At 34.1% G+C, this 55,163-nt stretch carries 42 protein-coding genes and 1 pseudogene; all 43 read right to left on the bottom strand.

The features are described from left to right. A pseudogene (locus BMX09_RS04220) lies at positions 1 to 233 on the bottom strand (nucleotidyltransferase); the annotation flags it as partial. A 218-nt stretch (positions 234 to 451) separates the two neighbouring features. After that, positions 452 to 949 carry a serine acetyltransferase gene (locus BMX09_RS04215; protein ID WP_089746454.1) on the bottom strand — a complete coding sequence of 166 codons (498 nt, stop codon included), beginning with the start codon at positions 947 to 949 and terminating at the stop codon, positions 452 to 454. A gap of 394 nt (positions 950 to 1,343) precedes the next feature. Continuing rightward, entirely contained in the window at positions 1,344 to 2,264 is a 921-nt protein-coding gene (locus BMX09_RS04210) for an ATP-grasp fold amidoligase family protein (RefSeq protein WP_089746453.1), read from the bottom strand. Positions 2,265 to 2,320: 56 nt separating this feature from the next. Next, entirely contained in the window at positions 2,321 to 3,241 is a 921-nt protein-coding gene (locus BMX09_RS04205) for an ATP-grasp fold amidoligase family protein (RefSeq protein WP_089746452.1), read from the bottom strand. Positions 3,242 to 3,266: 25 nt separating this feature from the next. Beyond that, positions 3,267 to 4,334, bottom strand: coding sequence for a GDP-mannose 4,6-dehydratase (locus tag BMX09_RS04200; RefSeq protein ID WP_089746451.1), 1,068 nt, complete (start codon positions 4,332 to 4,334; stop codon positions 3,267 to 3,269). Positions 4,335 to 4,359: 25 nt separating this feature from the next. Next, positions 4,360 to 5,604 carry a nucleotide sugar dehydrogenase gene (locus tag BMX09_RS04195; RefSeq protein WP_281242674.1) on the bottom strand — a complete coding sequence of 415 codons (1,245 nt, stop codon included), beginning with the start codon at positions 5,602 to 5,604 and terminating at the stop codon, positions 4,360 to 4,362. Between the two features lie 21 nt (positions 5,605 to 5,625). Then, positions 5,626 to 6,726 (bottom strand): DegT/DnrJ/EryC1/StrS family aminotransferase, encoded by a 1,101-nt coding sequence (locus tag BMX09_RS04190; RefSeq protein ID WP_089746450.1) that lies wholly within the window; start codon positions 6,724 to 6,726, stop codon positions 5,626 to 5,628. A gap of 15 nt (positions 6,727 to 6,741) precedes the next feature. Beyond that, entirely contained in the window at positions 6,742 to 8,010 is a 1,269-nt protein-coding gene (locus tag BMX09_RS04185) for an ATP-grasp domain-containing protein (RefSeq protein WP_089746449.1), read from the bottom strand. Positions 8,011 to 8,021: 11 nt separating this feature from the next. Next, positions 8,022 to 8,975: a hypothetical protein gene (locus BMX09_RS04180; protein ID WP_218138914.1), complete on the bottom strand. Its 954-nt coding sequence runs from the start codon at positions 8,973 to 8,975 to the stop codon at positions 8,022 to 8,024. Positions 8,976 to 8,987: 12 nt separating this feature from the next. Continuing rightward, positions 8,988 to 10,181 (bottom strand): ATP-grasp domain-containing protein, encoded by a 1,194-nt coding sequence (locus BMX09_RS04175; RefSeq protein WP_089746447.1) that lies wholly within the window; start codon positions 10,179 to 10,181, stop codon positions 8,988 to 8,990. A 14-nt stretch (positions 10,182 to 10,195) separates the two neighbouring features. Beyond that, positions 10,196 to 11,215, bottom strand: a complete 1,020-nt coding sequence (gene rfbB / locus BMX09_RS04170) for a dTDP-glucose 4,6-dehydratase (RefSeq protein ID WP_089746446.1) — start codon at positions 11,213 to 11,215, stop codon at positions 10,196 to 10,198. 17 nt (positions 11,216 to 11,232) lie between these two features. After that, positions 11,233 to 12,117, bottom strand: a complete 885-nt coding sequence (rfbA, locus tag BMX09_RS04165; protein WP_089746445.1) for a glucose-1-phosphate thymidylyltransferase RfbA — start codon at positions 12,115 to 12,117, stop codon at positions 11,233 to 11,235. 20 nt (positions 12,118 to 12,137) lie between these two features. Then, positions 12,138 to 13,568: a lipopolysaccharide biosynthesis protein gene (locus BMX09_RS04160; protein WP_089746444.1), complete on the bottom strand. Its 1,431-nt coding sequence runs from the start codon at positions 13,566 to 13,568 to the stop codon at positions 12,138 to 12,140. Continuing rightward, positions 13,569 to 14,519, bottom strand: coding sequence for a glycosyltransferase family 2 protein (locus tag BMX09_RS04155; RefSeq protein WP_089746443.1), 951 nt, complete (start codon positions 14,517 to 14,519; stop codon positions 13,569 to 13,571). 17 nt (positions 14,520 to 14,536) lie between these two features. Then, positions 14,537 to 15,673, bottom strand: a complete 1,137-nt coding sequence (locus BMX09_RS04150) for an EpsG family protein (protein ID WP_089746442.1) — start codon at positions 15,671 to 15,673, stop codon at positions 14,537 to 14,539. Continuing rightward, positions 15,670 to 16,770: a glycosyltransferase gene (locus BMX09_RS04145; RefSeq protein ID WP_089746441.1), complete on the bottom strand. Its 1,101-nt coding sequence runs from the start codon at positions 16,768 to 16,770 to the stop codon at positions 15,670 to 15,672. The genes BMX09_RS04150 and BMX09_RS04145 overlap by 4 nt, the downstream gene beginning before the upstream one ends. Before the next feature lie 35 nt (positions 16,771 to 16,805). Continuing rightward, positions 16,806 to 17,951, bottom strand: a complete 1,146-nt coding sequence (locus BMX09_RS04140) for a glycosyltransferase (protein WP_089746440.1) — start codon at positions 17,949 to 17,951, stop codon at positions 16,806 to 16,808. Between the two features lie 10 nt (positions 17,952 to 17,961). After that, on the bottom strand, positions 17,962 to 18,456 hold the full coding sequence (locus BMX09_RS04135; protein ID WP_089746439.1) for a glycosyltransferase: 495 nt from the start codon (positions 18,454 to 18,456) through the stop codon (positions 17,962 to 17,964). Positions 18,457 to 18,468: 12 nt separating this feature from the next. Further along, the gene (gene pssD / locus BMX09_RS04130) at positions 18,469 to 18,918 is read right to left on the bottom strand and encodes a PssD/Cps14F family polysaccharide biosynthesis glycosyltransferase (protein ID WP_089746438.1); all 450 of its coding nucleotides are present in this window, start codon (positions 18,916 to 18,918) and stop codon (positions 18,469 to 18,471) included. A gap of 19 nt (positions 18,919 to 18,937) precedes the next feature. Then, the gene (locus BMX09_RS04125) at positions 18,938 to 20,383 is read right to left on the bottom strand and encodes an LCP family protein (protein ID WP_089746437.1); all 1,446 of its coding nucleotides are present in this window, start codon (positions 20,381 to 20,383) and stop codon (positions 18,938 to 18,940) included. A 93-nt stretch (positions 20,384 to 20,476) separates the two neighbouring features. After that, positions 20,477 to 21,877 carry a sugar transferase gene (locus BMX09_RS04120; RefSeq protein ID WP_089746436.1) on the bottom strand — a complete coding sequence of 467 codons (1,401 nt, stop codon included), beginning with the start codon at positions 21,875 to 21,877 and terminating at the stop codon, positions 20,477 to 20,479. 33 nt (positions 21,878 to 21,910) lie between these two features. Continuing rightward, the gene (locus tag BMX09_RS04115; RefSeq protein WP_089746435.1) at positions 21,911 to 22,579 is read right to left on the bottom strand and encodes a CpsD/CapB family tyrosine-protein kinase; all 669 of its coding nucleotides are present in this window, start codon (positions 22,577 to 22,579) and stop codon (positions 21,911 to 21,913) included. After that, complete coding sequence (locus BMX09_RS04110) at positions 22,579 to 23,376, bottom strand: YveK family protein (RefSeq protein ID WP_089746434.1); 798 nt, start codon at positions 23,374 to 23,376, stop codon at positions 22,579 to 22,581. Before BMX09_RS04110 ends, BMX09_RS04115 begins: the two co-directional genes overlap by 1 nt. A gap of 124 nt (positions 23,377 to 23,500) precedes the next feature. Further along, on the bottom strand, positions 23,501 to 24,232 hold the full coding sequence (locus BMX09_RS04105; protein ID WP_089746433.1) for a CpsB/CapC family capsule biosynthesis tyrosine phosphatase: 732 nt from the start codon (positions 24,230 to 24,232) through the stop codon (positions 23,501 to 23,503). Between the two features lie 345 nt (positions 24,233 to 24,577). Beyond that, a complete protein-coding gene (gene topA / locus BMX09_RS04100; protein ID WP_089746432.1) occupies positions 24,578 to 26,647 on the bottom strand; it encodes a type I DNA topoisomerase in 2,070 nt (689 codons plus the stop codon). Positions 26,648 to 26,848: 201 nt separating this feature from the next. Beyond that, complete coding sequence (gene pgsA, locus BMX09_RS04095; protein ID WP_089746431.1) at positions 26,849 to 27,427, bottom strand: CDP-diacylglycerol--glycerol-3-phosphate 3-phosphatidyltransferase; 579 nt, start codon at positions 27,425 to 27,427, stop codon at positions 26,849 to 26,851. A 13-nt stretch (positions 27,428 to 27,440) separates the two neighbouring features. Then, the gene (locus tag BMX09_RS04090) at positions 27,441 to 28,562 is read right to left on the bottom strand and encodes a helix-turn-helix domain-containing protein (RefSeq protein WP_089746430.1); all 1,122 of its coding nucleotides are present in this window, start codon (positions 28,560 to 28,562) and stop codon (positions 27,441 to 27,443) included. 217 nt (positions 28,563 to 28,779) lie between these two features. Then, entirely contained in the window at positions 28,780 to 29,739 is a 960-nt protein-coding gene (locus BMX09_RS04085; RefSeq protein WP_089746429.1) for an ABC transporter permease, read from the bottom strand. A 1-nt stretch (position 29,740) separates the two neighbouring features. After that, positions 29,741 to 30,802: an ABC transporter permease gene (locus BMX09_RS04080; protein ID WP_089746428.1), complete on the bottom strand. Its 1,062-nt coding sequence runs from the start codon at positions 30,800 to 30,802 to the stop codon at positions 29,741 to 29,743. Continuing rightward, the gene (locus BMX09_RS04075) at positions 30,789 to 32,360 is read right to left on the bottom strand and encodes an ABC transporter ATP-binding protein (RefSeq protein ID WP_089746427.1); all 1,572 of its coding nucleotides are present in this window, start codon (positions 32,358 to 32,360) and stop codon (positions 30,789 to 30,791) included. Before BMX09_RS04075 ends, BMX09_RS04080 begins: the two co-directional genes overlap by 14 nt. A gap of 135 nt (positions 32,361 to 32,495) precedes the next feature. After that, positions 32,496 to 33,452 (bottom strand): DHH family phosphoesterase, encoded by a 957-nt coding sequence (locus BMX09_RS04070; protein ID WP_089746426.1) that lies wholly within the window; start codon positions 33,450 to 33,452, stop codon positions 32,496 to 32,498. A 3-nt stretch (positions 33,453 to 33,455) separates the two neighbouring features. Next, positions 33,456 to 34,766 carry a DRTGG domain-containing protein gene (locus BMX09_RS04065; protein WP_089746425.1) on the bottom strand — a complete coding sequence of 437 codons (1,311 nt, stop codon included), beginning with the start codon at positions 34,764 to 34,766 and terminating at the stop codon, positions 33,456 to 33,458. 484 nt (positions 34,767 to 35,250) lie between these two features. Then, complete coding sequence (gene msrB, locus BMX09_RS04060) at positions 35,251 to 35,691, bottom strand: peptide-methionine (R)-S-oxide reductase MsrB (protein WP_089746424.1); 441 nt, start codon at positions 35,689 to 35,691, stop codon at positions 35,251 to 35,253. Between the two features lie 14 nt (positions 35,692 to 35,705). Further along, entirely contained in the window at positions 35,706 to 38,072 is a 2,367-nt protein-coding gene (mutL, locus tag BMX09_RS10260; RefSeq protein WP_245711126.1) for a DNA mismatch repair endonuclease MutL, read from the bottom strand. Position 38,073: 1 nt separating this feature from the next. Beyond that, complete coding sequence (mutS, locus tag BMX09_RS04045) at positions 38,074 to 40,881, bottom strand: DNA mismatch repair protein MutS (protein WP_089746423.1); 2,808 nt, start codon at positions 40,879 to 40,881, stop codon at positions 38,074 to 38,076. Between the two features lie 16 nt (positions 40,882 to 40,897). Then, positions 40,898 to 41,275 carry a YlbF family regulator gene (locus tag BMX09_RS04040; protein WP_089746422.1) on the bottom strand — a complete coding sequence of 126 codons (378 nt, stop codon included), beginning with the start codon at positions 41,273 to 41,275 and terminating at the stop codon, positions 40,898 to 40,900. After that, entirely contained in the window at positions 41,275 to 42,081 is an 807-nt protein-coding gene (locus BMX09_RS04035) for a TIGR00282 family metallophosphoesterase (RefSeq protein WP_089746421.1), read from the bottom strand. Before BMX09_RS04035 ends, BMX09_RS04040 begins: the two co-directional genes overlap by 1 nt. A 278-nt stretch (positions 42,082 to 42,359) precedes the next feature. Continuing rightward, on the bottom strand, positions 42,360 to 43,169 hold the full coding sequence (locus tag BMX09_RS04030; protein WP_089746420.1) for an LD-carboxypeptidase: 810 nt from the start codon (positions 43,167 to 43,169) through the stop codon (positions 42,360 to 42,362). A gap of 237 nt (positions 43,170 to 43,406) precedes the next feature. Further along, on the bottom strand, positions 43,407 to 50,036 hold the full coding sequence (locus BMX09_RS04025; protein WP_089746419.1) for a SpaA isopeptide-forming pilin-related protein: 6,630 nt from the start codon (positions 50,034 to 50,036) through the stop codon (positions 43,407 to 43,409). A gap of 1,227 nt (positions 50,037 to 51,263) precedes the next feature. Beyond that, a complete protein-coding gene (locus tag BMX09_RS04020; RefSeq protein WP_089746418.1) occupies positions 51,264 to 52,127 on the bottom strand; it encodes a YitT family protein in 864 nt (287 codons plus the stop codon). A 43-nt stretch (positions 52,128 to 52,170) separates the two neighbouring features. Continuing rightward, positions 52,171 to 52,749 (bottom strand): glycerol-3-phosphate 1-O-acyltransferase PlsY, encoded by a 579-nt coding sequence (gene plsY / locus BMX09_RS04015; protein WP_177159526.1) that lies wholly within the window; start codon positions 52,747 to 52,749, stop codon positions 52,171 to 52,173. A 310-nt stretch (positions 52,750 to 53,059) separates the two neighbouring features. Next, positions 53,060 to 53,959, bottom strand: coding sequence for a DUF7916 family protein (locus BMX09_RS04010; RefSeq protein ID WP_089746416.1), 900 nt, complete (start codon positions 53,957 to 53,959; stop codon positions 53,060 to 53,062). After that, on the bottom strand, positions 53,952 to 54,695 hold the full coding sequence (locus BMX09_RS04005) for a copper homeostasis protein CutC (protein ID WP_245711125.1): 744 nt from the start codon (positions 54,693 to 54,695) through the stop codon (positions 53,952 to 53,954). The genes BMX09_RS04010 and BMX09_RS04005 overlap by 8 nt, the downstream gene beginning before the upstream one ends. Positions 54,696 to 55,163: the final 468 nt, after the last annotated feature.

The following is a 55,163-nucleotide window of genomic DNA, read 5'->3' as shown; positions in this document are numbered from 1 at the left end:
ACTTGATTCTCCTTACACACAGCTTCAATACGCTCGCCAATAATCTCCTTGAAATCATCTTCAATGTCCTTACGAATAATAAATACTACCTTATTAAAACCAGCCTCAATCGCATCATGAATCGAATAATCCATAATAATCTCGCCATTTGGTCCAACTGCTTCTAATTGCTTGATTCCGCCACCGAATCGCGAACCGATACCAGCAGCCATAATTAATAATGATGTGTTCAATATATTGCTCCTTTAAATGTTATTTATCTTATTTGATATAACAGCTACGGAAAACTTAAAATCTCCCGTAAAATACGCTTTTTATAGTATACCACAGAAAACATGGGTAAGAAATGGATAAAATATGAAAAAGATAACGTTTACAACATCTATGTTAAACAAAAAAGAAGCTAGCTATATTAGCCTAACTTCTAATAAACATTTTTATATCTAACTAACTACACTTTTCGATTAATATAATCTTCTGTTGCATTTTGAGAACGTTTAATAATACATGGATTACCAAATACAATAGAATTATCAGGAATATCGCAATTCACATATGTATTAGGTGCAATTAATACATTATTCCCAATAGTTACATTACCTACAATTGTTGAATTAATTCCTATCCAAACTTCATCCCCAATAGTTGGAGCGCCTTTTCGTTTACCTCGATTTTCTTGTCCGATAGTAACTCCTTTATGTAAATTAATATTTTTTCCTAATTTTGCATTCGGGTTAATTGTAATACAGTACGCATGGCCAAAGTATAAACCTTCTCCAATTACGGTATCGGCACTTAATTCAATAAATTTCTTTCTCTTAGCTAAAGTAAAAATTACTTTATAGAACATTTTTAAAAACTTATTATTTGCTGACTGTGTCTTTCTATATAACTTTTGGAAATAAGGTATCCTACCAGAACCATATCTCTTCTTATCTTGATTATACATTTATTGTTCTCCTTTTTGTACACTTTACTTATCTTCTTCATTCCATATCTTTGATTTATTTGAAAATTTTCATTAATATCATAGTGTATAGGCTGCATCAATGCTTTATTTATCATTATATTTATATTGGATTTTTATCATAATTTAAGCTATTCAATAAATAAAGTATCATCTCTTCAAGTATAAGATTGATTTATATTTTCTAACTATTATAGTCGCTATTTAGCAGAAGGTTTCTTTAAGGTACATACTTACATATAGTAAAATATATTAACAGGTCAAGTATGTTGATTTACTGAATTCAAACTCCTACTATGAAATATCCTGTTGACCATTATCGACTTCAATAATTAGTAACTAGATGTCTAATATTCAACCGATTTTATGGCTTTTATTATTTCAATATGGCTTGGTTCCAATACTCACCTAATTTATAATCCCATCTTTCATCAGTAAATTTACCAAAGCCACTACTTTCACAAAAAGTAATTTCTCCAACATAAATTTTTCCTTTAATATTATATAAATCAATTCTTGCATATTCAAAATCTTCCGATAACTTTTTTGCAATTTCTATCATTTTTTCATAATTTTCTGGTTTTTCGTAATCATTTTTGTCAATTTTATTTCCTGTAGTAAAATTAAATTTTTCCCAAGTATACGGATCATACATATTACTTATAACAGAAGCTTTTGTTATTTTTTCTAATATAATTTTATTAGTATTAAAACAATGGAATTTATATTCTGACATTTCACCTTCTAAAAATTGTTCAACAATAATCTTTCTCGGAATATCGCTATAATATTTTTCCATTGAAAGAATTCCGTAATCTAATTTTAATTGGTTGTTTAATTCTTTAATGATTTCTTTGGCATTAGCTTTGCTTTTATCTTTTACAATTTGAACTGGTCCACTATTATGATTAGCTTTAGCTACAAAAGAATTTGGTAATTGATTCCATTGTTCTATTGTTAACTTATCTGTTACTAAATGTAATGGAATTAAATATTCTTCACCAATCTTTCCTTTAACGTATTCTCTTACACGATATTTATCAGCACATACTGCATATAGAGGATTATTATCATATAATTTTCTAAATTGAACTTTTTGATTAAATGTTTCAGGTTTTTTATTAAAATTCATTTCATACCCTAAACTTTTTTTAAAACTTTTTGATATATATTGTTCTTTTAAATAATTGTTAGGATATAAATATTTGCGTGTTTTTTCTTGTATTTTAAAATAAAGTATATTTATATCTTTATCTATTTTAAAAGTTTTACATAGTTTTTTTATATTTTTTTTCATAAACATCCTCTTCACATAATAAATTTAAGCCATATTAAGACTTTTATATCATTTTTCTACTTCATTATTTTTTGTTGCCAATAGTGTCCTAATTTATAATCCCATTTTTCATCAGTAATCTTACCAAAACCACTATTTTCACAAAAAGTAATTTCTCCAACATAAATTTTCCCTTGAATATTATACAAATCAATTCTTGCATATTCAAAATCTTTCGACAATTCTTTTGCAATATCAATCATTTTTTCATAATTTTCTGGTTTTTCATAATCATTTTGATCAATTTCATTTCCTGTAGTAAAATTAAATTTTTCCCAAGTATATGGATCATACATGTTACTCATAACAGAAGCCTTCGTTATTTTTTCTAATACAATTTTATCTGTATTAAAACAATGGAATTTATATTCAGTTGCTTCTCCTTCTAAAAATTCTTCAACAATGATTTTTCTTGGAATATCACTATAATATTTTTCCATAGAAATGATACCATAATCTATTTTTAATTGATTATTCAATTCTTTAATAATTTCTTTAGCGTTAGCTTTTCTTTTATCTTTTACAATTTGAACTGGGCCACTATTATGGTTGGCTTTAGCTACAAAAGAATTTGGCAATTGATTCCATTGTTCTATTGTTAACTTGTCTGTTACTAAATGTAATGGAATCAAATATTCTTCACCAATCTTTTCTTTAACGTATTCTCTTACACGATATTTATCTGCACATACTGCATATAGAGGATTATTATCATATAATTTTCTAAATTGAACTTTTTGATTAAATGTTTCAGGTTCTTTATTAAAATCTATTTCATAACCTAAACTTTTTTTGAAGAATTTTTTTATATAGTCTTCCTTTTTGCTATCACTATTATATAATAGTTTAAACCTCCATTCTCTATTTTTTAAAAATATTAACTTCGCATCTGATTCTATCTTTAGTACTCTACATATTTTTTTTAAGTTATTTTTCATATTCTCCTCTTTCTATAATAATTTATTATACCATATAAAATTCTTTATACCACTCTGCAAATTCTCTTAAACCCTCGCGCAATGATGTCGATGGTTTGAATCCAAAATCACGTTCTAAAGCAGATGTATCAGCATAAGTTACTGGTACATCTCCTGGTTGCATTGGTACTAATTCTTTATGGGCATCAAAATCATAATCACTTGGCAATACTCCTGCACGAATTAATTCTTGTTGTAAAATATCGACAAATTCTAATAGGTTTTCTGGATTGCTATTACCGATATTGTAAATCGCATATGGTGGTACTGGTAAGCCATCTTCACCTGTTTTTCTTGCTGGTGCTTTCGCCATTACACGTGTCACACCTTCAACAATATCATCAATATAGGTGAAGTCACGTTTACAATTACCATAATTAAAAATTTGAATCATTTCATCATTACGTAATTTATTAGTAAATCCGAAGTAAGCCATATCAGGACGTCCAGCTGGGCCATAAACCGTAAAGAAACGTAAGCCTGTTGCTGGAATATTGTACAACTTAGAATAGGCATGAGTCATTAATTCATTGCTCTTTTTACTTGCGGCATATAATGATACTGGATTATCAACTTTATCATCTGTTGAATATGGCACTTTTTTATTAGATCCATAAACTGATGAAGATGAAGCATAAACTAAATGTTCAACTCCTGATTCCCCATTATCATACGAATGACGACAAGCTTCTAATAAATTATAAAAACCAATCACATTCGATTCCATATAAGCACCAGGATTTTCAATTGAATATCTTACTCCTGCTTGTGCTGCTAAATTAACTACAATTTTAGGTTTATATTCAGCAAATAATGAGTCGATTAATGCTTTATCAGAAATACTCCCTTTAATAAAAGTGAAATTGGGATACTTCGATAATCTTTCTAAACGATAATCTTTTAACTTCACATCATAGTAATCAGTAATACTATCAATTCCAATAATTTTTACACCTTTTACTGTTTCAAATAATTGTTCTGCCAAGTTAGAACCAATAAAACCAGCTACACCAGTAATTAAGACTGTTTTATTTTCTAGGTTAATATTTTCCATCTAAACACTTCCTTATTACAAATTTTTAGTCACGCTTAAAGATATCTCGTGTATATACTTTTTCTTGTACATCATCTAAACAACTATCATAACGGTTAGCAACAATCGCATTTGATACTTCTTTAAATTTAGCTAGGTCATTAATAACTTTACTACCAAAGAATGTTTCACCATCTTTTAAGGTTGGTTCATAAACAACTACTTCAACGCCTTTTGCTTTAATACGTTTCATAACGCCTTGAATACTACTTTGACGGAAGTTATCTGAATTTGATTTCATTGTTAAGCGGTATACACCTACAATTGGTTGATCTTTTTCTTTATTTGCATCCCATTGGCTATTTTCATCATAGCCACCAGCAAGTTCTAATACACGATCTGCAATAAACTCTTTTCTTGTACGGTTAGATTCAACAATAGCTGAAATCATATTTTGTGGCATATCGCCATAGTTTGCTAATAATTGTTTTGTATCTTTTGGTAAACAGTATCCACCGTAACCAAATGATGGGTTATTATAGTGTGAACCGATACGTGGATCTAATCCAACACCTTCGATAATTGCTTGTGAGTCTAAACCTTTCATTTCAGCATAAGTATCTAATTCATTGAAGTATGATACACGTAATGCTAAATATGTATTAGCAAATAATTTAACTGCTTCCGCTTCCGTTGAACCCATGAATAATGTATCGATATCTTCTTTAATCGCACCTTCTTGTAGTAATTCAGCGAATGTGTGTGCTGCTTGATTTAATCTTTCGTCTTCTGGATCAGTACTTACGATAATACGGCTTGGGTATAGGTTATCATACAAAGCTTTACTTTCACGTAAGAATTCTGGACTAAATAAAATATTTTTTGTGCCCATTTTTTCCTTAACGTATTCTGTATAACCAACTGGAATTGTTGATTTGATGATCATAATTGCTTCAGGATTATACTTCATAACATTTGCAATTACACTTTCAACTGCTGATGTATCAAAGAAGTTCTTTTTAGAATCATAGTTTGTTGGAGCTGCAATTACAACAAAATCAGCATCTGTATAAGCTTTTTCTTGATCGGTTGTTGCCACTAAATCTAAGTCTTTTGTTTTTAAAAATTTTTCTATTTCATCATCTTGAATTGGTGAAATCTTATTATTAATCATTTCTACTTTTTCTTCAATAATGTCTACTGCAACTACTGGGTGATGTTGGCTAAGTAACGTTGCAATACTTAATCCTACATATCCTGTACCTGCTACTGCGATTTTAATGTTATTCATTATCCGTATACCTACTTTCTGTTATTTATTTCTAATCACATCACAAATTCTATCTACATTTTCTAAACTTAATTCTGCATATAAAGGTAATGTTAAAACATTTTGTGAGATTCTTAGTGCTACTGGGGTTTCGTTAGCATCATACTTACCTTTAAAACAAGAGAATTCACTTGTTAATGGATAGAAGTATTTTCTAGCCATGATATTATTTTCTTTTAATAGTTCTAAGACTTCATCACGATTCATACCATAAACTTCTGGATCAAATACTACTGGAAAATAAGCGTAATTTGATTCTAAATCTTCTTGGATGCAATTTAATTGAATTCCTGGAATATCTGCTAAACGGTTACGGTAACGCTCTACAACTTGTTTTCTTTTAGCAATTTCTTCGTCAACATGTCTTAAATTGCATAAGCCCATAGCTGCACAAAACTCATTCATTTTAGCATTTGGACCGATTTCTTCAATATCTTCCCCTGCGATACCAAAGTTTTTAAGATTGTATAATCTTCTACCAAATTCTTGGTCATTAAAGCAAGTTGCTCCACCTTCAACACTATTAAAGACTTTTGTTGCATGGAAACTAAAGCATGAAGCATCACCATAACTAGCAATGCCACGACCTTTATACTTTTCACCAAAAGTATGAGCTGCATCGTAAATAACTTTTAAATTGTGTTTTTCCGCAATTTTTTCAATCTCTTCAACATTACATACATTGCCATATACATGAACTGGCATAATTGCTAAAGTTTTTTCAGTAATTAAAGCTTCAATTTTATTGACATCCATTGTAAATGTAATTGGATCAATATCACAAAAGACTGGTTCTAATCCATTACGAATAATGGCATTAGTTGTTGAAGCAAATGTAAATGGTGTTGTAATCACTTCACCTGTTAAATCCATTGCTTGCAGCGCTAGTTCTATAGCCATATGTCCATTTGTAAATAATTCTACTTCTGCTACATCTAAATATGTTTTTAACTGATTTCTTAACTCTTCATGTTTTGGTCCCATATTAGTTAACCAATAATTCGCCCAGATATCTTTTATCTCTTCAACATATTCATCCATACTAGGCATAGAAGATTGTGTTACTAAAATTTTTTCTGACATTTTATCACTCCACTTTTACCAATTAAGTATTTCATTATTTTGAACTTTATCATAAATCATATCTTGATTATTCTCATCTAAAATATTGATTAATTTATACGCTTCTTCTACCCGCTCTTTTAATACCATACTATCTTTACCACTAAAAGCAAACATACCTAGTTTATTTAAAATTGCTTGTGTATCATCACACGATTCTCCTATGCGAGATTGACATAATGATAAGGTACATTCTGGATATTTATCAAGTTCTTCAAATCCTTTAATTGATTTGATAACCCCTTTTTTACCATATAAATTAATAGTTAAACATTTTAAATCTTTATCAATTTTTGAATTATACACATCTTTAGTCTCTCCAAGTAACGCGTGATTTAAAAATATATCTAAATAATTAAATGGACCTCTTTGCTCTACATATGTTGATTGATGGCCACCTTCTAATCTAAAACCACACTCAAAGAAACTTAAATCTTCTGTTTCTTCATTATAAAATCCTGAAAAGAAAATACAGCCATATTTAATCCCCATACCTTGAATCATTTTTCTAATAGTATTATCAGATTTCTCTAATACTTTATCTTCATTACGACAAGGATATAACCATGCACTTTGAACAACTCTTTCAAATCCATTATTTTTTGCATTAATCGTATCACATGATGAAATAAGTTTAATCTCACCATCTTGAATAGCATAGTATAAATCTATTTTCCCACCTTGATAAATATATTCTTCAATAATTACTTCTTTTGTAACCGATAAATCCATTGCATATTGATATGCTTTTTCTAGTTCTTCTTTCGAATTAGCAATACTAATGCCTATTGAACCTGCACGATCGACTGGTTTTACAATTACAGGATATTTATCAACACTCTCTACGGTTGAATATTCTTTTACTGTTGGTACAGCATATTTTCTACAAGTATCTTTAAATATTTTTTTATCTCTTGTAATTTCTAATTGTTCTTTATTACTGTAACAAGGATAATCTAATCGTTCACACAATTGAATCAAACTATCAATACGAAATTCACTATATCCTGCGATTGCACCATCAACATTTTCAGCAATACATCTCTTTTCCAATTCATCAATATCAGACCAACTAATATCCCATGCTTCATCTGCAACTAGTTTTCCAGGGCTTAATGTATAATCTGTATTATAATCGGCAGCAATTACATATATCCCTAGTTCTTGTGCTCTTTTAATTAGATTGATTTCTCCTGCTGTTGCACCTAACACTATTAATTTTTTACCTTTTAATCTTTTATACATTGATTCGCTCCTTACAATCTTAATTGATTCATTATTTCTGAAACAATTATATCCATTTCTTTAACACCATATCTTTGATCACATGGTAGTGGAAGAATATTTAATGCCAATTGATACTCTAAACTATCTTCCTCTACATCATCTAAAACATTAGGCCAAAGTAATGGAATATAGATTTTTTTAGCTATCAATTGTTTTCTAATTTCAGCGGCATTCTCTATCATTAATGGATATGCAAATGCTCCTTCTACTTTAGTTACTGTTAATAGATTGATATCTTTCAATTGTTGATGCAAGTAATTAAAATTAGTTGTTCTGGCTTCTTTAACAAATTCATAATCTATGCCATTTAATAAATTTTTCGTTAATTCTGACATCTTTTTAATTGGTTCATTTTTAAATCTTTTGTTATTTTCTGCATACTCACCATAAAATTCCGAAGCGCTTCTTTCAAATCTACCTAATAAGAAATTCATATGTTGAAATGATTCGTCTTTAGATAATTCTGATGTCATTAACTGACTAGTTGATAAGATCGCCCCATCTGCTACACCGAAAAACTTTCTACAAGTATATAAAGTATCAATACCTATTACTGGCTCTTGAAAATACGCTTGTGCATTATCAACAATCATTCGACCAGAAAACTCATTATGTAATTCTTCTAATTTTTGATTACTTAATTGCCCATAATAATTAACAACATATATCCACTCATCATGCTGTAATTCAATACTCTTTGGTAAAAAGTTATCTGAAATATGATAATAAGCAATATTTATATATTCATCTTTACAAGCATCTCTAACAGAGTCGCATAAAAAATACGGCAAATAAATCTTTTGAATATTTTTAGCTTTAATAATATATTTCAAACAATTTCTACCTGCATTTAAGAGTATTTTATCTGCATATAGCATTTTTTTATTAGATTTCTCTAATTCTATATATCCACCTATTTCCATTATAATACCTCTTTAATCTAAGATAACATCGATATATGTTTCCATATTACCCATGTATTGATCCATTTGTTCTTTTGTATCAAATTTTAAGAATAAAATTCCTAAAGCTTTAGCCGCATTATCAAAGAATTCCACTTGAGCTCCTGGTTCTTTATAAATACATTCACGCATAATAAATGGTTTCAATGATTCATGATATTGAATTTGATTAAAGATACCATCTTTACTTGAATGTAAATTATAAGTAGCATAATACCCCTTATCATTATTCATTAAAACCGTAAAATCATTTCCCATTGCACTCTGAATTGTCATTTCAACTACATCTACATTAAAAATATTTGCTAATAATTCCGGTATCATATTTCCACCATTACGTGGTCCAATATCGATTGGGAATACTCGATTATTTTTATCGACAATCAACTCGATATTCATTGCACCGGTCTTAAATTCTAACTTATCTACTATTAATTGTAGAGTAGTTTTTATATTATTAATATTTTCTTCTGTTAAAGTTAGTGGATAACTTTTTCCAACCGGAACTAATGAATTGACATTATTATCTCGATGACAATTTAATAATCCCCATAAAATAACTTGTCCATCTTTTACAAAGATATCACCCCCCACTAAGTATGGATGTTTTTTCTCGATAAACTCTTCGACAACAATTCGTTTCCCTCTTGAAAATTTAAAAGCAAAATTAATGGCTACCTCAACATTATCTAAAGTTCTTACAACAGTCACACCTTTACTACCTGATGAATCAACTGGTTTAATAATAATTGGCAACTGATATTTAGTAATATCGTTTAATGCTGCTTCAACACTTGTATAGCCGTTTGCTTTTGGTGAGTTAAAACCATTATCCAATAAGAATTTTCTAAACTTATCTTTATTACATAAGGTTTCCACTGATTGATAAGGATTAGTAGATAAGCCTAATTGTTCTGATACGTAAGCTGCTGTAGGTGCTGCTGGATCTGATGCATAAGCAACAATTCCATCAATCGCTTCTTTTTTTGCAATTTCTAAAACAGCTTCTTTATCCGTTGTACTTAATAAATAAAATTTATCTGCATGATGTTGACCTGGATTATCTGTTAAATAATCACATAATACTGTGTAATAACCTAATTCTTTAGCTTTTTCAATCGCAACGACTTGTTGGGCTGAACCGCCTAATAATAATATTTTTTTCAATTCATTACCTTCTTTTATTTGTTTTCGTACATTTTTTGATAATATTCTTGGTATTCACCAGAAATGATGTCTTTCCACCATTTTTCATTTTCTAAATACCATTTGATTGTTTTCTTGATTCCATCTTCAAATTTTGTTTCTGGTAGCCAACCTAATTCATTGTGAATTTTCGTTGGATCAATGGCATAACGCATATCATGACCTTTACGATCTTCAACATAGGTAATTAATGATTCTGGTTTATTTAATTCTTGACAGATAATTTTTACAATTTCAATATTCGTTTTTTCATTATGGCCACCAACATTATAAACTTCGCCAACTTTGCCATTATGAATAATTAAATCAATCGCTTTGCAGTGATCTTCCACATATAACCAATCACGAACATTTAAGCCTTCACCATAAACTGGTAATGGTTTGTCTGCTAAGGCATTGGCAATCATTAATGGAATTAACTTTTCTGGGAAATGATATGGTCCATAGTTATTTGAGCAACGAGAAATCGTTACTGGTAATCCATATGTACGCTCATAAGCTAATACTAATAAATCTGCTGATGCTTTTGATGATGAATACGGACTTGAAGTATGAATTGGTGTTTCTTCAGTAAAGAATAATTCTGGTTGGTCTAATGGTAAGTCCCCATATACTTCATCGGTTGATACTTGGTGGTAACGTTTGATACCATATTTACGACAAGCATCCATTAAGACTGCTGTTCCTAAAATATTTGTTTGTAAAAATACTTCTGGATTTTCGATTGAACGATCCACATGGGATTCAGCTGCGAAGTTAACGACCATATCAGGATGTTCTTCTTCAAATAATTGATACACACCTTCACGATCACAAATATCTAATTTTACAAATTTAAAATTAGGATTATCCATAACTGGTGCTAAAGTGGATAAATTACCTGCATACGTTAAGCTATCAACGCAAATAATTTGATAGTCAGGATGTTTCTTTAACATATAAAATACAAAGTTAGAGCCGATAAAACCAGCTCCACCCGTTACGATTATTTTCATTTTTTATCTCCAATACTTTAAAATATTAACTTATCTTTAGCAACACGATATAAGTGTTCTCCATAAGAAGATTTACCATATTCTTTTGCTAATGCTAATAATTGTTCTTTATTAATCCATTTTTCACGATAAGCAATCTCTTCAGGTGAAGAAATCACTAAACCTTGACGTTTTTGAACTGTTCTAATGAATAATGAAGCTTCCATTAAGCTATCCATCGTACCTGTATCTAACCATGCAAAGCCACGACCTAAAATTTGTACTTTTAATTTATCTTCTTCTAAGTACATTTTATTTAAGTCTGTAATTTCTAATTCTCCTCGTTCTGAGAATTGCACTTGTTTAGCTTTTTCAACAACTGTCTTATCATAGAAATAAAGACCTGTTACACAATAATTTGATTTAGGATTTTGTGGTTTTTCTTCTAAAGATACAACCTTTTTATCTTTATCAAATTCAACAATTCCAAAACGTTCTGGATCTTGAACATAATAACCAAAGATTGTTGCGTAACCATTTTTAGCATTTTCAACTGCTTCAGCTAAGTTTTTACTAAACCAACCACCATAGAATAAGTTATCTCCTAGAATCATGGCACACATATCATCACCAATAAAATCTTCCCCTAAGATAAATGCTTGAGCTAAGCCTTCTGGTTTTTCTTGAACTTTATAAGATAATTTAATCCCTAATTTTGAACCATCTCCTAATAATGTCTCAAAACGTGAAATATCTTGCGGTGTACCAATAATTAAGATATCACGAATTCCAGCTAACATTAAAGTTGATAAGGGATAAAAAATCATCGGCTTATCATAGACTGGTAAAAGTTGTTTTGATGTTACACGTGTTAATGGATATAGTCTTGTTCCACTACCTCCAGCTAAAATAATTCCTTTCATAACTTCCTCCTTTTAGTGATTTATTTACGACCTTTAATAATACCTAATAGATACTGAAATGAATCTAATTTTAATACTTTAGAACCAATAATATAAATAATTGCTCCTAAAATAATTTGAATGATAATTAAGACTAATTTAGAAACAGATAAGACTGATAAGAAACTAATTGCAAATCCCATCACTAATGCTAATAAAATACTTGGTAAAATATCTTTTAGCTGTTCTAAATAGCTATAATCTAATAATTTTTTGTTCGGCCAAGTATTAATAATTTGGCTTGTAAAACTTGTAAATAATGCTCCATAAGCAATTGCTCTAACATTAATCCACATCGTTGCAAATAGCACAATTAATCCGATAACTTTTTTAATAATTTCTAATTTCAAGAAAATATCACTATGTCCCATAGCTTTAATGGCATTCAAATTGGCCGTATGAATCGGATAGAACATATAGGTGATACAGAAAATCCTCATAAAGAATACACACGATAACCATTTATCGGTTAAAACTAATGAAACTAGAGGTGTTGCAATTGTTGCTAAGCCAATCATCATCGGTGCCATGATATAAGTACTTACTTTAATCGCACGTCTGGTCATATTTTTAATCGCTACTCGGTCATCTTGAGATTTTGACATGACTGGGAATAACACACTATCGATAGCTGCATTAATATTTGAAACAATCGTTTTAGGAAACATATTCCCTTGATCATAAAAAGCTAAATCCGAAGCTGAATAGGATTTCCCAATTACTAACGATCTAATATTCGTATAGAGAGTATCCAATAATGCTGACACTAATAACTTCCAACCATATGAAATTAATGCTATTAGTCGATTAAAAGAGAACATAAACTTCGGACGCCAATTAACCGTAAACCATAGTACTATTGTATCAATTAACATATTAATTAATTTTTGACCTACTAACGACCAAATTCCAAACCCTGAATATGCCATCCATACACCAACAATTGCTGCTATGATTGTCCCAACAGAAGTTGCAAAGAAAAACTTCTTGAATTGCAAAGTTCTTGAAACATAAGCTTGTTGAACATTTTTCAAACCTGAAATAATTAGCATCAACGCTAATACTCTAGTAATTGATGTTAATGCTGGATTGTTATAAAAATTTGCAATAAACGGTGCGCTTACAAACACCATTCCATATAATAATGTACAAACAAACATATTAAAAAAGAAAACTGATGAAAAATCTAAATCATCGGCAGCTTTTTTTTGAACCAACGCACTTCCCAACCCACTATCAACAAACACTTGTAATATATAAATAAAAACCATTACTATGGCTAAAGTTCCATAATCACTAGGTGATAATATTCGTGCAAGGATTATTGATACGATAAATTGTACAATTTGAGCCCCGCTTCGTTCAGCAAATCGCCAAATAAAATTTGAAAAAATATTGCTCTTATTATTCATCTATTTACTCCGTCTATTATGATACTTCATGTATGAATTATGAAATACACATTTTATAAATATTTTTAATTTCATTTTTTTTGATTTCCCATTAAATACATCCTTATAAGGAGCTGTCTTGATTTTTTTAAAATCCCCTTTTATTGTTAATATATCAATTTTTTGATCTAAAATTTGAACATCTAATTTCCTACAATTTTCTTCATTAGTATAAATTTTTATCTCTTCATAAAAATTTATTAATTGTTTTTTTTCATTAATTTTTTCGTTTAATGTAGAAATTCCAGTTCTACTTGTCCATGAACCATCTGTACCATATCTATACACGGACATCACTTCATTTAAATATCTAACTTTTCCTGACATTGTTAAATAAATCCCCATAGGATAATCACCAACATTTATCATATCAAAGAACTTTGGTGTTTTCCTACCATATTCATATCTATACATCAATGATGAAATATGATAACTTCCTTTAACTCCTTCTAATGCATTTTCAAATGTAATATCTCTTTCTGCATCATTATCATACTTGATTATTTCTATACCATTTTTATATAAATCTATTAACTTCGTGTTATGAACACATGCAATATAGTTTTTATGGCTATCTAAAAAATCTACTTGTTTTTGAAGTTTATGTATATCACACCAATAATCATCTCCTTCACATACAGCAATATATTCACCTTGCATTTTAGGGTAAATATATTTATCAAAAATTTTAATTCCCTTAGAATATTTATTTTCTTTTTGATAAATCGGTTTAATAATATGTGGATATTTTTTTTCATATTCTTTTATAATTTGAACAGAATTATCTGTAGATGCATCATCATGAACAAAGACTTCAAATTCAAAATTAACATCTTGATTGACAAAACCGTTTAATGCATCTCTTAAATATTTTTCGTGATTATAAACTAAACAATATACTGATACTTTCATATTTTCTCCTTTTCATCCTATTTCCATACACTTATATAAGGATAAGTTTGAGCAAAACCTTGATAAATGTAATTGTATCCCCAATATGTAAACATATACATAATGATACAAGCTTTTACTACTATTTTTAGATCTTTCTTATATATTCCTTTAGCAATAAGTGGATATGATAAAATATTATAAATTGAAAAATAAAGGCCTATTCTACCAGCTTGATCTGAAACTGTACTCAATTGGTTTAATATTACATCTATAATCATTGTTGCAAGAAAAAAAGGTATTTTATCATCAACTTTAGATACTTTTTTCCAATTAATTAAAAGTAAGAATAGTACAGGTGTTTTCATTATAAACTCACTTAATAAAAACGTTAAATTTCCATTCAAATATGAATTATAATAATAATTCATATTTATCATATCAAATATAGCCTCTAACTTATTTGCCGATATTAAGAAAATTACGCTAAAGATAGTTATAATTACCACTCTATTTAATTGTTTATCTAATATTTTTCTTCTAAAAACTACTATATTTATTTTACTACTATTAGTAAGATAAATATACATTACTGGCATCAACAAGCTAATTAATGCACTTTTGTGGAAAAGACTTGCAAATACAACATAAGCTATATATTTTAAATATTGTTTTTCATAAATATACTTAAAAGCATAAAAAAGTATCGCTACAGCAATAAATTGTCTCATTAAATTCAGACTAGAATTAAAAAACATCAGATAAAATACCATCATAGAAAAAATTACATCACCATTCCAATATTTAATACCTTTATATATCGGTATAATCGTCATCATTGCGATTATTGTAAGTAAAACGTTTAGATTACCAAACAGTTTTGTAGTAATATATACTAATAAATTAAACCCCAATTCTATACTAGATACATACCGCGTACTCAGCCTTGCTTGCAAGTAATCAAATAACGAATTTGACTCTTGTGCAATATCAAATAGAGGCTTTACATATACTTGAACATCTGTACCAATTAAATCTGATCGTAATCCTGCTAATAAACTAGGGATTATTATTCCAATAATTGTTAATATCTTTGAGTTTTTTTTACTTTTCGTTTTTTCACTAAAATAAAAAAACAAACATGACGTCAAAAAACATATTAGATAAATACTCACCCTTTATCACCTTCTTTTAAATACTCAAATACCGTTATCCATTTCTTAAATATATTATCTCCCAATTCATTTTTTATTTTAATAGCGTTTAAAGATATTTTTTTAGAAAAATCTTGATTACCTACTATTTTTAACATTGCCTCAACTAATTTTTCTTTATTATTAACTGGAATTAAAATACCATTATAATTACTTTTAACAAACATTCTTGCTCCACCTATAGGGCAGTCTGTTACTATTGTTGGAACTCCTATACTTAATGCTTCTAACATCGAGTTTGATATTCCTTCATGATTTGATGTCGACACATATATACTTGCATTTCTTATACTTTCTAACACATTATTTTGAAATCCTGGTAATTCCACTTTTCCACTAAGGTTGTCATCTATTATTTTTTTTTCAAGATTTTTTCTTTCCTCACCTTCACCATATATAATCAATTTATAGTCATCATAAATTTTGGAAAATTCAGCAAATCCTTCTATTAATAATTGAAAATTTTTATCACTTGATAATCTCCCAATCGCAACTATTTCTTTTTTTCTTTTTCCTTTATATGGAGTTGGTAAATCAGATACATCTAACGGATTAACAATTACTGTTTTTATTTTTTTGAATTTTTTATAATAATTCGCAGCATCTTCGGTTTGGAATACCATAGCATCTGCTAAGCTATATAAACCCATTTTTCTAAAAATAATATTTCCTATTACATCTTTTATATTTTTAGTATTAGTAAAATAAGGATCTGCTCGTTCTACCATAATTATTTTATTGTTTATTCCTATGTTTGCAAGCACTGTATAAATTGTTACGATGGGTAAAAACGGCACTAAAATATCTATTTTTTCTTTTTTTATTATTTTGCGTAACTCACGAATTCTAGTAAATAACTTAAATTTACTATCTTCACTTTTAATTCTATAACAGATTACTTGATCTGATATCCTATAAGTTTCCTTTCTTTCTCTTAAAATGACTAATACTACACTAACACCTAATTTTGCACAACCATTAGAAAGTATTGATATTACCCTTTCAGCTCCACCATTTGTTAATGAGCCTGTTACAAACATTACTCTTATTTTATTCATCCTTTATTACCTTTCTATAAAAACATGCCTATTTATTATTTATCTTCTAAAATATCTAAATAAAATTTTTGATAGTTTTTACTCATTATTACAGCTGTTAAGTTATTAGTTACAGTTAAATAACTATATTCCCCCATACTATTTAAATCTTGATTATATATCCAGTCTATTTTTTCTGTTAAGTCTTTAATATCACCTAATTTATATACTGCACCCATTCTATGATCTAAATCATAAACTTCTTGATGTTGAGGTATATCTGACATTAACAATGCAACTCCTGCTGCCATTGCTTCTAACACACCATTTGGCATTCCTTCAGACTTACTAGTAGTTGCATATAAATCTGTAACTTGTAAATATTCTTCCACATTACTTACATTACCTGCAAAAACTATATTCGTATGTTTTTTATATTTCTTTTCTAAATCAGATTTATCGATTCCATCGCCAAGTAATAATAATATTACATCTTCTTTGTATTGAGAATTTATTACACCTTGAATCAATTCTTCTTGATTTTTTCTATCAAATAAAATTCCAGAATAAGTTATCACCTTTTTATTTTCTGGTATATTTAACTTCCTTTTTAGCTCTTTCTTTTCAGATTCCTTCCCTCTTGTATATTTAGTCATATCCACGCCATTTCTAATAAATGGAATTTCTATTCCTTCTTTTTCTCTATGAATATCACTAAGACTTTTTGAACATGTAACAAAAGGGTTTCCTTGTTTTAAATTGTTCTTTATTATATGCATATCTTTATAAGCTAACATCCTCCCGATATACTTACCGTATTTTGATGGGTAATCTTCATAACAATAATTTCTTAAAGTAACTAACTTTTTAGCATCTTTATACTTTGAACATAGATTATACGGTGGCATACCTAATCCGATAATTAAATCTGGTTTGATTTCAGAAAATAATTTTTTCAATCTTCTTTTTCCGGTCATAACGGCACCAAGCTTATTTGTTTTTAAACAGTATGTTTCTTTACAATATTGTTTATACTTATCTTTCATACTATCGTTAAAATTTTCCTCAAATAATGTAACTAAAACCGGTTCAAACATTTCTTTGTCTAAATTTTTAATAATATTTAACGTTTGATTCATTGGACCTGTTTTTTTACAATTTGTAATAACATATACTATTTTATATTTTTTTATCTTTTCCATATTACTCCTTTTAAAATATATTATTAATTATATCTTCAAACTTTCTATTAAATAATTGATTGTTACTATTCATAGCACTAGGCATTGTTTGAATTATACTATCATAATTAATAACTATATCTTTTAATTCTTTAACATTATCTATTACTATTATATTTCCTTGTCTTTCTTCAACCGCCTTAGCAAATTCTAATTGATGATCATTAACGTGTTCATCAAATACTTTTTTTCTTGGTACTACAATTGGTATTTTGCCAACTTGTAAAGGCATAATAAAGCTAGAAGGTCCACCATGAGTAATAACTATTCTTGCCTTTTCAATATTTTTTATCATTTCAGTGTATGGAAATAATTTGCTCCATACACAATGCTTAGGTTCATATGTACTATACCCTGTTTGAATTATTATTTCCTCAGTTATTATTCCATTTGCTTTTAAGGTATCTACACATTCTATTAGTCTATTAAATTGTTGCTCATGTGTTCCGACTGTAACAAATATCATTTTTTTCTCCTATTAAAATATACTTCCTAAATTAACAGCTTTAGGATAAACTTTTTTCATTTCTTCCCATTCTACAATAAATTCATCCGCTATTGGATAAACTAATTTTCCAGTAATTGTCGGTTTATCAATTCGATCAAAAACTTCAATATACACTACTTTTGCTCCCATTAATTTACCCACATAAAAAAATGGTACTGCAACTGCAGCTCCTGAAGATACAATTAAATCTGGCTTTTCTTTTCGTAATACTTTTATCGCTAAAATAGTATTCTTAATCAGTGCTTTAATACTACGATTAGTTGGATAATAACACGGATACATTTTTTCTCCTTCTAAGATGCTTTGTGCATCTACTTTATCAAAAGTTACCCAAAATCGTTCTTTATTCTTCCAAAAAGGTTTTAGCATATACAAATGCGTCAAATGACCTCCTGAAGAACCTACTAAACATACTTTCATTGTTCCACCTACCTAGTATTTATTTTCCTTCCATTACTCCATAGATTCGTGCTTTTGTTTTATTTAATTCATTATCATCAATATTTGTAATGTATAGGTTTTGTCCTCGCATTGAATAACACTCTGTTGACATTGATCCATGACCTGTTAAATCTTGTGAATCAAATGTATATTCTTGTCCTGATTCAATTTGTTCATTTACAAGTGCAGCCATTTCTTCAAGTGTTAGATTTGTTTGAACAGATTTTGAGATAACATCTAAATATTGATCATAGTTTAATAAGATGGCTGGTGTTAACATCTTTTTAATAATTGCTGTGATAACTTTTTCGTGGTTACGTCCACGGTCATAGTCACCACTTGATAAGCCATAACGTTCACGTACGAATGGAAGGACTGTATCAGCAGTTAGCGTCACATTGCCTTCAGGAAAGTCAACATTTCCGTGTAATGATACAAATGATTGGCTATTATACACTTCAATACTACCTAATACTTTCATTAAGTTCATTAATGTGGTGAAGTTTACTCGTGCATAGTAATCAATATCAATATCATATAAGTTTTCTAATGTTGCCATTGATGTTTCTACGCCATAAATTCCTGCGTGGGTTAATTTATCGTATTGGTCGTTACCTGGCCCTGGAACTTTGACAAAGCTATCTCGTGGTGTATTGGTTAACAGAATTCGTCCTGTATCTTTATTGACTGTTACTAGTACATTTGAGTCGGAACGAGATACTTTATCTAAAGCGCCGTAGGTATCAATTCCACTTAAGTAAATATTTAATACTCGTTTTTCAATTTTGTCTTTAATTTCTTTTTTAGAGACTTTTGGTTGTTCTTGTTCTTTGGTTAATACTTTTTCAAAGATAATTTTCGTATGATCAAGATAGTCTGGATCTACAGATTCAATTAAGCTTGCATATGAAGCGTTAAGTATCATTGCTGGAACTTTTTTATCTTTTAAGGCTTGATAAGATTCTCCATATGATTGAGTCTCTTCTAAAGTAATCTGATTATTAGCTAAGTCTTCTGATAATTGGTCAATATTAGCTTTATCAAATGTTACTGGTGCACTAATTGATTGACCTGCTAAATCTTTTAATGTTGTACTATCACTATCTTTTAGAGCTAGTACATACATGGTCTCTTCATTAATTGCAGTTTGGTTCATTTCACTAAAGGCATCAATGGTCACCTTAACTTTACTAATCCCAAAACCACATAATAAAACTAATAGTAACTGAACCCCAATGAGAGTCTTTCGCAATTTAAAACCGTATAATGCAGCAATTACTCCTATTAAAATAATCACAATCAAACTTGCAATCTTTAAACTAACAAAGCGATATGAAATCAGTAATAATAATAACCAAGAAAATAAAGCAACTAGTATGCATGTTAAAGCAATATTAATATAGTTTAATGATTTATTTTCTTTTTTTTCCTTTACTCTTCTCATTAATTTTCCTCATTTCTGATTGTCTTTTCTTAAAGATAAAGTATTTTTATCAACTAGATGATCTAGCTAACAAAAATACTTATTCTTTCTGTATTATTTTGCTCCTTTAGATTTAAAGACTACTGCTACTGTTTTTAGTAACAATTTGATATCTAAACCTAAATTCCAATTATCAATATAACTTCTGTCTAATCTAACTACTTCTTCAAAGTCAGTAATTTCACTACGGCCTGCTACTTGCCACATTCCTGTAATTCCAGGACGCATTGCTAAACGGCTTTTATGATGTAATTCGTATTGTTTATATTCATCTACAGTTGGTGGTCTTGTTCCAACTAAGCTCATATCTCCTTTTAAAACATTTACAAATTGTGGTATTTCATCAATACTTGTCTTACGAATGAAATGTCCGATTGGTGTAATTCGTGGGTCATTTTCCATTTTAAACATCAAACCATTCATTTCATTATTTTTCATTAGTTCAGCTTTACGTTCTTCGGCATCCATATACATTGATCTTAGTTTATAAAGATTAAATATTCGTCCATTTTTACCTACTCGTTTTTGTACAAAGAATACATTCCCGGGTGAATTAATATAGATAATCGGGATAACTACCATTAAAATTGGTATTCCGATAATTAATCCTACTATAGAACCACAAATATCCATTAATCTTTTAATGAATAGATTTCTCTCTGATATGCTATTATTGCAAGCTGTTGCTACATTTAATTTTCCTAATGTATTAATTGTTGCATGTGGATGATTTACTTTCCAATTATATAAATTATAATGTACTGTAATCCCCATTGATAATAATTGTTCAACTAGCTCTTCACGTCCTGAATAAGAAACATGACTAATTAACACTTCATCGATTAAATGTGTACGAACATATTCAACAATTCCATCAATACTATATGTTGTGTCAATTCCTTCAATATTTTTATTGCAATCATCTAAAAAGCCAATTGCAGCAACTTTATAATTAGAATCTAGACTTTCTTCTGCTAACTCTTTGGCTGCTTTAGCATATTTTGAATTCGTCACAATCATTATTTTTTTGCATTTATGATATTTATTAGTTGTTTTTAATATTTCTTTAATTGTAACTCTAAAAGAATAAACCATAATCCAACTGATAATAAACCATATTCCAATAAATAATCTTGAAAAAATTGCTGATATTTTAAAAACGAAGAATACGGAAATCATAATAAGGAAAACAATACAAGTAAAATATGTAACACTGACGAACTCTTTAAAATAGCCTCTTTTATCAATACTTTTATAATTTTCTGCAAAGAATACTACTAAAAAACTGATAATGGCACATCCTGTTGAGATATACACATAATGTTCATCTATTGATATACTTCCTATTGATCCATTGAGTTCATACGCAATAATTAATGCAATTTGTAAAGCAAGCATATCGCTAATTAAGAACATCCAATTTTTAAATATTCCATTTTCTTCTTTTTCAAACATATTAACCTCTTTTATATTTTATTTTTATCCTTACTAGTGTTCATACTTCCCATATTTCTGATAATATCCTTTACCACTGTGTTTTACTTTGTTTAAGATGACGCCTAGGATTGGGCTGTTTGTTTTTTCAAGTTGCTTTTTGACTTCTTGTTCGTCTTTGTGGCTGACTGTTCCACTTTCAATGACCATGATGATGCCGTCGCAACTTTCTGCGATAACGGCTGCATCGATTACACTTCCAACTGGTGGTGCATCGATTAAGATATAGTCATAGTAATCTTTTAATGAATTCAATGTCATTGAGAATAGGTCACCTTCTAGTAATTCGGCCGGATTTGGTGGTACGGGTCCTGAGAAGATGATATCTAATTTATTGACATTTGTGCTGTAGATGACTTCTTCAAGGCTTGCTTGATGTGATAAGTAATGTGATAAGCCTTTATTAGCACCGATTGCTTTTAGTTTGGATACTAGGCTTGATTTACGTAGGTCACCGTCGATAATTAATACTTTTTGGCCACTTTCTGTTAAAGTACGAGCTAAGTTAATAATTGTCGTACTTTTACCTTCTGCTGGTGAGTAGCTTGTGATTGTAATGGCTTTTTTTTCTTTACCGCAAAATCCTAAGTTCGTTCGTAATGCTTTATAGGCTTCATTGGCGAAGTAGTCCATATAAGGTAAGTTAATTGTGATTTGTTCCATTATTTAGTGCCTCTCTTTCCACGTCTTGCAGTTGTTGGTTCTGTTGATGTTTTCTTTGTTGCTTTTGCTTTTTTTACTGCTTTATGTGCTTTTTTATGACTTTTGTTTAATTCTTCGTCATATGGGATTGCTCCTAAGACACTTAAACCTAAGTATTGTTCTACATCATCAGTTGTTTTGATTGTGTCATCCATTAAGTGTTTTACAATAAGGAATGCAATAACTACAAAGCAACCTAATACACCTGCTGCTAAGACATTACGCTTTACATTTGGACTTGAGGGTCTTAGTGGTAAGTTAGCTGGGTCAACAACTTTTACTGCTGCTACATCCATTACTTGTTCGATTTGTTCTGAACCTTCTTGGCGAACGCTATCGGCTAATGTTTGGGCCATTTCAGGGTCTTTATCGGTTACTTTGATATTGATAACACGAGTACCATTTTTAACGTCGATATTAATTTGACCAGCTAATTGATCTGGTGTTGCCTCTAGGTGATTAGCTTTTACGACTTCATTCATTACTGTGCGGCTTTTGATTAGTTCTGCATAGTCTTGTGTTAATAAAGTGTTCTTAGCTAGGTCTGAATTGGTTAAGTTATCTTTTTCTGAATCAGATAAGACATAAAGACTTGTTTCTGATTGATATAATGGCGTTACGAATAGTTTTGTTCCGATACCTGCTAGGACTGCAGAGATTATTCCTACTATTAAAATAATGCCAATTTTGTTTTTTAAGATTTGGAAAATCTCAGCTAAGTCAATTTCTACTTCTTCTCTTACTTCGTTATTATTCATTGGTTCCCTTCCTTACTGCTTATTATATAATTTTAAATTGCCAATATTACTTATGTTATAATAAAAAACGGTTACACTCAACGCTTTTCGTTAAAATTCCTATATTTATATATTTATGACAACTTTATCCTCTATTATGCTCTATTAATAGTTCTTTTGGCCGTTCGCATAATAGATAGTGTGCTTCTTCTTCCCCTAATAGCTTGATTAGGCGCTTTTTGCAGGCTGCCATTCCTGGTATTCTTGTGGTTAGATTGTGTCCATCTGTACCAACTAGATCAATTAGGCCTTCATCTAACATTTTAGTGGCAAGTCGTTTTTGTTTGTAGCCTGATTTACCGGAGATGGTATCAGCATTGACTTGAATATAGCACCCCATTTCTCTTAAAGTAACAAGATTATCTAGATCTTTTACTAAGTCTGGATAACGTTCGACATGGGCTACTAATGGGACATAACCATTAACGATTAAGTGATACAATCGTTCGCGAATAAAGTTAAAGCTATGTGCTGATGAGAATTCTGTCAATAAAATAGTCGAATTCCCTAAACAATAGTGACTTGGGTCTTCATTCAATGTATCAATCATTTCCATATTAACGTGGAATTCACGTCCTTGTAGTAGTTCGAGGTCAGGATGGATAAGTGCTACGGTTTCTTTTAGGATTTGGTAGCGAGTTGATACTTGTTGTACAGTTGGTTCGAACATCCCTTTACGATAATGTGGTGTAAGAATAATCGTTCTGACGCCTGCTTGATAATCATTCTCAATTAAGGCTAGTGATTCTTTAATATTTTTGGCACCATCATCCACTCCGAATATGAAATGATTATGTACATCATATATTCCGTTCATTGTATGCCTCCTTTATTATTTTATTTTATATGCATTTCGGATTGTGATAAAAAGGCATCATTCTACCGAATTCCCTATAATGGTATCATATATCCTAGTTCTTGTTAACACATTTTAGATATAAATGAATTTAATTTTTACGAATTATATTTTATCGACATAATTCGTATATAAAACGAACAAAAGCATTCGGTTATTTGTATTTTCATAACTTCTATATTTTTTATTGTAACATATTTATGGCGATTTTTTGTTTTTTGGTGATTTTTTGCTTGACATTTTTATTTTTCGTCATGTCGTTTTAATAAAAAGAGAGACCCGTCTTTATGACAGATCTCTAGTTGTTTATTTCTGTACTTCTTCTGTATATTCGCATTGGCTACATTGGACTTGCTTGCCGCCTTTAACTTTTTTCTCAACTAGGTATGAGTTGCATTTTGGACAGTTGCGGGCGATTGGTTTGTCCCATGAGACGAATTCGCATTCTGGGTAGCTATTGCAGCCGTAGAAGATGCGATTTTTCTTAGATTTTCTTTCAATGATGTCGCCTTTGTGGCAATCTGGGCATTTGACGCCGATTTCTTTGACGATGGCTTTGGTGTTATGGCAGTCGGGGAAGTTACTACATGCATAGAATTTTCCGAATCTACCTAACTTGATGACCATGGGATGACCGCATTCTTCACAATCAAAGCCAGCTGGTTCGTCTTTTATTTGGACTTTTTCGATTTGTTCTTCGGCTTTATCGACTTCAGCTTTGAATGGTTTGTAGAAGCGATCGATAACTTTAATCCATTCTTCTTTACCAGCTTCGACTTGGTCTAGTTCGCGTTCCATTTCAACGGTGAAGCTTGTGTCGACGATATTTGAGAAGTAGGTGCTAATAATGTTATGGACGATTTCTCCTAGTTCGGTTGGTTCGAATCGTTTGGCAACTAACTTCACATAGTAACGTTTTTGGATTGTTTCGATGGTTGGCGCATAAGTTGATGGGCGACCAACACCGATTTCTTCAAGGGTACGTACTAATGTTGCTTCTGAATATCGTGATGGTGGTTGGGTGAAGTGTTGTTCAGGTAATAGTTCTTGTAATGTTACTTCATCGCCAACTGCTAAGATTGGTAGTGCATTGTCTTTTTTGTCGCTCTTTTCTTTATAGACTTTTTGGTAGCCTAGGAATTTAATGGTAGAGCCATTCGCTTTAAAGATATGTTGGTTTTGCTCAATCTCTACTTGTACGGTATCATATACGGCTGGTGTCATCTGACTTGCCATAAAGCGTGACCAAATTAAGTTGTATAGCTTGTATTGATCCTTGGTTAAGTATTTTTCGATTGAAGCTGGGGTACGCATTGCTGATGATGGACGAATGGCTTCATGGGCATCTTGCGAACCTTCTTTTTGCTTAGTCTTGGTCGGTGTTGTTCTTAGATATTCTTGTCCGAATTCTTGTAGAATATATTCTATTGCTTCGGCTTTAGCTGTCTCAGAAATACGTGTTGAATCGGTACGCATATAGGTAATTAGACCGACAGAACCTTGGCGTCCAAGTGATACTCCTTCATATAATTGTTGTGCAACCATCATTGTCTTACGTGTTCTAAAGTTTAGCTTATTAGAAGCGTCTTGTTGTAAGCTACTAGTTGTGAATGGTAATGCAGGATTACGCTTTCTTTCTTTTTTGGTAACTTTTTGGACATGGAATGGTTTTGTCTCGTCTAAGTCTTTTAGTACTGCTTTGACATCTGGTTCTTTTTCTAATGCTTTTTTCTCATTTTGATAGCCATAATAATTCGCAGTAAAGTTGCTGCGTTGTTTTTTGAATTTTGCTGTTAATGACCAGTATTCTTCTGGTTGGAAGGCTTTGATCTCATTCTCACGGTCGATAATTAATTTTAAGGCGATACTTTGCACACGGCCAGCACTTAAACCTTTTTTAACTTTCTTCCATAATATTGGTGAGATGGTATAGCCGACTAAGCGGTCTAGTAGACGACGAGCTTGTTGGGCATCTACTAAGTCCATATCAATCTTTCTTGGATGTTGACGGGCATTTTTGACCGCATCTTTGGTTATTTCATTGAAAACCATTCGATTCTCTTCATTAATATCTAAATCTAATAAATGAGCTAAGTGCCAAGCAATCGCTTCCCCTTCTCTATCCGGGTCACTTGCGAGGTAGACTTTATCTGCTTTTTTTGCTTCACGTTTTAAAGATTTGATTAAATCTCCTTTTCCACGAATGGAGATATAGTGGGGTTCATAATTATTCTCCACATCAATTCCCATTGTGCTTTTTGGTAGATCACGTAAATGTCCTTTACTTGCTACTACTTTAAAGTTTTTTCCTAAATAACGTTCAATTGTTTTTGCTTTGGTTGGTGATTCCACGATCACCAAATTTTTCTTAGCCATATTCAGTCCCCTTTCTTAGGATGACTATCTTCTATGAGTCGCTTTTCATCATAAATTATCTATCACTGGTTTGTCAAACGGTATTTATTAATTTCTATCTTTTTTTAGCTAAAATGCTTGATTTGACGCATTTTATTTTTGTGAAAAAATTACGAAAAAATGACTCTCCCCCCACTTTTGGAAGAAAAGCCATTCTAGTATTTATTCGAAAGAGTCTTTGAAGACGTGTTTATTTTTGATAAAGTAGTCTGCTCCTGAATAGACTGTAAAGAATAAACATACATATAAAAGGATAGTGCCAATTGGAAGTCCGATCGCTTTGAATGGTAAATCATCTATTAATAAGAAAATAATAGCAAACATTTGCGTCGCAGTCTTGACCTTCCCTGGCCAGGCTGCAGCTAGCACTTCACCGTCTGTTACTAAAAGAATTCGTAATCCAGTAACAGCTAATTCACGGCAGATAATAATACTAACAACCCATGCTGGCGCTAAGTCTAAGCTAACAAGACTAATAAAAGCCGTCATCACTAACATTTTATCAGCCATTGGATCAGCAAACTTACCAAAATTAGTGACTAGGTGATACTTTCTAGCAATAGCACCATCTAAAAAGTCGGTAATACTCGCTAAAGCAAAGATAACCATCGCCAAAAATAACATGGGATTAACTTGAGAACTTAAAATATTCCAAGTCGATTGTGATGGAAAAGAGACCACTAAGATAAATAGTGGAATCATTAAAATTCGTAATATGGTTAATTTATTTGGTAGATTCATTCCATTACCTTCCTTAATTTAAATAGAAATTCACATCTGTTGCGTTTGAATCATATGGCAGATCTACATGAATTCCGTTCACATAGATATCCCCTATTGGACGGTAGCCAAATTCAACATTAATAACGCCTGTTCCTTCATTAGCAATCGCATTAAATGTCGCACCACTAAGAAAGACATCATCCACTACTTCCTCACCATCAAGTGTGATTTTTGACCATAAATTCGCATCCCCTTGATTAGAAATAACAACTTCTACTGGATAGCTAATTCCTTGGACTGAATAGTTCACTGTATCTGCGTCATAGCCAATATTAGTGACATTCCCTTGTACTACTTGGTTTTGAATTGGTGCTGGGGTTGGGGCTGGTTCCGGCGTTACTTCTTCACTTGATACTTCTTGTGAAGAGGTAGTTGTTGTATTGTTTGTATCTGTTTCTTCTGGCTTTTGGCTTGTAGCTTCTGGTTCACTTGATTCTTGTGTACTTTCTGAAGTTGCTTGTGAAGATTCGGCTTCACTTGATTCTTCTGCTTGTGATGATTCAGCTTCACTTGATTCGACTAGTGAGCTTTGGCTTTCGGCACTTGGTTTAAGTGTTTCATTGCCATCTTTAAAAGCTTTATACATGGCAAAGACAGTCGCTAGAGCTAACATCGCAATTAAAATTGTTGGAATATAGCGTTTGAATTGATTCACACTATGATCCACTGCCGCTTGAGTTGTCGGCTTAACATCTTGACGACTTGGCGCTACTGGTGTGGGTTCTATATTCTCTTCCTCATGCTCTGATTCTTTTGCTATTGGCTGTGATACTTCTCGTACTGGAACTTCTTCCGGTGTCTTAGTTGCTTGTGGTGCAACTGGTTGTACAGGCGCTACTGGTTCGACTACTACTGGTGCATCTTTTTGCTTTAGGTAATCAATTACAGCATTCTCTCCATCCAAGCCAACGGTATCTGCCACTTGCTTAATAAAGGCTTTTGTATAAAATTCACCTGGCATAATATCATAGTCACCCTCTTCAATGGCAATTAGATATTTCTTTTGAATCTTCGTCATTTGTTGCAAATCGTCTAACGTATACCCTTTACTTTGACGTGCTTTTTGTAATTTATTTCCGATTGTTTCTTCCATTGATTTCACCAACTTTTCTTTTATTTCTTTGGTTAGTATATCATAAATTAAGCTTTAAGCAAAACCTCTATCGCATTTTGTTAGCTAATTGAGACAATTCTAGTCTTTGGAAGATTCATTTTGACACAAAAATAGGATCAAGGATTTTACTCATCAACCCTATAAATTATAGAACCCCCAAAAAAAGACCAAGATTGCTCTTGGTCTAAAATAATTATTATTTTGATTTGATATATGTTGTACCGTTTGCTGCTGGACCTTCTGATTTTCCGATGAATCCAACTAATACAACGATTGTAATGATGTAAGGAGCGATATTTAGCCATACTGACGGGATATCTTGGATAACTGGGATATAGTTACCAATTACACCTAAACTTTGCGCTAAGCCGAATAATAAGGCTGATAGCATAACACTGATTGGATTCCATTTACCGAAGATCATCGCTGCAATCGCAATGAAACCTTGACCTGCAATAGTAGCATGTGAGAAGTTCAATGTAATTGATTGAGCAACGATAGAACCACCGATTCCGCCTAAGAAGCCAGAGATTAATACCCCGAAGTAACGCATTTTGTATACATTGATACCTAATGTGTCAGCTGCTTGTGGGTGTTCCCCTACTGAACGTAAACGTAAACCGAATTTTGTTTTAAAGATAATGAAGTGACATAAGAAAGCCACTAAAATCGCTAAGTAAGCTGGAGCTGATGTATCTGTGAAGAAGATCTCTCCAATTACTGGAATTTTGCTTAATAATGGGAATGTTACTTTCCCGAAGTTTTGTGTAATAATTTCTGTTTGACCTTTTTGTTCGAACATTACACGAGTTAAGAAAACACATAATGCTGGTGCTAAAAGGTTCATTACTGTACCTGATACAATATGGTCAGCACGCCAGTTAATAGTTGCTACGGCATGGATTAGTGAGAATAAGCTTCCGACTACTCCTGCAATAAGCATAGCAATCCATGGTGTTGCTGCGCCGAATGTACCAGCATAGCGTAAGTTAAAGATAACAGCTACGAATGCACCAATAACCATAATCCCTTCCAAACCAATATTTACAATACCACTACGCTCAGAAAACGCTCCACCTAGACCAGTGAAGATTAGCGGTGTTGAATATACCAACATTGAACTAACGATAATTGATAATAATGTCATTAAATCCATCTTAATCCACCTTCACTTTCTTAGATGCGCTAATTTTGTCTAATGCTAAACGAATTAGATAGTCTGTACCTACAAAGAAGATGATTGAAGCCATTACGATACTTACAACTTCTTTTGGTACACCAGCATTGATTGGCATTGAGTTACCACCGATACGTAAGACCCCGAAGATTAATGAGGCAAATACAATACCGAATGGGTTACTTGAACCAAGTAATGCTACAGCTAAACCATCAAATCCAATATCTGGTAACGCACCAAATGTGAAGATATTTTGGAATGTTCCTAGACCTTCCATTGCTCCACCTAAACCAGCTAAACAACCTGAAATCATCATTGATAAGATAATATTTTTCTTAGCGCTCATACCGGCATATTCAGCAGCGAACTTGTTTAGCCCTACTGTTTTCAGTTCGAAACCTAGAGTTGTTTTATTCATAACAAACCACACAATAAACACTGCTGCAATGGCAATAAAGATACCTGCGTGAAGTGTCGAATGTTGTGTTAAGTTTGTAATCCAATCTGCTCTTAATGAAGCATTTTCAGAAATTTTTGGAGTGGCATCTGATTTATCTGTTAAGATATTACGCACGATATAATTCGTCACTGATAAAGCTGTATAGTTCAGCATAATAGTTACGATAACTTCACTTGTATTGAAATAAGCTTTTAAGAAACCAGCAATACCTGCCCAGATAGCCCCACCTAACATACCAGCTAAGATACATACTGGTAAGCAGATAATTTTTGGTACATCTGGAATTAACATAGCACACCATACTGACGTTAGCCAACCAACTAAGGCTTGTCCGGCAACCCCGATATTGAAGAAGCCAGCATTATTTGCTACTGCAAACCCTAGCCCAACTAAGATTAATGGTGTTGCTTGACGTAATGTTTCACCAATGTAGAATGGTTTACCTAATGAGGCTTTGATCATGGCACTATATCCAGCCACTGGATTATAATTAAAAATTAACATAATAATTGCTCCGACTAAGAAACCTAGTAAAACAGATAAAACAGGAACTAAAAGAGAACGTAATTTAGATTGTTTCATCTTTTACACTCCCCTCTTTATGTAATTGTTTTTGAACTTCTTCACGACTTGTACCCGCCATTAATAGACCAAGTTCAGTCTCTGAAGTGTTCTTCGCATCAACGATATCAACGATTTTTCCTTCGTACATAACTGCGATACGGTCAGCTACGTTTAAGATTTCATCTAATTCAAAACTCATTAATAATACGGCTTTTCCATGGTCACGTTGTTCGATTAGACGTTTGTGGATGAATTCAATCGCCCCTACGTCAAGTCCACGTGTTGGTTGTGCTGCAATTAATAATCCTGGGTTACGATGGATTTCACGAGCAATAATCGCTTTTTGTTGGTTACCACCTGATAATGCGCTAGCAGGAACTTTCTCATTGACACAACGAACATCGAATTCTTCAATTAATTCTTTTGCTAATTTTTCGAATTCTTTTTCATTTAAGATACCTTTATGTGATAGAGGTTCTTTGTAGTATGTTTGTAGGCCAATATTTTCTTCTAGAGGCATTTGTAATACTAATCCATGGCGGTGACGGTCTTCTGGGATATGTCCTAGACCTGTTTCTGTAATCTTACGTGGTGCTTTATTGGTAATATCTTCTCCTAATAATTCTACTTGACCACTTTCTACTTTACGTAAACCAGTGATGGCTTGAATTAATTCTGATTGACCATTACCATCAACCCCTGCGATTCCGACTACTTCACCAAAATGAATATCCAAGTCTAATGAATCGACTGCTGTTAAGTCACGATTGTCTTTTACGACTAAATCTCTAATAGATAAAGCAACACCATTTGGTTTTGGATCTTCTTTTTCAGTCTTAAATGATACTGAACGTCCAACCATCATATCAGCTAATTCTTGGTTAGAGACATCTTTTACGTTGACTGTTTGGATAGACTTACCACGGCGGATAACTGTACATCTATCTGCTACAGCTTTAATTTCTTTTAATTTGTGTGTGATTAAAATAATTGACTTACCTTCATCAGTTAAGTGCTTCATAATATCCATTAACTCATCAATTTCTTGCGGCGTTAATACAGCTGTAGGCTCATCAAAAATTAAAATATCTGCACCACGGTAAAGAGTTTTGATAATTTCAACACGTTGCTCCATGCCGACTGTGATTTCTTCGACTTTTGCATCTGGATCAACTGTCAAATGGTATTTATTTGACAATTCCATGATTTGTTCACGAGCAACTTTTTCATTAATCACACCGAAATGTGATACTTCTTTTCCTAGAATAATGTTTTCAGTAACAGTAAAGTTTTTAACTAACATAAAGTGTTGGTGAACCATTCCGATTCCTAACTTGTTAGCGACATTTGGTGAGTCGATCTTTACTTCTGTTCCATTTACCTTAATTGTTCCTTCTGTTGGTTCAAGTAAGCCTGACAAAATATTCATTAAAGTTGATTTTCCTGCACCATTTTCTCCTAGTAGTGCGTGAATTTCACCTTTTCTTAAGTTTAAGTGAATGTTGTCATTTGCTTTAAATGTTCCGAACTGTTTTGTAATACCTTCCATTTCGATTACATATGGTTGGGTAGACATATAAGGTACCTCCTTTTCAATACGTGATGTAAATATAATTATAGGCTATTTTACCTAAAAACGCTATCATATTTTTAATATTTCTTAAACATTTTCTGATTTTCATTCATTTTCATTCGTTTTTTACTTGAATTCTTAGTTTTCAAGTACTTTTTGTTCCATTTCTTTCAGAATTTCTTTGATTTCTTCGATTGAGTGGGCATTGGCTCCTGATGCTAATGGATGCCCTCCGCCTTCGTGTCTAGCAGCGATATCGTTAATAATGACACCTTTTGAACGCAGACGACAGCGGTAGAAGCCATCTTTTTCAACGAAGATTCCCCAACATTTTACGCCTTCAATAGTTCCTGGCAATGATACTAGGGATGATGTTTCTGAATCTTTGACACCGAATTCATCTAGTAAGTCTTTAGTTAAAAGAATATTCGCGACGCCTTGTTCAGAAATTTCTAAATTTTGATAGATGTATCCTGATAATTTTGCGACATTTCTTGGACGAGTAATCATTTGATTGGCTACTTTGCTATGTTTGGAACCAAAGCTTGCTAGTTTGGACATAATGCGGAATGTCTCTGAAGATGTTGATGGATATAAGAAACGTCCCGTATCACCAATAATTCCGGCTGCTAAAAGCGTTGCGGCTTGTTCATTCATTGGTAGGCCATCTTGCAAAGTAAAGCTAATGTCACCAATGATTTCACTACAGCTTGAGGTATTCGAATCAACATATTGCATATCTGCATACTGATCAACGTCTGGGTGGTGATCGATTTTAATGGTTTTGGGTGCCATTTCAAGCGGATATGGTGTGTCGATTCTTGGCTGGTTCGCCGTATCGGTAATAATAACTAATGAATGCTGAAAGATATCTTCTGTGACTGGTTGATCCATTGACCCAATAAATAATAAATCATCTGGCATGTCGCCTAATGCATAAATTACTTTGTCTGGGTATTTAGCTTTTAATAAACTTTTTAACCCTAACTGTGATCCTAATGCATCAGGGTCAGGATTTTGATGACGTAAAATAATAATTGAATGGTATTCTTCAATAGTTTCCATAATTTCTTTGTAGTGTACTACTTTATTCATTGTTTAACTCCTTTCCATTAGTTGTGCTGATAATAGTGCTTTACCGACGACAATATTTTCCACTAAAATCGTTACTTCTAATTTAATATTTTTGCGCCCAACATCTAGGCTTTCGATTTTTATTTCAATTTCAGAATCGACTTGAATCATTTTATAATAATGTAAGCTTAATTGCTCGATTACCATATTTTGCTTGTGGGTCTTAATAACATAACTTTTACATGTAACAGATATAACCTCACATAATGCCCCAAATGATAACATTCCTAAACTATTGGTCATTTGTGGCGTTACAACAAATTTATAAGGTTGTAGGCCATCTTCTTGACTAATAATATTTTGAGCAATTTCATCTTCTAGAGTGTTACCGACTTGCGGTTGTCGTTGCAATAATTGCATGGCTTTCATAACATCGGGTCTTGTAACGATTCCGACTAATTCCATATTATCACGCACAACTGGTAACATTTCCAAGCCATTCCAAATCATTTGGTGAGCGACACTTGCCACACTAGTATGCATCTTAGTTACGGATGGATTTTTGGTGATGACACGCTCTAATGAAATTTGGTCAGTCTTACCGATTACATCTTTTGCTGATACCATCCCAATTAAACGCCCCGAATGATTCATTACTGGGAAACATGAATGACCACTTTTTTCGTTTAGATTACGATAATCTGCCACCGTTCCTGCTGAGTAGAGATATTGAGTTTTATCAATTTTAGTATAGATATCTTCTACTAACATGATTTTTTTCTTGATTAGTTGGTCGGTCATTGCACGGTTAATCATTGTCGCTACAGTAAATGTATCATAGGTAGTACCTAGGATTGGTATTTCTAATTCATTTGCTAGTCTAACTAAATCTTCGGACGCTTTAAAGCCCCCTGTAATTAAGACGGCAGCACCATTTTCCAAGGCGAGCTTTTGCGCTTCAATACGATTCCCAATAATCATTAATGACTCAGGTTGAATATAGCGTTCCATCGCATCTACAGTCATTGCACCAATAACAAAACGCTTCAAGACTTTATCAAGTCCTGCTTCACCACCGTAGACTTCACCTTCAATAATCTTAACAATTTCACCAAATGTTAAAATTTCAAAGTTATTTTTTGCTTTACGCTCAATTCGAATGGTTCCAACACGTTCAATTGTTGATACTAAACCAATTACCTCGGCATCCTTAATCGCTCGATAAGCAGTCCCTTCACTCATTTTCAGATTTTTAGCAATCGAACGAACCGAAATTTTTTCGCCCACTGGTAATGATTCAATATACTGGATGATTTGATTATGTTTCGTTGCCATAAAGTTTTACTCCTTAACTGTATCATTTTTTTACCACTAAATATATCTCTGTTACACTACAATATCATAAAATCGCTATCATAACAATAACAATCACGTTTATACAGCTTTATTTTTTTAAAAAACAGGCTAAAATTTACAAAAAATAGCCACAAAATAATATCTGATATAGTACACATCAAACAGAAATTAATCGCAAAAAAACGTATCATTTCAAGTGGTTTTTGAAGTGATGCGCTATCATTTTGGTTGTTGATTTATTTTTAGGTGGTCGCTTTTAGGAAAAATTCTTTGCATAAAAAATGCGGATAAGGAGTGAAAGATTTATTTTTTGCAATAAAAAACTATTTGGCAAAAATGAACAAATGTGGTGAACCCATAAAGTTGGATTTGTAGCGAAGAACCAAAACCCTTATTTTTTCGCAATTAAAAATCACCCTCTCGAGCTAGTATATCAGGCTAGCTTTTGCGGGTGATTAATGTGTTATTGGTTGAAATATTGTAAAAACTCACCGTATCCGGCTGCTTCTAATTCGTCGACGGGGATGAATTTTAAGGCTGCTGAGTTGATGCAGTAGCGCAGGCCACCTGTTGCTTGTGGGCCGTCTGGAAAGACATGTCCTAGGTGGGAATTAGCGTCTTTGCTTCTAACTTCGGTGCGTTTGACGTTGAGTTTTGTATCTTCTAGTTCCACGAGTTCAGTCTTTTGGATTGGTTTAGAAAATGATGGCCAGCCACATCCGGCATCGAACTTATCTTTGGAGCTAAATAATGGTTCACCGCTTACGATATCAACGTAGATGCCTTCTTCGTAAAAGTCATCGTATTCGCCGGAAAATGGGCGTTCGGTTGCTGCGTTTTGGGTTACTTGATATTGGACTTCGCTTAGGCGTTGTTTTAGGGCTTCTTTTGTAAATTCTATCATCTGATTCTTCCTTCCTACCAGTTAATTGGCGATTGATGTGGGTCTTGAATGCGTTTGAATAGGCGTTCCATGTCTTTATTAGAGAAGTGTACCATGACTGGTCGGCCGTGTGGACAATTATATGGATTATGGCACTTGGCTAAATCAACTAATAATTGGCGGGCTTCTAGTTCACTGATGCGGTGGTTGGCTTTGATGGAGCCTTTGCAACTCATCATGATGGCTGTTGCTCGTCTAATAATGGCGACAGTGGCTTTTTCATCTTTCAAGACAAATTCAATAATTTCTTCGATGGTTTTTAATTCTTCGCCCTTTTTAATCCATGATGGGTGGGCTTGAATTTGGAAGCTATTAGCGCCAAATGGTTCTAAAAAGATGCCCATTTCTTCTAATAGTTCATGCTTTTCAACCAGGTATAGATATTCTTTTTTCGAGAATTCTAAGACGAATGGTACGAGTAATGGTTGTAGGTGGCGTGATACTTGGCCGATTGCTACTTTTAATTGTTCGTACTTAATTCGCTCTTGGGCAGCATGTTGGTCGATCATATATAAGCCATTCTCATTTTGGGCAAATAGATAGGTGCCGTGCATTGTGCCGAAGTATTCTAATTCCGGGAAGCCATATTCGAGTGGCGCATCATCTATTTCTAATTTGGCTGCAAGTTGTAAGTAGTCAGAACCTTTCATACGGCTACATTGGCAATTAGTATGCGACGTGTCCCTTGCGAATGGTGTTTCCTCATTTGAATGTGCTTTAGTGAGATCAATGGTTGATTCAGCAACATGATTGGCTAGCTGTTGCTCTGTTTGGTTAAAGTTTTCTGTTAAGTTTTCATTCCAAATCGTGCGAGCGGTTTCGGTTGGCTTGCCGTATTGGTTGTAACTTGGCGTATCCGTTTGATTTGGATAGACGTTATTTGTGCGGTGCTGTTGACCAAATGGTTTGTTTGCACCTTTTTGATAATTTGCGATGCCGTTTGGATTTGAGACGCCACTTTGGTTAAAGGCACCACTTTGATTCACCACACCATTCGGATTTGCGACACCAGTTGGGTTTGAGACACCATTCGGATTTGTGGCACCAGTTAGGTTTGAGACACCATTTGGATAGCCAATAGCTGTTGGTGTCGGTGTATGAGTTGGATTTTTGATACCTGCTGGATAACCTATCCCTTTGTCAAAGGAAGGTTGTTGTCCCTTGGCTTCGATTTGTGCTTGGGTTGGGAATGTGGCGTCACTTTTCAGCTGGCCGTCTCCTTCTCCTAGTAAGTCGCTTGGCAATTGATTGGCGCTTAGATTCAATTGGGGCTGGATAATTGTTGGCTTTTGATAGTCATCAGGTTTGCGTTTGAAAGTAGGCGCTTTTTGTCCTGCTCCATACACTGGAATTCGTTGCACAGATTGGATTGATTGACTAATCGCTTGAGTAATCAACTTAGCTAAATCATATTCCTTACTAATACGAACTTCTTGCTTTGTAGGATGAACATTCACGTCGACTAATAAATAATCCATCTCAATATTAATTACCGTAATTGGGAAACGCCCGACCATTAATGTGGATCCATATCCGGCAACAATCGCTTTATTAATCGCATAATTCTTGATGGAACGACCATTAATGAAGATAAATATATAATTACGGTTCGAACGAGTTAATTCTGGTAATGAGGTATAACCTGTCACGACAAAATCATTATCCTCCCCTTTAAATGACAGCATCTTACGCGCATTAGTTGTTCCTAAGTTACCAGCAATTGCTTGGCGCAAATCTCCTGTGCCACTGGTGCGTAGTAATTCATTGCCATCGTGTTTCAAGATAAAGGCAATATCGGGATGGCTTAGAGATAATTTGCTGACAATATCACTAATATGTGCCATCTCAGTTTGCAATGTTTTGACATATTTTAAACGTGCTGGTGTATTGTAGAAAATGCTTTCCACTGTAATTGTGGTTCCTTTGATTGGTGGTACAACTTCATCAGCTTCAATGACACCACCTTTAACTGTTAATTTGGTACCGACATCTTCACCAGTTGAGGTTTCGATGGTTGTTTTTGAAATAGCGGTAATACTGGCTAGGGCTTCACCACGGAATCCAAGTGTGCGAATACGGAATAATTGTTCGGGTGAATATAATTTACTCGTTGTATGACGCTTGATTGATAAGACGGCATCATCATGAACCATTCCGTCGCCATTATCGATTATTTTTATTTTTCGTAGGCCAGCTTCTTCGATTTGGATCTCGATGCGGCTACTATTGGCGTCGATAGCATTTTCTAGTAGTTCTTTGACAACTGATGAGGGTCTTTCGATTACCTCACCAGCCGCTATCTGATTGGTTAAAACGGTACTTAATTCTTTAATTTTCCCCATCTTAACGACTTCCTTTCAATTCTTCTTGCCACTGACTAACTAATAGCATAACTTGTAGTGGCGTCATATTTGAAATGTTGGTTGTTTGTAGTTGTTCGATGACTGATTGTTGTTGCGGGTCAATGGCTAGAACTGGTGCGATATCAGTAAACAAATCAAGTTGGGCAATCTCATCTTGTGGCTCCCTAGGTGAAATATGAGCCGTCGCTTTTGATGTTTCTGCTACCATGTTTTGGGCAGTTGCTACTGTTTGTGACGCTGCCTCGTTTTGCATCGGCGCTACTGTTGGCGACGCTACTTTATTTTTCGCTGACGCTTCGTTTTGCGACACCTCGTTTTGCGGCGTTACCACATTTTGCGCTGGCGACACCTCGTTTTGTGACGCTACCTCATTTCCCGCTACCATTTCTGCTTGGTGGTTGTCGGCCATTGTTTCTAGGCGGGTCAAGATTTCTTCGGCGTTTGCTAATAGGCTATCTGGCATACCGGCTAATTTGGCGACGTGGATTCCGTAACTTTTATCTGCAGGGCCTTCCATAATCTTATGTAGGAAGACTACTTCGCCATCTTTTTCAACTGCACCAACATGGACATTCCTTAAACCTGGATATTTTTGGCTCAAATCTGTTAACTCATGGTAATGCGTCGAGAATAAGACTTTTGCTGGGATATGATCATGAATATGGGTAATAATCGCTTCTGCTAAGGCCATGCCATCATAAGTCGCTGTCCCACGTCCAATCTCATCGAATAATAATAGACTATATTGATCTGCCAATCGGATTGCATGATTCGTCTCAAGCATCTCAACCATGAATGTACTCTGCCCTGAAATCAAATCATCCGCCGCCCCAATGCGGGTAAATATCTTGGTAAATATTGGCATCTTGGCACTGCTAGCTGGTACAAAACAACCCATTTGCGCTAAAATCACGCATAATGCTAACTGTCTCATATAAGTTGACTTACCAGACATATTCGGTCCCGTAATCAGTAAAATGTGTTCGTCTTCGTTCATTTGAATTGAGTTAGGGACATAAGTAGAACGTCCCATAACTTTCTCAACAACTGGGTGGCGTCCATCAATAATTTGTAAGTCACGGTCTTCAAATGACATCACAGGCTTTGTAAATTGGTACTGCTCACTAACTGCGGCAAAGGCTTGAATCACATCGACAGTCGCGACTGCTTGCGCAAGACGCTGCAATGCTTCGGTATAGCCTTTCACGATTTCACGTACTTTAATAAATAAATCATATTCTAACTTAGCTGACTTTTCTTCCGCTTCTAAAATCACACGTTCCTTCTCTTTTAATTCCGGTGTGATATAGCGTTCGGCGTTGGCTAAGGTCTGCTTACGCTCATAACGCTCTTCATCTAAATACTGGATATTGGCTTTAGTGACCTCAATAAAATAACCAAAAACCTTATTATAGCTAATCTTCAAGGTCTTAATACCAGTAATGTCACGCTCTCTTTGTTGCAACTGGGCGATCCATTGCTTACCATTCGTCATCGCTTCACGGTAAGTATCCAGCTGCTCTGAATAACCTTTTTTAATTAAGGAACCTTCCGTTAGTGATAATGGCGCATCCGGGTCAATCGCACAGTCAATCAAGCCTGCCAATTGCGGTAAGCTATCCATATCACGTAAGACTACTTCCCAAGCTGGTTCATTTAAAGACTCAATAAGTGCTCTAATTTGCGGGATTTGCGCTAGGGAATGTTGTAATTGCAGTAAATCTCTGGCATTCACACTCCCAAATGAGACCCTACCAACAATTCGCTCCAAATCATAAACGGTCTTCAATAAGTCGCCAATATCGGCACGCTCAAAAAAGTTATCCATTAAGCTTTCCACTAGACTCTGACGGCGCAGGATATCGCATTCTAAAATTAAGGGCTTCTCAATCCATTTCTTTAGTTGGCGCGTCCCCATGGCAGTCTTCGTCTCATCTAAGAACCAGAACAATGAGCCATGTTTTTGGCCAGCACGAATCGTTGTCGTTAATTCCAGATTACGCTTAGCTTCCAGACTCATCATCAACGAGTGGTCCGCATGATATTCCTCAGCCTTTTGAATATGCGACAGGCTACGTTTTTGCGTCACGACTAAATAATCCAATAATAATTCAAATGCAGGCACCAATTCAGCTGTTGCGACTTCCGCTAAGACATCTTCTGGCACAAAGTCACTAAAGTCATCCTTCATTTGGTGGTGGGAAACGACTAATTGGAAATACTCAATCACTTCCCTTAATTCCTCGACTAATTCATCAGTATCGACCACGATTTCACGATTGGCTAAACTACTGAACTCATTACGCAAAGCATCCAAAGACGTTAAAATCGTACCACGTAATTCCCCAGTACAAACATCGACATAAGTCACCGCATAGCCATCAAAGACACGCTTCACCGCAACCAAATAATTATTGTCACTCTGCCCAGAAAATTCCGTAAAAGTACCAGGTGTGACAACTTGGACAACTCCACGCTTCACCATGCCTTTAGTCTGCTTTGGATCTTCCATCTGCTCACAAATCGCAACCTTATGACCTAGCTCAACTAAAGTACGAATATAATCTCTGGCTGCATGATGCGGCACACCACACATTGGAATCGGATCCACCGCATTCTTATTACGACTCGTTAAAGTAATCTCTAAAATCTGTGCTGCTTTTAAGGCATCGTCATAGAATAATTCATAAAAGTCACCCAAACGATAAAATAATAAACAATCTGGATAATCCTTTTTAATTGAAAAATATTGCTCCATCATTGGAGTATGCTTTGTTTTTTGTGGCATTCTTTCACTCCTAATTCTAATCTATCTGATTCTCATCAATCGGTCTAACAACTTCTTCATATAATTGATCCATCACCTGTTGTAAAATCTGATTCACTTCACGCAAGGCTTGGCGATATTGTGTAACCGTTACGTTTTCTTCTAATTCTTGGCGCAACTGATCAATTTCTCGATCGATTACTTTTTTGGCTTCCCATTTACCATAATGAGCTAAGTGGGCTGCTTCTTTTTGTTTATCCTTAATTAATTCTTCCGTATCGTGTAAATAGTGATTCTCTTTAACGGCTTTTTCGATAGCTTTAAAACGTTTGATTTCGGGTATAGCATCAAGCATTTCTAATAATCCATCTAATTCTTGAGCTACCTCATTTGGTATGATAAAATCTTCAAACATTATAGCCCACCCTCAAAGAATGGATGATCCTCATTAATCACGAATGACTCAATCTTACGCGCACGACCAGTCTTTTCATCAATATCAATCACGCAAGCCGATAAAATCGTACGCCCTTCATCTGGAACTTCAAAACGAGTCGGCAATTGATTCAAGAACTTACCAATAATCGCTGAACGCTCCATTCCTAAGATACCATCCCAAGGCCCAGTCATCCCAACATCACTTAAAAAGGCTGTCCCTTGCGGTAAAATACGGGCATCATTCGTCTGCACATGCGTATGCGTGCCAATAACTGCACTACAACGACCATCCAAGAACCAACCCATCGCCTGCTTCTCACTAGTCGTCTCCGCATGGAAATCAACAAAGATATTATCCGTACGCTCCTTACATTCTTTAATTAATTCATCAACTACTTGAAAAGGATCATCTAAAGTATTCATAAAGATACGACCTTGCAAATTAATAACCGCTAACTCATGTTGATTGACCTTCACAAAGCGTACACCAACACCCGGCACACCCTTTGGAAAGTTAGCTGGACGAACCATCTTCTTAGCATCATCAATAAATTCAAAAATATCACGATTATCCCAAGCGTGATTCCCTAAAGTCACCACATCGGCTCCATCCTGCAAAAATTGTTTATATATTTTCTCGGTAATCCCACGACCATTCGCCGCATTCTCACCATTAATAATTGTTACTTGAGGTTTATATTTTCTTTTTAATAAGGGCACATATTGCGAAATCGTCTTTCTACCTAAATTCCCCACTACATCGCCAATAAATAATACTTTCATTCAAATCCTCTTTCTATTTTAAAAGTTTTTTGTTTCTCTATTAGTGTATCAATTATTTACTTGAAATGATAGTCCAAACCCTAGCACAAATGAGAAATTCAATGAAAAAATATACCTCCCCTAACAAACCATCCCCCACCAAACTAAACGATTCTCAGCATTCAAGACAAATCCCCGACCACTCTCTAAGTAGCACCCGAATCCGTAACCTCACCCGAACCGCTGACACACACCAAACAGCACAAAAAAATAGGCTACCACAATTGGCAACCTACTAATTATCGAACTGATGAATGTGGTTTGGCATATTTAACGGGAATCGAATTCGGAATATGCCCAATTTGGTATGTCTCTTGCACCGTAAAATGATATTCATTCGCTAACCTTTGTAAGTGCTCCATTATCAATTCCTTACGATTAGCCTTTTCTAATTCCGTAAAGCGGCCAACCAATACCATACTAGCCTCTTTAAATGCCCCAATCATTTCATATTGACAAAGCATACTCATAACCTTCTCATAACTACCACTAAACGCCTCAATTAATAAAGTCTGATTCACAAGGTCTGGCCAATATGGAGTCCCTGCCAACTTCAATGTACAACGAATATTCCCACCTAAAATTACTGGACCTTGATAATTCCCTTGCAATACATCTCTCAATCGCTCTGTCTGCAACTCATGATATGGACCCGCTAAAGTCATTACCGGAAAATTCCACACCGTACAATCTGTCTTAGTCGTCAAAATATTCAACAGAACCGATACATCACTATACCCAAAAAAATGAACCTTTGACTTCTGAATCTTTTTAATATCTAAATACGGCACAATTGTATTCGCCATATCCCCACCAGAAACATCAAAAATCGCACCAACAGACGGATCAACCAAGTAATCCATTAATACATTAGCACGCTCCTCAGCCTCAAGTGTTACTCCTGTTCTAACATTAATATACACCGAAGCATCTACAATAACCTCACTAAAAATGTCTATTGCCTTCAATTCACGAACAACTTGATTCACACGACGCTTTTGATTCAAAGGCTTGCCATTCGACATCCCCACCAAAACCGCTTTTTTCATAAAAACACCTCTTTCACATGGAGTAAAGTAGTCATCATTTAGAACTACTCCATTCTATTCATATTTATTATATCATAAAAAGGACATAGATTGCTAATATTCAACACTTAAGTTAGACACATTATAACATTTGTGTAAAAGACTAATAAACCCCACTGAAAAAAGCTATCAAAAAAAGGAACCAAACGACCTTAATCGCTTGATTCCTCTAAAAATATTAATAAGTTGCATTACTTATTATTTACGGAATTTTTTCATTCTAGCAACTAAAATGAATACTCCTCCAACTAAACTCATTAATCCTGCAAATACAGAATATGATTTAGCTGCACCTGTTGTTGGTAAACCTAAGCCATTATTTGGTCTTCCGCCACCATCTTCAGGATTACCTGTTGCTGGACCATTGTTATTTGGACCATTTGGATTTCCGCCACCATTGTCTGGTTGTTCTGGTGTTACTGGTTTTTCTGGAACAACTGGTTTTTCTGGTACTTCTTTGTTCACCACAATTGTTTGTGCTTTATCACTTGGATCAGCGTGTTCTGCTTTATGCGGTTTGTTGCCATCAACAAATTCAATATTGGTTGTTGATTCTGCATATTCAAACGCTACATATTTGTGTCCAGCCATTACTGTTACGCCTTCAAATGTGATTGAAGTTGAACCGTTTGCTGTTTGTGGTGTGAATGTAGTTGTTGCTGTTGCTACTTCAACTGGGTTATTAATGTCTGTAATATCCATTAATTTACCTGTTACTTTATATTCAACACCTGCAAATAAATCTTTGTAATCAATTGTATCTGTTACATTTGTTGTAACTGTATCTTCACTGATTACGATTGTTGCTGCTTTGTCTTTTGAACCTGTTACATCGCCAACATTAACTGTTGTTGCTAATGCACCGTCTTTATAAGTTGGTTTTTCTGGTTCTGGTGTAACTGGTTCTTCTTTGTTCACTACAATTGTTTGTGCTTTATCACTTGGATCAGCGTGTTCTGCTGTATGTGGTTTGTTGCCATCAACAAATTCAATATCTGTTGTTGTTTTAGCATATTCAAATACCACATATTTATGTCCAGCTGTTAATGTTACGCCTTCAAATGTGATTGAAGTTGTACCAGTTGCTACTTGTGGTGTGAATGTTGTTGTGGCTGTTGCTACTTGTTTGTTAGTAGTTAAGTCCATTAACTTACCTGTTACTTGGTATTCAACACCTACAAATAAATCTTTGTAATCAATTGTATCTGTTACATTTGTTGTAACTGTATCTTCATTGATTTCGATTGTTGCTGCTTTGTCTTTTGAACCTGTTTGTCCGCCTACGTTGACTGTTGTTGCTAATGTACCGTCTTTATAAGTTGGTTTTTCTGGTTCTGGTGTAACTGGTTCTTCTTTGTTCACTACAATTGTTTGTGCTTTATCACTTGGATCAGCGTGTTCTGCTGTATGTGGTTTGTTGCCATCAACAAATTCAATATCTGTTGTTGTTTTAGCATATTCAAATACCACATATTTATGTCCAGCTGTTAATGTTACGCCTTCAAATGTGATTGAAGTTGTACCAGTTGCTACTTGTGGTGTGAATGTTGTTGTGGCTGTTGCTACTTGTTTGTTAGTAGTCAAGTCCATTAACTTACCTGTTACTTGGTATTCAACACCTACAAATAAATCTTTGTAATCAATTGTATCTGTTACATTTGTTGTAACTGTATCTTCATTGATTTCGATTGTTGCTGCTTTGTCTTTTGAACCTGTTTGTCCGCCTACGTTGACTGTTGTTGCTAATGTACCGTCTTTATAAGTTGGTTTTTCTGGTTCTGGTGTAACTGAATATTGGTCTGTTACGACTAATACACCATCGTTATTTACTTTAGCTTGTTTGTCATTAACTGTGATTGTTCCATCTACATTGACTGTAAATGTAATATCTGTTACAACTTCGAAGCCTTCTGGTGCTAATGTTTCTTTGAAGATGTATGTTCCTGGTTTTAAGCTTACTTTGTGTAATTCTTTAGTGCTTGTCCAAGAATCAATTTGCTTACCTGCTTTATCTGTTAAGACAATTTTAGCGCCTGCGATTTCGTTGCCGTCAATGTCAGCTTTTGAAATATTGATGTCGTGTGATGAATAACCATCTGTTACGACTAATACGCCTTCTGCATTAACTTCTGCTTGTTTGTCGTCAACTGTTACGACACCATTTTCATCTACTGTAAATGTAATATCTGTTACAACTTCGAAGCCTTCTGGTGCTATTGTTTCTTTGAAGATGTATGTTCCTGGTTTTAAGCTTACTTTGTGTAATTCTTTAGTGCTTGTCCAAGAATCAATTTGCTTACCTGCTTTGTCTGTTAAGACAATTTTAGCTCCTTCAATTTCGTTGCCGTCAATGTCAGCTTTTGAAATATTGATGTCGTGTTTTACTGGTTTTTCTGGTTCTGGTGTAACTGAATATTGGTCTGTTACGACTAATACACCATCGTTATTTACTTTAGCTTGTTTATCATTAACTGTGATTGTTCCATCTACATTGACTGTAAATGTAATATCTGTTACAACTTCGAAGCCTTCTGGTGCTAATGTTTCTTTGAAGATGTATGTTCCTGGTTTTAAGCTTACTTTGTGTAATTCTTTAGTGCTTGTCCAAGAATCAATTTGCTTACCTGCTTTATCTGTTAAGACAATTTTAGCGCCTGCGATTTCGTTGCCGTCAATGTCAGCTTTTGAAATATTGATGTCGTGTGATGAATAACCATCTGTTACGACTAATACACCATCGTTGTTTACTTTAGCTTGTTTGTCATTAACTGTGATTGTTCCATCTACATTGATTGTAAATGTAATATCTGTTACAACTTCGAAGCCTTCTGGTGCTAATGTTTCTTTGAAGATGTATGTTCCTGGTTTTAAGCTTACTTTGTGTAATTCTTTAGTGCTTGTCCAAGAATCAATTTGCTTACCTGCTTTATCTGTTAAGACAATTTTAGCACCTGCGATTTCGTTGCCGTCAATGTCAGCTTTTGAAATATTGATGTCGTGTGATGAATAACCATCTGTTACGACTAATACACCATCGTTGTTTACTTTAGCTTGTTTGTCATTAACTGTTACTGAGCCATCTAAATGTACTTTAAATGTAATATCTGTTACAACTTCGAAGCCTTCTGGTGCTATTGTTTCTTTAAAGATGTATTCTCCTGGTTTTAAGCTTACTTTGTGTAATTCTTTAGTGCTTGTCCAAGAATCAATTTGCTTACCTGCTTTGTCTGTTAAGACAATTTTAGCGCCTGCGATTTCGTTGCCGTCGATATCAGCTTTTGAAATATTGATGTCGTGTGATGAATAACCATCTGTTACGACTAATACACCATCGTTGTTTACTTTAGCTTGTTTGTCATTAACTGTTACTGAGCCATCTAAATGTACTTTAAATGTAATATCTGTTACAACTTCAAAGCCTTCTGGTGCTATTGTTTCTTTAAAGATGTATTCTCCTGGTTTTAAGCTTACTTTGTGTAATTCTTTAGTGCTTGTCCAAGAATCAATTTGCTTACCTGCTTTGTCTGTTAAAACAATTTTAGCGCCTGCGATTTCTTTGCCATCGATGTCAGCTTTTGAAATAGAGATATTATGTTTTCCTGGTTCATATGTATTCGTAATTGTCCCTAAAGCAAAGGTTGCGTTTTCGAATGGTTTGTTTTTATTATTTGTTGCTACTAACTTACCATCAATTTTTTGAACTTTAACAGTGAAGGTATCGACTTTATCATCATATGTAATTCCTTCAATTTTGTTGTCTTGAAGTTCTTCATATTTGAATTTATAAGTACCTGCTTTTTCAAATGTTAGTGTTCCAAAGTTGATTTTATCACCATCGTTTGTTACTACTCCATCGCTTGGTAAAGCAATTGTTTCGCCTTCTGTTTGCGTTAATTTAAATTGGAAAGCATTTTTGTATTGATCAGAAGTAATCTCTGCTCCATTTAATTCTTTTGTTGCTTGTAATGTTAATGTAGCAGGTTCTAGTTGCTCTTCTTTTGTATTTGTAGCTGTTTGTGCGAATGTAAATTTATTAAAGATAATCGTTGTCTTCAAATGATTACCACTCTTATCAGTCATTTCAGATACATTCTCAAGTGTTTCTTTATTAGCTAAGGTAACGTCAGAATAATCAACTGTATATTTTTCACCTGTATTAACTTCTTCTGCTTGTAACTTCCAATCAGCTTTCTTGATGGTATCACCTTTTTCAAGTGTTGTATCATAGAAAGGTTTTTCCCCATCTTTTGTAGCATATGAATTAGGTAACATGATTTGAACTGTCCAAGGAGCAATCTGTTCAAATGTATCAAGTTCACTATTTTCAGTGCTTGTTGCATCAGTTATTGTATATTCGCCAAGTTCAGTCTTAGTTCCATCTTCAGCAACAATTGTAAATTTGAATGTAACGTTTTCTTTAGGTGTTCCTTCAGCCCAAGCTTTTGTAAAGTTAAGAACAGCTTGGTTACGTGTTTCTTTTTCAGTCTTACCGAAGATTAATGTTCCGTTTGCTGCAACACCACCACCACGGCGAGATGTATTGTTATAGATCTTAACACCGGTAACGTTTTTATCAACAGAACCGTTATTTGTTAGATTCACTACGCCATCAATTGGTTTTGCTTGTGATGGTAATGCACCACCTGCTTCATTCTCCCAAGTACCTGGCATATTAGATAAAATTACTGCTCCTGATAATCCATTATCTTTATGGAAATCTTGACCTTCACGAGTAGCAGAGTTTTCACCGATGTTGACTGTTTCACCATTAAATACTAATGTACCGAATGGGCAAGTCCACACACCGCCACCGCAGCCACTTTGTAAATAACCTGGGCGTCCATCTGCGTCTCCTTTAGGGAATGCTACGTCAGTGTCACCACCAAGTTCTGAAGCATCTTTTCCTAAGGCTTTATTACCATAAATAGCGCCATTTTCTAATTTTAATGTACGTGAGCGTTTTGGACTGTCACCATCAACATAGATAGCTCCACCCATAACACGTGAAGTATTATTGTAGATTTCACCACCATTTAATGATACACCATTTGATTTAATACGGATTGCTCCACCTTTATCATATGAGGTATTGTCATGGATCGTACCAGCATTTAATGTGAAACGTCCACCAATCTTAGCTGTTCCATCAGGATTTGGCGTAAATGTATCTTTTGGATGTAAGTGAGTGAATACTGCACCATTTCTCCAACTTAAGTTATGTGCAATTTCAACATCTTTACCATCCATTGTGACACCTTTACCTTCATGGTCGATAAAGATTGCCCCGGTATAGATAGAACCTTCATTATGAGTGATTTTTGTACTACCTGTTAAGTTTAATTCGGATGCATCAACTTTGATAGCACCAATCATCCCTTTATTGTTAGTGATTGTTCCACCAGAAATATTTCCGATTGCACCATTTTCAAATACGATTGCACCTGTATTGTTATTAACGGGGTGTTTCTTGATTTGAGCATTTAATTCACGACCAGTTACGTTTGGATCTAAATCAGAAAAATCATCTAATTTATTATTTTCAATTAAACCGGCAGTCATAGTGAAATGACCACCATTATTGTAAATTGGTGTGATATTTTTAGGTGAATCTTCGCCACTTGTGATTGTCATATCTTTAAATACAGCACCGTTAACAGTAACAGTACCACCTTCATTATGGATAAAGAAACCACCTTTTTCTGGGTTACCTAAATCTTCAGCATTAAAAATGGCATCCTCAATTGAATTAGGATCTACCACTTTATCTGTATTTTGAGAAGGGACTTCTGTTTCGTGCTTAACTAATTCAAATACTTCAACGCCAGAATATTTATTGTCTGGTTGTACTGGCTTACTAGATGTAACTACTTTTTGTGATTTATTATTAGTTCCAAGATATCTTGACCAACCATCATCACCTAACAGAAAGTTTTCTTTTCTTCTATTTAAATAATAGAATTTGAATTCATTTTCAACTTGGTTGCCATCATTATCGGTTCCTTTTTTCACAAAAGTTGCCGCAATTGTACCTGGTTTACCATTCTGTTCCCATTCAGCAATCCGAGAATCATTTGAATCAATTGCTGTAACAGGCCATTCACGTGTTGCAATTAATCCTTCTTTTATTGTAGATAATACTTTTCCAGTCCCTTTTCCATTGTATGTATTTACAAATTTAAAGAACCAAGTCATAGATGATTTGCCATAATATGTAGTTTCAAAAATAGAGTTTGAAAGTCCATCGGTGTCTAACAAATTATTAAAGTCTGCTTCGCTAAACTCTGTACCGTCAAAAGTTAATCCTAAGTATTCATGCTTAACGATATTGCCATCTCCACTAACTGTTAAAATTTCATTTGTAGCTTCATTTTTAATAACAAAATGACGTCCATTGAATGAATTCGGATCTGCTGTAATATCTCCAATTGGAGCGCAATCCATATGTTCTACTTTTTCAAATGAATAAGTCGTTTTAGTTTCAGGGACATTTGAGCTGCCTTCTGTCATCGCTGCTGTTTTCCCTGATAACTTCAGATTACCTTCTACATTCAATGTTCCGCCGTTTTCAACTTTGAACATTGAAAGGAATTTTGCAGGGTCATCAAAACTTGATGCTCTATAGATTGTTTTATCCCCTTTAAGTGTAATTGTTTTTCCACTTGGGATTGTAATTGTTTTGTTAGCTGCTAAATCTGCATTGATCGTGATTTCTGCATTAGTATTGGCATTAATAGCTTGTTCTAAAGCTTCCCACGTTGCTACAGACTCTGCTTTTGCTCCTGCAGCCATAACCATGTTTACGTTTGCTAATAATGGGTTGAATACCATTATTAATGTCCTGAACCTCTTGTTGACTTTCATCATTTTGAGGTGTCGTTCACATTGAAGCGCTACTTTCAATGCAGTTCTCTTATGAACTTCTTAATGTTTCCATTAAGCACAGACTATATCTTCTCCCTCGTCGTGACACGTTAGGGGCTACCCACTTCCACCATCAATCGCTTACGGTGTACTTCCCTCAAGAGGAATAGTCGTTGAACCTTCTTCTTTTCGAAGCTTGGCTGCTGATCACCAATTATTGTTAGCACTTAGGTTTTAACCGTATGCCATCTAAGGATTTTTTTCTGCTTTCGCCACGGTCACGTTTTGGCTTGTTTCATCCAGGCGTTGTCGTCTCCTTAGCTTTACGGTTTTCCAGCAATTCAGGTAGTAAATTGGACTTTTATGTAGTCACTACATACAGGTTTCCCTATATGCTTACTTAATGTGTTGAAAGAATAATATCTCTTCCCATTATTAAATAAACATCATTGTCCATTTTTTTGTTAAATTATGCATTTTTCTCTCCTTTTTTCTTTTTATTTATTATTAGCGTTGTCATATTATTCACTATCTCCTCCTCTCAATATTATCTGTTACCATATAGGTGCGGTAAAATCATTAGAATAGCAAATCTTCATGGCATAATAGCTTATTTTCTTGAAATACTCACAATTGAATCATGAGTATTCAGCTGGATTTTATAAATAGTATCCTTGCTATTCCTTTTATGCTTACTGTTCAATTATCCGCTATTACCTATACAATCACTTGACATTCTGTGATTCTAGTAAGCATATCTACGTTCTTATGGGAAAAGTCTTCTATTATTGTTCCTTTATTAGGAGTCTTTGCGATAGAGTGTTAAGCTATTAAAAGCTTGTACGACTTATACCATTAAGGGCGCTTAAAAGGATATAGAATAATCCTTTTTTTCGTGATGCTTGCTATCTTAATAATCCAAATGCCATCCATAAAAGCTATTTTTTTACCACTTTTTTTACATTTTACAATACTATTTATGAATATTAATGTACCCATTAGTAATTTTAGTACACTTCCACATCGTTTTTCAACTAAAAACCCCTTTTTATATCAGAAATTTTAATTTTTTATTGCTGTATGCGTCTTCATTTTTCTTTTCTTTATTATATGAAGTTTTCATTTTATTCTTTTTTTTTGCACAAAAAAACAAGCTAGTAGTGTTGTGCTACTAACTTGTATGGTGTTGTGTATTTATTTGTTGTCGTCTAAATAGAATGTAAATCCTTCACCAATTACTTGGTTGACATCCATAATGGTTACAAAGGCATTTGGATCTAATTCGTGGATGGCACGTTGAACTGGCATTAATTGCGCACGGTTAACAACCACATATAATAGATGCTTATCAGCTTTTGAATAGAAGCCTGTTCCGTGAATAATGGTGGTGCCTCGTCCGACTAGGCGATGGATTTCGTTGCCGATGCCTTCATATTCTTGCGAGATAATAATCATGGCTTTTTTCGGATTGAAACCTTCTAAGACGAAATTCAATGTTTGACTTGAGATAAATAACATCATTAAAGTAATAACCCCTTTTTCAAATCCAATAATATAACTTAATGGGGTCAACACAATAATATTCATCAATAACATTGAAAAAGAGACTTTCCAACCAAAGTAGTGCTTAGCTACCATAGCGATAATATCCGCTCCTGCAGTTGTGCCATTTCCCAACATGACAATTCCTAAGCCAATTCCTGATGTTACTCCAGCTGTTACAGCGGCAACGACTGGTGAATCTGGTGTGAATTGGTACCAACCTTGTGTTAGATTTAAAAAGATTGATACAAAGATTACTGCAATAATAGTGAATCCCATTGTTTTCTTTTCTAGATAGCGATAGCCAACAATCATTAGTAAGCCATTAATGATGATATTGGTTACAGCTGGTGCAACTCCAATTGTATAAAATAATAGTAATGATATCCCGGTTACGCCACCTTCACCAAAGCTATTTGGAATGACGAATGAGTTGACACCGAATGCATATAGAAAAGACCCTAGTAAGACTAAAGCTAAAGACATATAAAAGTCCTTACTTTTTAAAATGTTCATTGATATCCCCCTCTCTTTTATATACCCTAATAATTATGTTGTGCTATTCTTTATTCCATGAAAATCTGACTTTATTTTCAGTGCCATCCATTATGCGCTTAATATTCGTGCGATGGCGAATGATAATAAAGCTTGCAGCGATTAGGGCCACAATTTTGAGTGTTAAGTCATTGGTTGTGAAGCTAATTGCTACGCCAACTAAGACACTAATGATACTGGATAGGCTAACCATTCTAGATAATAATAATGTTATTAAGAAGGCAAGCATACAGCATAGTGTTAAGGCTGGTTGATAAGCTAACATCACACCGGTTATGGTTGCGACGGCTTTTCCACCTCTAAAATTAGCAAATACTGGATAGACATGTCCTAGTATAGCGAATAGTCCTGTATATAAGACTAGACTTGGTGTGACATGTAATACGTGTTGTGCCACGATCATTGGGATGTACCCTTTTAATATGTCCATACATAACACAAGTATGCCGGCTTTTTTTCCTAGCACACGGAATGTATTGGTGGTTCCCATATTCCCACTGCCATATTCTCGGATATCTTTCTTATAAAAATACTTTCCCACCCAGACACCTGATGGAATCGACCCTAGAATATAGGCAATCATACAACTTATTATCAGATTCACGATGCTTTTTACCCCCCCTTCATTCAACTATTAATATTAGCACGAAAATCACATTTTGTCAGTAGCTTAATCGCAATTTTCTTCTTGTTACAAAAGCGCTTTCGACATATATGAAATATACTTTCTTTCACAAAGTTAGTTGTGATTCTGCTAGCTTGATTTGCAAAACGCTTTCTTGGGTGTTACTGGTGCTTATAAGATTATTCCATTTGTTTTGCAGACGAAAAAAGCACATCCTATTTAGTTGGATGTACTTTTTCGTTGTGTTCTTAATGGCGTCTCGTAGTTTTTAGTTACGATTGACTGAGATGGCGATACGGTTGATGGTATGTCTTAACCCTCTTATGGCTGTTGATATTGTGAATATATTTTCGATATTGGCTAGACCACCAAATCCTGCATCACCGATATGTTGGATGTCGACGCCACAGATTTTGTTTTGGATAGCAATTTGTTCGATGATGGCTTTGCTTGAGCTTTCTTGGCTTGTTCCAATCGCTGACATAACGAGTGTATCATTTGCGTGGGCGATTTGGACGATTGCTAGTAGGTCATCTTGAGTGAATCCTGGGATAGTGCCGACTGCTGGTGCTAAGATAACATCAGCTCCAGCTTTGATGAATTCTTCGACAACTTCTTTTGTTAAGATTGGTTCGTTAACGCCTGCGCCATGCATTTTTCCGGCAATAATAAGGCCGTTAAAGTGCTTTTGTGCTAGTGCGATATTGCGGATGATTTCTTGGTTGGTGACGCCTGTGCCTGGGTTACCGGTTAGGCAGATGAAGTCGAGTCCTAATTGGTTGGCACGTTCTAAGCTTTCTTTGGTGCAGATGCGACCGGGTTCGATTTCTAAGCGGTTTTCAAGCATATTGGCTGTGGTGTCGATTGGTTCTAGATTGCATCCGATTGGACGGCCGACTAAGTGTTTTAGTTCTTTTATGGCTGTCTCGCCACTTTCAACGCCCCATATTACGGGATGAAAGACATCTAATGCATTTAGTAACATCATATCGGCTCCAGCTGCACGTGCAATTTCGGCATTAGTTAATTCGCCACCGATTGTTGGGCGTGGTGCTACCATTTCTGAGCAGATGGTTCGTCCTTCTGCTGCTTTAATGGATTGTTTGAAGTCTTGTTTTGTGAAGTTTTGGAAATCTTGTGTAGTGCATCCTAATATTCTTTTAACCATTTGTATTCCCCCTTATGTTATTGATGGCTTTTGCTAGTTTGTGCGAACCAACTGCATCATAATCGCCCTGTTCACTATAGCGGTAACTAACGTATTGGTTACTAGTTGTTGGATCGGTCTGCCATTCCTTGAAGCTGCCGTGGATTTGGCGAATGGTGGTGGCTTCGATTAGTTCGCAAACATTTTCAGGTGTGATGCCACAACCGATGCAAAGTTCAATCTGGTTGCCGTAGTCTTTTTGGATGTGGCGGAGATTGTCTACTCCTTGTCTTACATTAGCCTTTCCACCGCTTGTTAGGATTCTGGTTGCGCCTAAGTTGACTAATTGGGCGATGGATTCTTGGTAGTTAGTGGTACAATCGATAGCGCGGTGAAAGACGGATTCAGCTTGGTAATCGTTGCATAATTTGATCATGCGTTTTGTGGCGACTTGGTCAATGGTGCCGTCTGATTGTAGGAATCCGAATGCAATCCCTTTGACGCCCGCTTCGAGAAATTGCTTAGCAGCTAGAAACATCTCATCTTTTTCCAAGTCGCTATAGCAAAATCCCCCGCCTCGTGGTCGTACCATGCAGATAATGGGTGGAAAGACTTTTTGCTTGGCGAGGATGACGGTTGCAAGACTAGGTGTTAGACCGCCTAGATGTAAGGCTGAGTTCAATTCGATACGACTAGCGCCTAGTTCTTGTGCGGTTAGGCAATCTGTTAGGCTGCCGGCACATACTTCAATCATCATAATAGTATCACCTACTTTTCAAAATAGTTTATTAAGCGATAGATAGCTTTGGCATAGATTTGGCTATTCATGGCTAAGTCGTCAAGGTCGAGCCATTCGTCTGGTAAATGGGCAATATCTTTTTGGCCTGGCTGACTGCTCCCACGGGCTTGCCCGTGGGGTTCTGATTGTCAAGTGTAGCTTGTAATCGTACATCATTTTCAGACTTTGGAGTTACAAGTGTAAATCTATTTGAATCAGAACTTTCATTACCAAGCAGTCAGGCGACCACATTAGCGGTAAATTTCTGCTTTTCAGCAAGGAAGTGCAATCAATCTCCCTTATTATTGTTATTACAAAATCGTTACGCTATTTTAATTCCGCTGTTTAATACTTTAATCTTATGAGCCTTAATCCATTCGATTAGGGCTTTTTCTTTTTTATAGCAATTATCAAACTTTGTTATGCATTTCTTTTTATCTATATTCT

This window comes from Granulicatella balaenopterae (assembly GCF_900111135.1).
Classification (GTDB): domain Bacteria; phylum Bacillota; class Bacilli; order Lactobacillales; family Aerococcaceae; genus Granulicatella; species Granulicatella balaenopterae.
The sequence above is the reverse complement of the archived record's forward strand: the minus strand, read 5'-3'. Positions and strand labels throughout refer to the sequence as shown.

Coding starts and splice junctions, on each gene's coding strand:
- BMX09_RS04215 (WP_089746454.1), bottom strand. CDS start 949: ATGTATAATCAAGATAAGAAGAGATATGGTTCTGGTAGGATACCTTAT.
- BMX09_RS04210 (WP_089746453.1), bottom strand. CDS start 2,264: ATGAAAAAAAATATAAAAAAACTATGTAAAACTTTTAAAATAGATAAA.
- BMX09_RS04205 (WP_089746452.1), bottom strand. CDS start 3,241: ATGAAAAATAACTTAAAAAAAATATGTAGAGTACTAAAGATAGAATCA.
- BMX09_RS04200 (WP_089746451.1), bottom strand. CDS start 4,334: ATGGAAAATATTAACCTAGAAAATAAAACAGTCTTAATTACTGGTGTA.
- BMX09_RS04195 (WP_281242674.1), bottom strand. CDS start 5,604: ATGAATAACATTAAAATCGCAGTAGCAGGTACAGGATATGTAGGATTA.
- BMX09_RS04190 (WP_089746450.1), bottom strand. CDS start 6,726: ATGTCAGAAAAAATTTTAGTAACACAATCTTCTATGCCTAGTATGGAT.
- BMX09_RS04185 (WP_089746449.1), bottom strand. CDS start 8,010: ATGTATAAAAGATTAAAAGGTAAAAAATTAATAGTGTTAGGTGCAACA.
- BMX09_RS04180 (WP_218138914.1), bottom strand. CDS start 8,975: ATGGAAATAGGTGGATATATAGAATTAGAGAAATCTAATAAAAAAATG.
- rfbB (WP_089746446.1), bottom strand. CDS start 11,215: ATGAAAATAATCGTAACGGGTGGAGCTGGTTTTATCGGCTCTAACTTT.
- rfbA (WP_089746445.1), bottom strand. CDS start 12,117: ATGAAAGGAATTATTTTAGCTGGAGGTAGTGGAACAAGACTATATCCA.
- BMX09_RS04160 (WP_089746444.1), bottom strand. CDS start 13,568: ATGAATAATAAGAGCAATATTTTTTCAAATTTTATTTGGCGATTTGCT.
- BMX09_RS04155 (WP_089746443.1), bottom strand. CDS start 14,519: ATGAAAGTATCAGTATATTGTTTAGTTTATAATCACGAAAAATATTTA.
- BMX09_RS04145 (WP_089746441.1), bottom strand. CDS start 16,770: ATGAATAAAATAAGAGTAATGTTTGTAACAGGCTCATTAACAAATGGT.
- BMX09_RS04140 (WP_089746440.1), bottom strand. CDS start 17,951: ATGGAAAAGATAAAAAAATATAAAATAGTATATGTTATTACAAATTGT.
- BMX09_RS04135 (WP_089746439.1), bottom strand. CDS start 18,456: ATGATATTTGTTACAGTCGGAACACATGAGCAACAATTTAATAGACTA.
- pssD (WP_089746438.1), bottom strand. CDS start 18,918: ATGAAAGTATGTTTAGTAGGTTCTTCAGGAGGTCATTTGACGCATTTG.
- BMX09_RS04125 (WP_089746437.1), bottom strand. CDS start 20,383: ATGAGAAGAGTAAAGGAAAAAAAAGAAAATAAATCATTAAACTATATT.
- BMX09_RS04120 (WP_089746436.1), bottom strand. CDS start 21,877: ATGTTTGAAAAAGAAGAAAATGGAATATTTAAAAATTGGATGTTCTTA.
- BMX09_RS04115 (WP_089746435.1), bottom strand. CDS start 22,579: ATGGAACAAATCACAATTAACTTACCTTATATGGACTACTTCGCCAAT.
- BMX09_RS04110 (WP_089746434.1), bottom strand. CDS start 23,376: ATGAATAATAACGAAGTAAGAGAAGAAGTAGAAATTGACTTAGCTGAG.
- BMX09_RS04105 (WP_089746433.1), bottom strand. CDS start 24,232: ATGAACGGAATATATGATGTACATAATCATTTCATATTCGGAGTGGAT.
- topA (WP_089746432.1), bottom strand. CDS start 26,647: ATGGCTAAGAAAAATTTGGTGATCGTGGAATCACCAACCAAAGCAAAA.
- pgsA (WP_089746431.1), bottom strand. CDS start 27,427: ATGAATCTACCAAATAAATTAACCATATTACGAATTTTAATGATTCCA.
- BMX09_RS04090 (WP_089746430.1), bottom strand. CDS start 28,562: ATGGAAGAAACAATCGGAAATAAATTACAAAAAGCACGTCAAAGTAAA.
- BMX09_RS04085 (WP_089746429.1), bottom strand. CDS start 29,739: ATGGATTTAATGACATTATTATCAATTATCGTTAGTTCAATGTTGGTA.
- BMX09_RS04080 (WP_089746428.1), bottom strand. CDS start 30,802: ATGAAACAATCTAAATTACGTTCTCTTTTAGTTCCTGTTTTATCTGTT.
- BMX09_RS04075 (WP_089746427.1), bottom strand. CDS start 32,360: ATGTCTACCCAACCATATGTAATCGAAATGGAAGGTATTACAAAACAG.
- BMX09_RS04070 (WP_089746426.1), bottom strand. CDS start 33,452: ATGAATAAAGTAGTACACTACAAAGAAATTATGGAAACTATTGAAGAA.
- BMX09_RS04065 (WP_089746425.1), bottom strand. CDS start 34,766: ATGGCAACGAAACATAATCAAATCATCCAGTATATTGAATCATTACCA.
- msrB (WP_089746424.1), bottom strand. CDS start 35,691: ATGATAGAATTTACAAAAGAAGCCCTAAAACAACGCCTAAGCGAAGTC.
- mutL (WP_245711126.1), bottom strand. CDS start 38,072: ATGGGGAAAATTAAAGAATTAAGTACCGTTTTAACCAATCAGATAGCG.
- mutS (WP_089746423.1), bottom strand. CDS start 40,881: ATGCCACAAAAAACAAAGCATACTCCAATGATGGAGCAATATTTTTCA.
- BMX09_RS04040 (WP_089746422.1), bottom strand. CDS start 41,275: ATGTTTGAAGATTTTATCATACCAAATGAGGTAGCTCAAGAATTAGAT.
- BMX09_RS04035 (WP_089746421.1), bottom strand. CDS start 42,081: ATGAAAGTATTATTTATTGGCGATGTAGTGGGGAATTTAGGTAGAAAG.
- BMX09_RS04030 (WP_089746420.1), bottom strand. CDS start 43,169: ATGAAAAAAGCGGTTTTGGTGGGGATGTCGAATGGCAAGCCTTTGAAT.
- BMX09_RS04025 (WP_089746419.1), bottom strand. CDS start 50,036: ATGGTATTCAACCCATTATTAGCAAACGTAAACATGGTTATGGCTGCA.
- BMX09_RS04020 (WP_089746418.1), bottom strand. CDS start 52,127: ATGAACATTTTAAAAAGTAAGGACTTTTATATGTCTTTAGCTTTAGTC.
- plsY (WP_177159526.1), bottom strand. CDS start 52,749: ATGATTGCCTATATTCTAGGGTCGATTCCATCAGGTGTCTGGGTGGGA.
- BMX09_RS04010 (WP_089746416.1), bottom strand. CDS start 53,959: ATGGTTAAAAGAATATTAGGATGCACTACACAAGATTTCCAAAACTTC.
- BMX09_RS04005 (WP_245711125.1), bottom strand. CDS start 54,695: ATGATGATTGAAGTATGTGCCGGCAGCCTAACAGATTGCCTAACCGCA.